The organism is Paenibacillus sp. JCM 10914 (genome assembly GCF_001315105.1).
Taxonomy (GTDB): Bacteria; Bacillota; Bacilli; order Paenibacillales; family Paenibacillaceae; genus Paenibacillus_AQ.
This window is the reverse complement of record NZ_BAZR01000030.1, coordinates 1-57,671: the sequence shown is the minus strand read 5'-3', so window position 1 is coordinate 57,671 and position 57,671 is coordinate 1. Positions and strand designations below refer to the sequence as shown.

Below are 57,671 nucleotides of genomic sequence, written 5' to 3'. Positions count from 1 at the left end.
GCCGCATGCGCGTGGTCTATCGGCGCGTATTCTCCGATGAATCGGCATAATATACCTTCAGGGACCGTCCGCGTAGCCACGATATGCCTCGGCTCCATCTGTGCGAATTCCTCCGGACTGATGACAGCTTCCCATACGTACCCCTGACCGCACGCCTGAAGCTCGGCCAGACTTCCCGTCATCGCCAGATTTCCTTTATTCATCACGCGATATGGCGGCAATTGCTCTCAATATCTGCCACAATATGCGTGGAGAGCAGGACCGTCCGATTAATGCTGAATCGTGTTAGTACGTTGCGAAACCTTACCCTTTCCTGCGGATCAAGTCCCGAAGTCGGCTCATCAACGACGAGTACGTCCGGTGACCCGAGCAGGGCTTGGGCAATTCCGATCCGCTGCTTCATGCCGCCCGAATAAGTCCGAACCTTCATGTCGGCTTTATCTTGCAGATTTACCGTCTCAAGCAGTCTGGCAATTTCCCGCTGTCTGGCCATTCGATCCGTTATTCCTTTCATAACGGCTACATAATCCAGATAATCCCGTCCCGTCAGCTGCGGGTAGATATGAAAATGCTGTGGCAGATAGCCGATAAGACGTCGAACCTCCTCCGGACGTTCCAAGGGAATGCCATTCACGGTGATTTTCCCGGATGTAGGTGCCAACAAGGTTGACAAGATGCGCATCAACGTCGTTTTGCCTGCACCATTGGGGCCGAGCAGACCGGTCATGCCCGTATCCAGTTGTAATGAAATATCGGTGAGTGCCTTGACACCTTTACGATAGGTTTTATTTAAATGCTCAATGGTAATCATTCCAGGATCCTTTCACCATCTTATATATAAGAAGTGTGCCGCGCGGCTCTAGTGTGAAAACGAGGCATATGCAATAAAAGTTTGCGACCGGGTGTACGATCATTTTAAAAAGTATAAAAAGCCCGTCATCCATATACGGATCGCGGGCGGTGTTCGTTCATAGCATCAACCTACACGTAGTATAACATGCAACTCGATAGATAATTCCTCTTGTTAATTATCAATCATTCATGACCGTAATTATTCATGACGTGAGCTACTCTTCCCATGCTATCGATGAGCATCGTAGCGGTTGGCACGGCTAATCGTTTGCAGCGTCTGAACCTGCTGCGTCGTCAACTCCGGCATATCGCCAGCAGCGATGTTTGCCCGCAGCTGATCAAGTGAACTGGCACCCGGAATGGCGCAGGCAACAGCCGCATGAGACAAGGCATAGCGAATGGCCGTCTTGGATAGGTCTGCTCCATGGGCTGCTTCCGCGAATTGAACGAGTATGTCTTCCAGCTCCTGCTGGCGATAATCCAGATACCCCTTCTCGGCCTTGGCCTTTCCGCCGTCAGACAAAATACCTCGCGCCACCGGTCCCCGGGCAATTAGCGATATCTCATTCTGGGCGAGCAAATCCAGCACTTCCTCCTCCGGTCTCCGATCCAGAATGCTGTACTGGCTCATCACACTTACGATGTTGGAGCGTTTCACATACTCCCGGATTACGTTCGGACGAATTGAGGAAATGCCATAATAACGAATGAGCCCTTCTTGTTTAAGCTCTTCAAACGCCTCAATTGTCTCGTCAAGCGGATCGTCAAGCGTACCCCCATGAAGTTGATACAAATCGATATAATCGGTGTTCAGCCGTCTGAGGCTGTCCTTTACCGCCGTCTTTATGTATGACTTCGATGGATCCCAGATCCAGCCCTCCTTGCCTGGAACGCGCCGATTGCCCACCTTCGTGGCCAGAATGACTTGATCCCGGCGACCTTGGATCGCTTTACCTACAAGTTCCTCGTTACGCCCCTCATCATATAAATCTGCCGTGTCCAAGAGGTTCACTCCACGATCCAACGCCTCGCTAACAAGCTCCGTTGCCACGGCCTCATCCGTTCCCAGCGACATGCAGCCCAGGCCAATCTCACTGACGTACAACTCCGATGATCCGAGTTGGTTCTTTCTCATATGTAACGCCTCCTTCATTCTTCATTAACGTGTCCCGTTACGTTAGATTACCCCATTCTTCACTTCATCAACGCACAAAGCCTGGTTCAACTCACGATATCCATCCAGATCTTAACCGCTGTCATGGCAATGAGGACAACGAGCGCATATCGCAGCAGCCGCACATTCATTCTGCGGCTTACCACTGCACCAATCGGAGCACCCAGGAGACTGCCGACCACCGCAAATATCGAGAGCATAACTGGAATGTCGCCAGAAGCGAATTTACCGATAACCCCGCCCACGGCAGATAGAAACACAATCGCCAGAGAGGAAGCAATCGTAATACGGGTCGGGATCTTCAGTATCGTAAGCATGATGGGGATCAGAATAAAAGCTCCGCCTGCACCAACGATTCCTGCAATCCCACCCACAATGAAAGCTGAGCTAATGGCTATTGAGCGGTTGTAATTCACTTCGCTTAGCGCAAGCTGTTCCATGGAAGCCCTGGTCGGAAGCACCATCAGGATGACTGCGATGACCGCGAGGAACCCATAGATCATATTAATGGCATCACTGCTCATCAGTATGGAGGACAGACTGCCAATCAGGCTGCCGACCAGCGTACTGACACCCATCTGCAGCACCAAGGTCTATGGACGTATCGTTCTCCCTTACGCCCGATTACCCGATTGGTAATCATACCCGACAATGAAGCAAAGAACACCTGCAGCATGCTGATCGCTGCCACTTCCTTCGGGGTCAAAGCCTCAAGTCCGAACCAGGGAGGGACGTATAACAATAACGGAAAGTTGACAATCGCCCCGCCGATTCCCAGTAACCCTGAGAAGAAGGAACCGATGAGACCAATTAAGATCATTACGGCAAGCTGTACTATCAAGATGATCGATCCCCGTTCATTAGATATCTGGTAGGGTCACTTAACTCTTGAAGGGACCCGCTTCATAGATTATAATAAAACCAAGTATTTATATCGGAAAATAAGGTGGTGTAAGACGGCATGTTCACAAAATTCAAACGCCTCTTCCAAGACCGTTGTCCGGACTGTGAACAGAAGCTGATCACGAAGCAAGGCGAGATGGCATTGATCAAGCACTGCCCTGATCACCATTACACCGAAGAAATCTATAACCAGTTGGGCGTGACCATTGTGTACCACCCTAGCAAGGACAACCATTAGGTGATATGCTCATCACACTGTATTGATTATATCATGTTCTCCTCTAATCTCCGTCAGCAAGCCTTAACAGAAGCAGGGTGACCAGGCCCCCCATTTCTACCCATATTCCCTCCATTCTTTGATTTCACCGTTTCCGTTGTTCATTGTGTTCTATCTTAGCACGTAATTCTGAAGCACTGACCTAAATTTTGAAAATAAGGAACGCGCCGGATGGACAGACTAGCGGTAAAATCACAGAAGTTAAGGAAGGTGTTTAGCGTGAATTCAACCGTAACCGACATCACGAACTGGCTGCAGTCCAAACATAATCATACACTGTACATCACAAAGACCGAGGAGCATGATCAAGACGAGACTACCCTGCAGTTACAATCGTACGAGCACCAACAGAATCAAGCTCTCTCCATTGACGGATATGGCGAGCATCATGCCCTGCTTCTGCATGGTCACGGCAAAATCACGACTTCGGGTCATGAAGCACCCCTTCCAGGCAACGCTTATGTCATCGCATTAGACGGACTTCAAGGAAGCGACGTTCAAGAAGATCATCTAATCCTCCGAACTAACCGGGGCACCTACTCCATTACAACTGATTAAGGAGTACATGCGGAAACAGGCCACCCACATGTCATCTCATGTGGGTGGCCTTATGTTTATGCTAGGAATGATTACCGTTAGATTCGTTTAAACTGCCAAAGATAGCTCTGAAAATCACCGTGCATCGATGGAATCGTCAACCCAGAGTTCATGAGACGATCGCCACCGTATACCTGCCCATCTTCCAAGCATTCATAATCCCCCTCCGGGTCGAGTCCTTGGGTACGAAGCCAACGAATCGGCTCATTCCCCTCACTCAGGACGCGAAAGTAATACAGGACGCTTCGGAGCGATCCTCTGAAACGACCGTCCACGCCGCCTCATTGCTCTCGAACGGATTACGCAAGCGATAGAAATCACCGAATTGGACCAAATGCCGGATCTCCTTATACAGCTCAATCTGCTGACGAACCTCTTCCTTCTCCTGTTCCGTAAAGGCCGTCAAGTCCAGCTCATATCCAAAATTACCAGACATGGCCGCATGGCCGCGAGTTCGGAGCGAGGTGTTCCGATGCACCTGATGGTTCGGTACCGCCGATACGTGCGCACCCATCGAGCTGAGCGGATACACCAGGCTCGTGCCGTACTGAATCTTAAGCCTGCTGATCGCGTCCGAATTATCGCTTGTCCATGTCTGAGGCATATAATACAGCATCCCCGGGTCATATCGTCCACCGCCGCCGGAGCAGCTCTCGAACAGTATATGCGGAAACTCCGTGGTTAATTGCTCCATCACACGGTACAACCCTAACATGTAGCGGTGCGCGGTTTCCCGCTGTCGCTCCGGCGGCAAGGAGGCGGAGCCGATCTCCGTCATGTTCCGGTTCATATCCCACTTCACGTACGTGATCGGGGCACTCTGCAGAATGCTTCGTACCATGCCGGCAATTGCATCGCACACTTCTTCGCGCGCAAAATCCAATATCAGCTGCTGTCGGCCTTCCGTTCTCCTGCGGTCCGGGACGTGGAGGCACCAATCCGGATGGTTGCGGTACAGATCACTATCTGGCGAGATCATCTCCGGCTCAAACCACAGGCCGAACTCCAGGCCCAGATTACGCACACGCTGCACCAGGTCCTCTAGCCCGCCAGGCAGCTTGTTGCGGTCCACAATCCAGTCCCCAAGCGAGCTATTATCCGCGTTACGCTTGCCGAACCAACCGTCATCCAGCACGAACAGTTCAACCCCGAGTCCTTGCGCTTCCTTCGCGATGTCCTCGATTTTATCTGCATTGAAATCAAAATAGGTCGCTTCCCAGTTGTTCACGAGTACCGGCCGGGTGCGATCCCTGAAATGCCCGCGACTTAGACGGGTCCGGTACAACTTGTGGTAACGCCTTGACATCCCGCCAAGCCTTCGGCCGAATATACCATCACGGCCTCGGGTGTCTGGAAGGATTGTCCCGGTTCAAGCAGCCACGAGAAATCAAATGGATTGATTCCCATGACGACCCGTGTCGTATCGTATTGGTCAACCTCAACCTGTGCCGAAAAATTACCGCTATAGACGAGGCTGAAGCCGTATACCTCTCCAGTCTCTTCCCCGGCGCCGTCGGACAACAAGGCGAGAAAAGGATTATGGTTATGACTGCTGGAACCCCGCCGACTCTCGATCCCCTGCATGCCCGGAGACAGCTTTCTTCGGTGTACATGGCGTTCTTTCGCCCAAGCACCGTGCAAGTGCAGAAGCTCATAAGCGCTGTGCTTCATGTCCACGCTGATACTCATGGCGCGAAGCAGATTTATATTCTCCGTTCCTTCGTTATGCAGTGTTACCGAGCGTGTGATGGCATCGAACGACTTCATAACGGTATAGGATAGATAGATCGTCAGCCCGCTGATGGGGTCAACCAGCTTCAGTTCCAACGTATCTGCTTCATCATCCTGTTCAGTATAGACAGCTGGAAGTCCGGCCAGCTTGGGCTTGCCGCTGTATATGCGATGCGATACATATTCCGCTTCAGCCACCGTCGTCCCGTTCGCCAGCTGTACTTGGTATGCCGGCTGCCTGAAGTCGCCGCTGCCGTACCCTGGATATTCCTGCGGCAAGCTGTCGAAGGAGAAAGCGGCATCATCGCGGAACGGAGTCGGCGAGAACGATGCTCTTCCTCTGCGCTCAAGCAGTCCGCCTACATGTTCATCCCGTATCTTGCTACCCCAATATGCATGTGCTGGATATACGCCTCTTACCAACTGAATCACGTAACTGGAGCGATCGCTCTGCAGATGAAACAAACCTTGTTCCTCATGAAAATATATACTCACTGCTATGTCCTCCCTGCCTTGGTTCGAAAGTGGGATAACGGGCAGGCTTAAGGCCTTCCCGCTGCGCTTCCTTCCATAATCATAACGTCCCGTCCAGGAATCGTCGTGAGCCCGGAGATCGGCAGCCCGCTCAGAATTTCGATTCGATTGGCAGAACCTGCATCAAACGTCATCGCTTCAGCATTATGGTTCATCACGAACAGGTATGAACGGCCGTCCTTCACCCGCTCCGCTACCTCCACACCGTGCGGCGTATTCAGTAGCGGCTTCACACCTTGTTCTTCGCACAGATTAGCGAGCAAAGCCTGAAGGAATGCTGCATCCGGACTGCTCGCCACGTAGTAGGACTGTCCCTTTCCGAAGCGGTTCCTCGTCAGTACCGGGGTTCCCTTGTAATAATCGGAGCCGTATTCCGCCAATATCTCCGCGGTTTCACCATGGATGACGTCGCACAAAATTCCACAGGAATAACTTCCACGCAGCGCCCCCCATTCCTGCTTAATCACGATCTCATTTTGCTGACCCGGGAGCAATGCATCCAGTTCCTCCGCCCATATGCCCAGCAACTGGCGAAGCTCTCCCGGATAGCCGCCAAGTGTCACGAGATCATGCTCATTAACAATACCGCTGAAGAAGGTTGTCAGGAAGGTCCCTCCCTCCGATACAAACCGTTCAACTCGCTTGGCAAAGCCTGGTTTCACCATATACATCACTGGGGCGATCACAATGTCATACTTGTCCAAATCTTCTTCCACGCCGATGATATCCGTCTGAATATTCATCTGGAATAAAGCGTCATAATACTTATGGAGCTCATCGACATAGTTCAGCGCTTTGCTTGGACCGCTCGACAAGTCCAGGGCCCAGCGATTCTCCCAATCATATATTACGGCTACTCGCGCTCTGGAGCGGGAATCCACGATCTTGTCTCCGAGAGTCCCGAGCTCCTGACCAAGCGTCGCACACTCGCGAAAAACGCGCGTATGTTCATGTCCCGCATGTTCAATGAGTGCGCCATGGAATTTCTCGCATGCCCCCACGGAGCGGCGCAATTGGAAGAACATAACCGTATCGGCCCCGTGGGCCATCGCTTGATAACTCCATAACCTCATTACGCCCGGACGTTTGGCTGAGTTATAAGGTGACCAGTTCTGTACGCTTGGCGTCTGTTCCATCAGCATAAAGGGCTGGCCGCTCTTCAATCCCCGCATTAAGTTGTGGGCCATAGCGGTAAAGCTGACCGGCGTATCGATGGCCGGATAGTTATCCCAAGAGATGACATCCATATGTTTTGCCCATTCGAAATAATCCAGCTCCGGATAAAATCCCATCAAATTCGTAGTAATCGGAATGTCCGGCGTAATCCGCTTCAGCTCATCCCGTTCCAGACGGTAGCATGTCAGTAGACTATCCGACTGAAAGCGACGATAGTCCAGCGAGATGCCCTGAAAGAACGTCCGATTCCCTCCGAACTCCTCACTGAGCGCGTTCGGAACGACGATCTCGTCCCAGTCATAGAAGGTGTGTCCCCAGAACCCGCTGTTCCAATCCGCATTCAGCGCTTCAAGCGAGCCGTAACGCTCTTGCAGCCATAAGCGAAATGCTTGTTCACAGTTATCGCAATAGCAATACCCGCCATATTCATTAGAAACATGCCATATGGCCAATGACGGATGGTCCTTGTATCGTTCAGCCAGCTTCCGCGCCATGATCGGTGCGAATCTACGGTAGGTGGGGCTGTTCGGACAGGAATTATGCCTTCCACCGAACTTCCGTTTACGCCCTTCATAATCCACGCGGAGAATATCGGGATATCGCTTGGCCATCCAGGCCGGATGCGCTCCCGTACTTGTCGCCAGGCACACCTGGATCTGCTCTGCAGCCATTCGATCCATGATACGGTCCAGCCATTGGAAGTCATACGTTTCTTCATTACGCTGGGATCTGGCCCAAGAGAATACGTTCAGCGTTACTACATCAATACCGGCCAACTCAAACATTCTTATATCCTCTTCCATGGTCGCTTGATCCCACTGCTCCGGATTATAGTCCCCGCCGTACCAAATCTTAGGCAATCGTTCGTTAATCATCATAACGCCTCCTTCAAGTAATTAGAACAGCACCGCCCCTCCCGAATCATGGGCAAGGGACGGTGCTGTTGTGCAGCTGCAATGAAATCTAGATGTGACTTACTGGCTCAAACTATCCCAAGATGTCTGCATGTCTTCCAGCATCTTGTTAGCGTCGGATCTGCCGGCGAAGAATGCCTGCATTGCGCTTGAGAACTCCTGCGCTACACCGTCAGGGAACTTCGCGGACTGTCTTGGCAGCACTTTGCCTGCTTCGACATACTCCCACACAGCTGCGCCCAAATCACCCATATCTTCAGCCGTTGCTTCAATCGTAGTCAGCGCCGGAATGAATTTGAATTTCTTCACGATATACTCTTGCCCGATGTCCGATGTAACGAACCAGTTCAAGAAGATCTTGGCTTCTTCCTTGGATGCAGAATCTTTGTTGATCACCAGGTTGGCTGGCACTCCTACATTAATCTTGTCGTTCATTTCAGCATCCTCGCCCAGCGGCATTGGCAAGTAGCCAAGGTTCAGATCGGCATTGATGGCGTCGATCTCGGTTTGAGACCAGTTGCCGTTCTGCATCATAGCTGCCTTCTCGGTGGCCAAGAGGGAGATTGCGGTATTGTAATCGGTAGTCAATGGATTTTTGTTACCATGATCCAACGTCACTTGCATCAGCTTCGCCCATTCTTCAAACAAGGCGTTGCCTGGCATCTTCGTCGTTCCATCGTGCAGACCTTGAATGAACGCATTCGGGTCTTCTTGTTGAGCGAAGGCGGGGTTAATCCCTTGGTTACCGATCAGCCACCATTCTTGATAAGCGTTTGCAAAAGGCGTAATGCCTGCTGCTTCCAGCTTTTTGGCAGCATCCTCAAGTTGGGTCAACGTTTTGGGAAGCTCTGTAATGCCTGCTTGTTCAAACAAATCCTTATTGTAGATGTAGCCCCATCCTTCTAGGTTCATCGGCATACCATATACTTTGCCGTCCTTGGTCATGGGTTCTTTCGCCATATCTACCAAGTCTTCAACCCAAGGCTGATCGGACAGATCCTCGAGCCGGTCGATCCACATCTCCATCTCGGCGTCACCGCCATTGGAGAAGATGTCCGGCGCATCATTGGAAGCAAATTTGGTCTTGAGTGCCGCACCATAATCCGCACCGCCGCCAACGGTCTGGATATCCAGCTTAATATTCGGATATTCTTTCTCGAATTCAACCTTCAGTTCGTTCAGCCCATCCACGATTTCGGTCTTGAACTGGAAGATCTTTACCGTCTTTACTTCACCGGAATCTCCGCCGGTACTGTCATTCCCGCCACCCTCGGAATTGCCCCCGCAAGCAGCAAGCACGAGCGAGAAGGAGAGCAGCATGAGCAGAGCCAACTTCATTTTCTTCATCTGAATTACCCCCTAATTAAATGTATATATAAAGATGGAATTACCGTTTGGAATGTAAGGTGACGCTAGCTGCGTTATCCTTTGACGGAACCTGCAGCCACACCTTCAACAATGTATTTTTGAAGCGATAGGAAGAAAATAATGATTGGCGTAATGCCGAGCACCAAGCAGGTAACGCCAGGTCCCACTGTTTGGAGTACTGCCCAAAGAAAGCGAACGTCGCCAGTGGGATGGTTCGAAGTTCAGGACTCTGCAAGATGAGCGATGGCAGCAGATAATCATTCCATACCCAAAGGCAGTTCAGAATGATGACCGTCACCATCATCGGCTTCAGCATCGGCAGCACGATCCTGCCGAACACCCGGAACGGAGATGCGCCGTCCACGGTAGCCGCCTCTTCAATCTCCAGCGGAATCGCCTTGACGAAGCCGTGGAACAAGAACACCGATAGCGGAATGCCGAGTCCCATATAACTGAGTATCAAGCCAACCATGCTGTTGTTTACGCCCAAGGCGTTAATGACTTGCAGCAACGGGATCATGATCGATTGGAACGGAATAACCATCGCCGACACGAACAGCATGAAGACAATCCGGTTAAATACGGTATTGGCACGAACCATCCGGTAAGCAGCCATTGCACTAAGCATCGCAATCAACAAATTGCTGATCACCGTAATGATGACCGAGTTCGTGAACGCTTCCGGGAAGCGTGTCATCTGCCACGCCTTCACATAGTTGTCAAAGTGGAAGGCGGTTGGCCAATTGGCCGCATCTACCATAATATCCCCAAGCGATTTCACCGAATTCACAAGCAGGAAATAGAACGGCGAAAGAAAGATCAACGCAACGATCACCATCACGATCTGCAGCACGATGGCAGAAGGCGACATCGAAGGCTTTTTCATTTTCTCTCTCATTAAGCTTCCACCTCCTTCTTCTTCGTGAGTCGAACTTGAATCAGTGTAATGGCAGCCACTACAAGGAAGAAGATGAGCGACTTCGCGGTTCCGAGACCGTATCGGTTATTCAGGAACGCCTCATTGTACACATTCATCGCGAGCGATTCTGTCGAGCGATAAGGTCCGCCCTTCGTCAGCGACAAGTTCAGATCGAACATTTTGAAGGACCAGGAGATGGCCAGGAACAAGCATACGGTAACAGCCGGCATGATCAGCGGCACGATGACGCTCTTCAGAATCTGGAAGCGGCTAGCCCCGTCAATCTCCGCAGCCTCCATTACTTCCTTGGAGACATTCGTAATCGAGGCAATATAGATGACCATCAGATACCCTGAGGACTGCCACACGAATACCATCACGATTCCCCAGAACCCGGTTACTTCATCGCCGAGCCAAGGCAGCTGGAAGAATGAAATTCCCGTTACTTCACCGACTGTTGCGAATCCTTTGATAAAGATGAACTGCCAGATGAAGCCAAGCAGCAATCCGCCAATGACGTTCGGCATGAAAAATATCGTCCGCAGCCAGTTCCGTGCCCGAATGTTCTTCGTAAGCAGGTAGGCCAGGAAAAACCCAACCACGTTCGTCAGCAGTACGCCGACCACGGTGAACTTCGTCGTGAACCAGAATGATTGGAGAAACGCACTGTCATTCGTGAAGATTTGCTTAAAGTTCGCAAGCCCCACCCATTCCACGTTGCCCGATACCCCGTTCCAATTCGTGAACGAGTAATACATCCCCATCACAAATGGCACAATAATGGTAATGGCAAAAAACAGCAGCGCAGGTCCGATATAAATCAACTGCTGCGAGAGCGCAGCCGTTCTCTTGTTCTTCATATAAATCTCCTCCGCTTATCCTATCGTTTCTTCTCTATAATCTAATTATGCTAAGATTAAGACCGCGGCACTACCATCGGATGTGAACTAAATGGTATAGAAAATTGACCGGCAGGTGACGATATTGAACTGGAATAGCATTCGGACCAAGCTGATATTCTTCATGATCGTGGCAACGATCATACCCACCACGATCTCCATTGTGATCAGTTATAACATGACCACCCAATCGCTTAAAGAACGAGCGGTTACCGAGAATATGAGCCTACTCTATCAAGGAAGCTTGAACTTGGAGAACTATTTGGAAGAATTGAATCGAAGCTCGCTCACGGTCTATTCGGATCCGGATTTTTTTCGAAGTCTGAACTACAGTCATGAGAATACTAACGCCAGCGGCAGGCAATCCGCCACCCTTCAGAGTATCCAGAAAGCGATCGGCGATTCCATGCAGGTCTATCTCTACGTGGACGAACAGCGGGAAGCCACCTTGTTCGCTCAAGACATCGCCAGAAAAACGGGCAATGTGAGCCTTTATGCAGAAATCCCCGAGCTCGGGGGCCGCACTTTATTCATTCAGCCCCCCCATCCCTTGCATACCTACGGATTTCAATTGGCCTATCCGTACGAAGCGAACAAGCAGGTATTCACGCTCTACCGGGTAATCGAGAGAGTACCCTCTGCAGAGAAGCTGGGGCTGCTCGCCATCGATCTGGATTTGAGTTTTCTTAGCCGAATTGGCAGCCAATTATTCCAGCCCGACACCGAACGTCTATATATTACGAACGAGGAAGGGCGTGTCATGTATGCCGCCGATCATGAATTGCTAGGACTGAATCTGGAACAGGCGTGGCATGAGCAAGTCCAAAACTCCGATGATTCTGAGGGTTATTTTGAGCATGACGATCATATTTACGTCTATAATCATATCCGTTCGGCTTTAAGCGATTGGACGATCATCAAAGAGATTCCGACCTCTTATATACTTAGCAGTGCCAGCAAAGCCGCGTTCATCAACATTTTGCTGCTAGTCGTGTCGTTGATTCTCATCCTTGCGGCCATGATCTGGATTTCCGTGTACATCACTTCGCCGATTCGGCAGCTCGTAGGCATGATGAGCCAGGTCAAGAGCGGGCGAATGACCGTCGACATCTCGTCGGACCGCAAAGACGAGATCGGAACGCTGCATCGCCGCTTCGGCAGTATGATGGAGACGATCAATACCCTCATCGTGGAGGAATACAAGTTGAAACTAGCCAATCGAACCAATCAACTGCGTGCGCTCCAGGCCCAGGTTAATCCCCATTTCATGAACAATGCGCTGCAGACGATCGGAACTCTGGCGCTGGAGCATGATATGAAACGGATCTATTCCCTTATCTCTGCCTTGGCGCGAATGATGCGATATAGCATGTACAATACAGACAAACCGGTTACCCTGAGCACGGAGCTGGATCACGTGAAGGACTATGTGGAACTGCAGGGGGAACGGTTTGAGAATCAATTCGAATTCCGTTACGATGTGGATGAGTCCACGTTGCCGGTATGGATTCCGAAGATGCTGATTCAGCCGCTCATCGAGAATTATTTCAAGCACGGCATGAATCCGCTTGCTGATGATAACTACGTATTCTTGAATAGCCGCCGCCTTTCGGCCTCCATCGTTCAAATCACCGTTGAAGATAATGGCAACGGCATGCAGGAAGAAGCTTTCCAGGCACTGAACGAGCAGCTTGCACGAATGGAGCAGATGGATCTGGACCAGCTTCAGATTCATTCCGATAACGGTACGGACAGCAGCGGGATCGGACTTATTAATATTATGACAAGACTGCGATTGTTCTATCGCGGTAAATCGAACTTCACGATCGAGAATGGCCCGCAACACGGATTTCGAGTAATATTGACTATCAATGTGGAAGGTGTAGCTGATGAAGGCATTAATCGTGGATGATGAGGCACGGGTTCGCAAGGCGATATCTCTGTTGGTACGGTGGGAGGAGCATGGCATTACCGAAGTTCAGGAAGCAGCCAATGGCCAGGAGGCCATGGACCTGATTCCTTCGTATCGCCCGCACCTGGTGCTGCTGGATATGCTGATGCCGCTCAAGAACGGCCTGGATTTAATGGAATGGATGCATAAACAGACACCCGATACGAAATTCATCGTAATCAGCGGTCATGATGATTTTGAGTTTGTGCGCAATACGATCTGGTATAGCGGCACGGATTATATTCTGAAACCGATTGATGAGACGATCATCAATCAAGCGGTCGGCAAAGCGGCGGCAGCATGGAGAACGGAGGAGCAGGAGCGGCAGATCGCGCGGCAGCAGCATGTTCAAGTGAACGAGTACCGTCCGGTCTATTCCGAGAAGCTGCTGACGAGCCTCATTGACGATCCGAGCTCGCATCCGCAAATCGTAAGGCGGCTGCAGGATGAAGATATTGTACCGCCAGAAACGGAACGAATCCGTCTTGCGGTGCTCCAGTTGGACTCCTCCGACCATGCACTATTTCAGCGGTTTGGCCACCATCTGGATCTGCTGATGTTCGCCTTGCTGAATATATGCAATGAATTTTTGCAGCAAGACCGGACCGGAATGGCTTTTCGTCACTTGGGTGCCCAGCACCACATCGTAATTATGTTATGGGATCAATTATCAACCATGCCGATCAAGCTGCAGGAGATCAATAGCGGTTTTCAACGTACGTTATCCCGCAACATGCATTTTGGCCTGAGTACCACCGGACAGTATCCGGCAGACATGCCGGCTTTATATGCGATGTGCCTCCGCTCCTTGCGCTCACGCGATCTGACGCTGCTGAACCATTTCGTTCATGATGCAAACGATTCGGCACCGAGTGCCGGAACTTCACGACAGGTGCCATTCAGTGACTATGAAGATTCATGGAGATTAGCCGTCCTTAGCGGCCAACCCAAACTCATGACGGAAGCGGTTCAGGAATGGATCTCCGCGATCCGCAAGAATGGGTCGTTAACCCCAGAGCAGTTGGAACGCTGGGACCGGGAAATCGAGCGTTTCGCCAATCGACTGATTCATGAAGCGCTCCATCTTAGGGCGGAGTCGCTGCTGAAGACGTATCAAGAAGAGCAGGGCACGCTCGTACAGCCGAGTCCGGATCGATACATCTGTTCCCTGACGGAATGGCAGCATTATTGGGAACAATCGATGCATATGCTGGCATCGGTCCTGCAATCCCAGAAGCAGACAGGTTCCGACCTGATGCATGACGTTACCTCGTTTATTGATCAGAATTATCAGAACGAAGTGTCATTATACGATATCGCCGCGCGCTTTCATGTGAGCCGGGAATATATCTCACGGAAATTCAAGCAAAAACACGGCATTAACATACCGGAATATATCAACCGCATTCGGATCACGAAGGCCAAGGTTCTGCTGCAGAACCCGGACATGAAAGTAACCGCCATCTCGGAATTGGTAGGGTTCAAGAACGATAAATATTTCAGCCTTGTATTCAAGAAACAGGAAGGAATCTCACCCAAAGAGTTCCGAAAACTGCATATTTGAATAGACCACCGCACCTCTACTGAGATGGCGGTGGTCTTATTTTAGTTACCCGTGTCCTCCAGAATCATGACCCCGCGCCCCGGAATTATGCAACGCTCTCGCTCTTCCTTGCCTGTCAGGAGATCGACGTAGACGCTCTCTCCAAGCGACACTTCCTGAGGATTGGCTGTATGGTTGAGTACAAACGTATAGGCGGTTCCGGATTTAACCCGTCTTGTTACTTCCACGCCTACGGGTGCATCCAGTACAGACTCAATGCCGTGCGCTTCGCATATGGTCTGCATCAGGTCCTTCAGGAACTTCGGCTCCGGACTGGAGGCCACATACCACGCCTTCCCTTGCCCGAATGTATTCACGGTTAATGACGGCGTTCCCTGATAATAGTCCGAGCCATATTCAGCAACGACCTCCGCCCCTTCGGCGTGGATCACGTCGCACAGAATTCCGCAATCATAATCTCCTTCCAGACGTCCTTGCCGACCACGAATCACCATCTGATTCTGTGTGCCTGGCAGCAAGGCATCGATCTCCTCTGCCCATATTCCAAGCACTTTGCGAAGCTCGCCTGGGTAGCCTCCAAGCGTAACGAGATCGTTCTCGTTAACAATCCCGCTGAAGAACGTCGTTAAGAAGGTTCCTCCCTGGGATACGAAGCCTTCTACGCGCTCGGCAAATCCTTGCTTCGACATGTACATCACGGGCGCAACAACAACGTCGTATTGGCTCAAATCGTCCTCTACGCTGACCATATCGGTCTGGATATGGAGCTGGTGCAGGGCATCATAGTATTTATGGACCTCATTCACATAATTCAGCGCTATGCTCGGACCGCTCGACAGCTCGATCCCCCAGCGATTCTCCCAATCATAGATAATGGCTACTCTAGCATCGGACCGGGCATCGAGCAGCTTGTCGCCAAGCTGCTGCAATTCCTTGCCCAGCTCCGCGCACTCACGAAATACGCGGGTATGTTCATGTCCCACATGCTCGATCACCGCGCCGTGATACTTCTCGCAAGCTCCCATCGAACGCCGCAATTGAAAGAACATCACCGTATCCGCGCCATGCGCTACCGCTTGATAACTCCATAGGCGCATAACGCCTGGTCGCTTCGCGGAATTGTACGGCTGCCAATTCTGGACGCTTGGTGTCTGTTCCATCAGCATGAAGGGCTGCCCGCCCTTAAGACCGCGCATGAGTGCGTGGGTCATCGCCGTATGACTGTACGGTGTGTCGAGGGAAGGATAGTTATCCCATGACACGACGTCCATCTCCTTCGCCCATTTAAAGTAATCCAGTTCAGGATAAAATCCCATCAGGTTAGTCGTAATTGGAATATCCGGCGTGATCTTCTTCAATTCATCCCGCTCCAGCTTGTAGCAATCCAACAGACTGTCGGACTGGAAGCGGCGGTAATCGAGCGAGATACCCTGGAAGTTCGTACGGTTCCCCGACCATTCCTCGCTCAGCGCATTGGGCACGACAATATCCTCCCAATCGTAGAACGTATGACCCCAGAAGCGAGTATTCCACGCCTGATTTACGGCCTCCAGCGTGCTGTAACGCTGCTGCAGCCATGTTCGGAAAGCCGAGGCACAATTGTCGCAATAACAATAGCCACCGTACTCGTTGGATACGTGCCAGATGAGAACAGCCGGATGAGCTTGATAACGTTCAGCCAGCTTGCGCGCGATCCTTGTTGAATATGTTCGATAGGTTGGACTGTTGGGGCAAGAATTGTGGCGACCGCCGAATCTGCGCTTTCGTCCTTCGTAATCCACGCGCAGCACGTCCGGATATTTACGGGCCATCCATGCCGGGTGCGCTCCCGTGCTCGTCGCCAAGCAGACATATACGCCGTTCTTATACAGTCGATCGATCGTTTCGTCTAACCATGCAAAATCATACGAATCTTCATTCGGCTGGTTCAGGGCCCAAGAAAAAACGTTGACGGTCGCAACGTCAATGCCGGCCAGCTTAAACATGCGATCATCTTCTTGCCACACGTCCGCCTCCCACTGTTCTGGATTGTAATCCCCGCCGTACCACATTTTTGGTAGTTTTGGATTGATCATCGTTCTGTTCCCGCCCTTCATATTATTTATCCTTGGTTTGCGATCGTCGACTACCTTCGGTAACCCGCGTTATATAATAAGTCACACCCTGCGTGGTAGAGTAAGCTCCATCCTCTTCTTGGGGTAGCTCGCTTCCATCTTCAACATGAACTGCAATCTCATCTTTATAGCGTATCTTGAATGCTAGCCCATGCGTAGAGATAATTTGCGCAGACCCAAGATTCCCCTCGTTCCATTGCATATCGATGACAAAACCGCCGCGTGCCTTCAAACCACGCACGGCCCCGCTGCTCCATGCATCAGGCAAGGAAGGCAGAAGATGGATCTCTCCGTGATGGCTCTGCAGCAGCATCTCGGCAACACCCGCCGTTGCGCCAAAGTTCGCGTCAATTTGAAAGGGAGGATGGTCGCCCAGCAGATTGACGTGCATCGAACGTGATAACAGTGTACGGATGTACGTGTACGCCATTTCCGGCTGTTCCAAACGTGCAAACAGATTGATCAGCCATACACAGCTCCAGCCTGTATGCCCGCCGCCATGGCTTATTCTGGACAGGAGGGTACGATAAGCCGCTTCCGCTAATTGCGGCGTATGCCGCAAACTGATATCCTCACCAGGATACAATCCGAATAGATGGGACACGTGGCGATGGCCAGGCTCGGCCTCGGGAAAGTTCTCGCTCCATTCCATCAGTCTTCCTTCCGCGTCAATCGCGTACGGAAGCAAACGATCTATTGCTCTCTGCCATTCTTCGCGCAGATCGGAATCACAATCCAACTCCACCGATGCAGCGATGCAATGTTGAAACAAATCGCGAATGATCGCCATATCCATGGTGGAGCCCGCCGACACGCTGCAAGGCGTTCCGTCTTCCGTGAGGAACTGGTTCTCCGGAGAGGTGGAAGGGGTTGTCGTCAGATGGCCGCTGTCGTCTTCGATCAGCCAATCCAGACAGAATAAGGCGGCATCTCGCATGAGCGGGTAGGCTGTATCACGCAGAAACAGAGAGTCAGGATTGAATTGATAATGCTCCCACAAATGTCGGCTGAGCCAGGCGCCGCCAAGTGGCCAGAATGCCCACATCGCCCGCCCATCGCTTGGTGTTGCCATGCGCCATAGATCCACGTTATGGTGGGCAACCCAGCCGCGAGCGTGATAATGAATCTTTGCGGTGCGAGCCCCTGTCTGGCTAAGTTCACGTATAAGCTGGATTAATGGTTCGTGGCATTCGCTCAGATTGGTGGTTTCGGCAGGCCAATAATTCATCTCCGTATTGATATTGATCGTGTAATCGCTGTTCCACGGCGGCTGTACATGCGGGTTCCAGATGCCTTGCAGATGGGCAGGCTGGGTTCCGGGACGCGAGCTTGCGATGAGCAGATAGCGACCATACTGGAACATTAAAGCCTCAAGTTCCGGGTCGGGGTTACCTGCCAGATAAGCCTTCATCCGGTCATCCGTTGGTATCTCCGACTTCGTCTCATTTCCCTTCCCCAGGCTCAGTTCCACTCGCCTGAACATAGCTTGATGCTCCTCCAGATGACGCGAGCGAATGGCTTCGTACCCTAGCCGATCAGCTTGTTGGATGCGTTCACGGCATAAACGAGCCGAGTCTTGAGCCGTGCCCGGCATTTGATCATATCCGGCAAAATCGGTGGCTGCGGCAATCCATAGCGTAACGGATGTTGCTCCTGCAACCCGGATACAGCCGTTATGAATGTCCGCCTGACCTCCCTCTGTTCGGACGGTTAGCTGCATCTCATACTTGATTCCCAGCCCTTCCTCATAGAGGACCGATCCCGGATGATCCTGATGATAATTGTCCGCGATATGGGTTGGAGCCTGTCCATAGAGCACGAGCGCGTCGTTCTCACATCGTATCCGATGCGCTAATGGAGAATCATAGCGTACATTAAGGTTAACACCATCGGGCCGATCGCTTGTATAACGTATAGCAGCCACTTGATCCGGCTCACTAATCCATATGTGACGGTTATACGTCGTTTCGCCACACCGGAATCGAGTCGAGATTATGCCGGTATCCAGATTCAATTCACGGCAGTAATCCTTCCATTCCCCTTCCAAACCACCGTGTTCTATGATCAAGTCTCCAAGCGGCAGAAAAGATTCGGTGCTTCGCCCCACCATCTTGCCTTCGATCAGCTTCTCGGCCTCCACATAACGGCGGGAAGCAATTAACTCTCGTGCCGCAGCCAAGTGACGGAGCGCCTCGTAATTGTTCGTATCCCGCGGAAAACCGGACCAGAGCGTATCCGCATTCCATTGTATACGCTCTTCCCGCACCCCTCCGAATACCATCGCGCCGAGCTGCCCATTTCCTATCGGAAGCGCTTCTTCCCAGCGCGCGGCAGGCTGACGATACCATAATGTAGACGTGTATGGCCTTGGTGAACTCACAGCCGCAGTCCTCCTGTCGTTATGATGTAATGACATGTTCTCAAAGCATAACTTAGACGTTTATCTTAATAAGCCCATAGATTGATAACAAAAGGGGCCGCAAGAAATCCCGGCCCCTCTCTCATTCCTTATTTCCACAAGTCGACGCGCTGCTGTACAAGCTCCGTGTACTCCTGCTCCATTTTCTCTGCGCCTGCGCTGTTCAACTCTTGGATGAATTGGTCATATAACTGATCGAACTTTGCCGGATCCGCGAGAATGATTTCGGGAATACGCTTGCGGGTAATCTCCTCTACTTTTTTGTAGGTTATGTTGATGTTAGAGTCGCTTGGCACCGGGATGTTGTAAGCCACGCCCCATGGCTTCACCGGGAATTCTTCTTCCTTCGGCCACAAGTCTTTCCACATCTCCACGCCGTAAGCTGCCAGCGTCTCTTTTGCAGCCGGCGTGTAGTTCTCCATGATCGTCTCCGGGAAGTTCGTGGTATAGTAATTATCGGTCGAATCCTTCACCCCGTCTCCGTAACGCGGGAATATGGCGTTATACAAACCGATACCAGTCTCTTTGGTAAAGTTGGTGTTGTCGTACGTCTTGCGCTCTTGTATGTCTTCAGGGATGACGCGCACGCCGTCCACCACGTTGTAATGTTCGCCTTCAATGCCCCAGTTCATCAGTATCTGTCCTTCTTCGGAAGCCAGGTAATCGAGGAACTTGATAATTCGAACCGGATCCTTAGCGGATGTCGTAATGCCTACACCCCATCCCGCAACGTAACCGGCATTTTGGAATGTAGCATCTTTGCTTGTCTCGTCCAACTGAATCGGGAATCTTGCATAGGTACGATTCTCCTTACCGGAGGATCTAAGTGCGTTAGTCGCGTTGCCAAAGCCCCATTCCTGATCAATGACACCCAGAACACGGCCCGAAGAGATCTTCGCTTCATATTGGTCCGTCTTCTGTACGAACGTTTCCTTGTCCAAAAGACCTGACGCGTTCATATGATTCAACCAGCGGAAATATTCCTTCTCCTCCGGACGCTTGTAATGCAATTGCGCCTGTACCGTCTCGGGGTCGATATAATATTCGCCGTCATCGGATACGCCTGTTGCGATGAACGCAGGATTCGTCACCGAGATCATGATTCTCCATCCATCCGCATTCAGGGTCAACGGAATCGTCGGCTGACCGTCAATCGTCGGATTTTTCTCATAATAGTCCTTCAACGCTTTCTCGTAATCCTCTACCGTCTTAAGTTCAGGGTAATCGAGTTCCTTCAGCACTTCGTGTTGGATTTGGAAAGTACCTCCTGCATCGAGCATCTGATGGTCTACCGCGGCAAGCGTCGGCAGGACATAGATACCCTCATCCTCGTTGCTCCACTTCAAGCGGCTCATATAGTCGCCGTATACTTTCTTGATGTTCGGCGCATGTTCCTCGATTAGATCCGTCAAATCAATAAAACCACCGGCATCCACAAACAAATTAGCCTCACCTTTAGCGAATACCAGGTCTGGATATTCACCACTGGCTACCATCAACGGCAGCTTTTGATTAGAACCGTCCACCGCGTATTCCGCTTGAATCGTTATGCCTGTCATCTCAGTCAATTTCTTGCCGATGGCATCCTGCATATTCACCCAGTTGGCATTGGAATCGGCGCTATAATAAGTCATGGTCATCGGTTCCAATGTTTCTTCCTGCTGCGTATCGTTTCCGCCGGTTCCTGTTTCTCCGCCATTGGCGCTATTGCCGCTATTGCCGCTATCACCACTTCCGCAAGCCGCGAGAACGAATGTTGCAAGCATCATGACGGCGAGTAGCAGTGACAGTCTCTTCTTGTGTTTCATTGCTTTACCCCCTAATCAATTTATAAGTGCTTTATTGTATATCAGGCCAAGACAGCCTGCTGATACCATGCTTTATCTGATACCTAGCTTTTCACAGCACCCAGCGTCATACCCTTGACAAAATAACGCTGCAGGAACGGATATACGAGCAGGATTGGAACCGTTACGACGATCGTAATCGCCATCTTAATCGATTCAGGGGATACCTGCTTGACGATCTCGGCCATGTTCTGGCCGGACATCATGCCGCTGGTGTGGCCCTGCGTGCTCTGTAGCACCTTCATCAGCTCGAATTGAAGCGTCGTTAAATGCGGCGCCGAGCCGTTATACAGATAGGTATCGAACCAGGAGTTCCACTGTCCGACGGCAAGAAACAATGCAATCGTGGCCAGCACCGGCTTACAGAGCGGCAAGATAATTTTGTAATAAATCGTAAAGTCGTTCGCGCCGTCCAGCTTGGCGGATTCCTGTAGGGAATACGGCAATCCGTCAATGAAGGAACGGATAACGAAGACGTTAAAGGCGCTTATCATACCCGGGATGATATAAACTAGGAAGCTGTTCATCATGTTCAGGTCCCGGATCAGAATGAATACCGGAATCATCCCGCCGGAAAAATACATCGTCAGTGCCAGGAAGGTGGACATGAATTTACGTCCCTGAAAATCGATTCGACTGAGCACGTATCCGAGCATGGTTCCGCTCAGAAGTCCCAGAAATGTCCCGGCTAACGTGCGGAGAATCGAAATTTTGGCTCCGGTTAACAGCCCTTCATATTTAAAGATTTGGGCGTAATTCTCAAAAGTAAACTCCCGCGGCCAGATATAGATCCCGCCACGAACCGTATCTACCGAGTCGTTCAAGGAAATCGCCAGAACGTTCAGAAACGGATACAGAGTTACGACCACGACCAATATCATGAATGTATAATTGGCTATATCAAACACTCGATCAGAGAGCGAGGGCTTGAACGCTTTTGATGTACGTGCCATGCTGCTTCCCTCCCTTACATAATCGATTGCTTCGCGAATTTTTTGAAAGCACCGTTAGCGAGTAACAATAGGATGATGCTCACGATAGAGTTAAACATCCCGATGCTGTGCCGAACGAGAACCTCCCCATTCCAAGACCGTAATTGAGTGCATACAGATCCAAAACTTCGGAGTAATCTACAACGAGCGGATTGCCCAGCAGGAACTGCTTCTCGAACCCGATGCTGATCAAATGCCCGATGGACATGATAAGCAGTATCGCGATGGTAGGAGCGATGCTGGGCAGCGTGATATGCCAGATCTGGCGCATTCTGCTCGCACCATCCACCTTGGCGGCTTCGAACTGCTCCTGATCAATACCCGAGATCGCGGCCAGATAAATAATGGCGCTCCAGCCCATCTCCTTCCAAATGTCAGCGGCGGTTACGATATACCAGAACAGGTTGCCCTGAGCCATGAATTGAATCGGCTGATCAATGAGTCCGAGCCACATCAATAGTTGATTGATAGCGCCTCCATCCGTTGACAGCATTTTGGTCACGATACCAGCTACCACGACCCATGACACAAAGTGAGGCAAGTAGGATATCGTCTGTACGCTTCTCTTGAATACGCTTCCACGAAGTTCATTGAGCAGCACCGCAAACAAGATGGGTATCGTGAATCCGACGATCAGTCCCATAAAGCTCATCGCCAGCGTATTTCGCAGCACGAGATAAAACTTTTCATCCGTGAATAACGCAATAAAATGATCAAACCCGACCCATTTTTGCTCGAAAATACTGCGGCCCGGCCTATAGTTCTGAAATGCCATCAACCAGCCCCACACCGGCATATAGCTGAAGATGAACACGATAATAATGAAAGGCAGCGACATCCCGTACAGAACTTTCTGCTCCTTAAAAGTGGTCCAAAAGCCTTTTTTGCGCTTCGTGGCAGGTTGGATGCTGCCCTCTGTCTTTGTTACCGCTTTCAAACCAACCCCTCCTCTCGTATATACTCTGATGATAAACCACGGGGCGATAGCGGAGTACCCAAAGGATTGGCTGAAAAATCATGTAGAAATTAGACATTGTCGAAATGGAAATGACTTCAAGTCCGCTCCGTTGCCGGATCGTATTTCCGATCGCTGTTAAACCCGGGAAACTTATGAATGTATTTTATGGATGTTTCCCGGGTTTAAAGGCGAACGCTTCGCTTCTCCTATACGATTCCGGCCACTTCGCTTTAGGCTTCGGAGTGTGGAACCATTAGTCAATGTCTCTGGGAGGGGAGGAAAATAAATAAGACGCGTAAATTAGATACGCGTCATCGACAAGAGAATAATTGAAGTTTCAACAAATTACAGCTCCAGCTCTTTACGGAAGTTGGAAGGGGACGTGCCTACGTATTTTTTAAACTTGCTGTGGAAGTAATCCACGTTGGTATACCCCACTTTTTCCGCTACCTGGTACACCTTCATCCCCTGCTTCAGCAGATCCTTCGCTTTGTTGATACGCACTTTGTCCAAATACGTGTTGAAATATTCACCTGTTGAATTCTTGAACATCTTCCCTAAATAGGCGCTGTTATAGTTAAATACCGAGGCTAATGTTTCCAGTTTAATGTTCTCGCTGTAATTTCGCTGGATGAGGTCCATAATCTGCTTCATCCCTTGATCTCTGCTATCGCATGCAGCACAAGAGCTTAATTCCCCGAGAAACTCCGCGACATGAGCATGAAGATCTTCTAACGTACGCTGGCGGAATACAGCGGCGATCCGATCCGAATAATCCATCGCCCGGGTTTGCGGGTCTGTTCGACGCAAGGTCCATTTATTATGGATACTGGTAAGCAGCTCGGCGAGCGCGTTTCTCATGCCACTCTCAGTGTATTGCTCGTTCAGCATCGCGGCGACCGCCTGCTGGATAAGCTTGTGCAGCACTTCTACATTCCCTATATCTACGGCGTAATACAGTTGTTCAATGATAGGTGCAGAGTCGTATGAACGTAATGCTTCCCCGCTGTTTAGAGCATCTAAGAGGTACCTGGTCGATTCACTGGACAACATCTCACCTGAAGGATAAAAAAACCGCTCCCGCATCAATTCCTTGGCCGTTTGATATGACAGGTTGATGCCCTCCAAATCGTGCACGGAAGGACCTAATGCTGCCGTAAAGGAACCCGCTCCGCGCTTCTTTACGAGATCCGCCAGTTGCTTCCGCAATGCGTTACGCGAACCGCTCGTAAGCACCGGAGTTGGCAGTAATATCGCAAGATCACCTTGAATCGGGAAAACGACACCCTGCTCATTCTCCTCAAATCGAGTTATCAGCTGATGCTTCAATGACAGTCCAGTCTCTGAACCGATTTCCTCTCCCTGGACATGTACAAGCAGCACCTGATAATGCTCCCAGCATAGTTTAAGCCCCTCTGCCATCTGCCTTGAGACGGCATCCGTCTGAATTTCTTCGGTCAGCCATGCTTGCAAGAATTGCGCCCGGTTCCATTCGGATGCCGCCCGATTCATCGTGACCCACTCTTGCTCCTGTTCAATCGATTGTTTAATCTGAAGCAGATACCGTACCAGTTCCTCCTCGTCCACGGGCTTTAGCAAATATCCGTCCACTCGGTGGCTATCGCCTGCTTGGCATAATCAAAATCAGCATAACCGCTCAGAATCAAGAGATGAATATCGGAATCCTTCGCCCTAATGGCTTCGATCAGTTGGAGTCCGTCCATGCCCGGCATCCGAATATCAATCAGCATTAGATCCGGTGAATACAGCCGATGTTTCTCTAACGCTTCGCTTCCGTTAGCTGCCGTATCCACAACTTGATAGCCCAGCTCATGCCAAGACACAATACTTTTCAGACCCTCGCGCAGTTTAGGTTCATCATCCACGATCAGCACGTTCATCATCATTCTCTCCTCCTGTCGGAATACTGAAATCAATGCGTGTTCCTAATCCCGGCTCGCTGTAGATAGTTAGACCCGCTTCCGGACCGTATGTGAGCTGCAACCTTACATGTACATTCCGCAGGCCGATTCTGCCGCCATCCGCCTCATCGGAATCGTTCAGAAAACCATCGATCAACTCCAGTCTTTCCGCTGAAATGCCTGCCCCATTATCCACGGTCGACACATGAATTCTGTCTTCGCTTACGGAGACAAGAACCCGTATGCACGTTCCTTCTTCTTTATGATCCATGCCGTGAATCACCGCGTTCTCGACCAACGGCTGAATGATCAGCGGCGGGATTCGGACACGATTCGCAGCTGGATCGACAACCAACTCATATTTGAGCCGATCCTCGTAACGGAATTTCTGTATATCAAGATAGCACTGAACCATCTCGATCTCATCTTGGATTGTGGTTTTACCGTTGCCCACCTCCAGATTGCTGCGCATCATCTTACCAAGCAGACGAACAATGCGGGCGATTTCCGTCTCCCCCTTCAGATGAGCCTCCATCCGAATTGCTTCAAGGGCATTAAACAGGAAATGGGGATTGATTTGGCTCGCCATCATCTTGAACTTGATCTCATTCTGCTTCTGCTCCATCCGCCGTTTCTGCTGATTGGAATCCTGAACTTCATTCATCAGCTCATTGATATTACCTACCATGGAATTAAACTGACGCGATAATTGTCCGATCTCATCCTTGCCGTCAATAACCATAACCACACCGAGATTGCCTGTGCCCACCTTGGTGATATGCTTGCTCAGCCGCAGCAATCGATTGGATATCAAGGAAGAGAAGCTGTAAATCAAGAGAACAGCAAGCAGCAGGCTGATGATGATGACGGTCATTGCCAATTGGCTGATCCGGTTGGCGCCCGCCACGATGCTGTCAATCGAGAAGATCGAAATAATTCGCAGGCCGTTCACGCCTGACTCTGTATTGAGCGGCTCAATCAGTACCTTGGAAGCCTCTTCGTTTATGACGGATTCATGAGTGCCCTTCTGCTGGTACACAGCTCCGGAATGATCATTAATATCGGCAAGCGTCCTTCCGTATAATTCGGGACGGTTGGCTGCCACAATGTTGTTCTTGCTGTCAACAATAAGCGTATCGAAATTCTCTTGACTCAGAATCGTATTCAGCATATTCGAATTCACATTGATGACAAGCACGCCACGGTTATCTTTGCTGCCCAGGTCAACCCCCTTAATGAGACTCAGATAGAACTTGTGATCGCGCTCGTCTTGAATGTAATCCCAGTGAACCAATCCAATCTTCTGCTCGGCTCTTGTGTACCATTCCGCCTGTCTGATGTCCTGCTCAGGATAAATAAACTCCCAATTGTTGATTAAGGTCGAATTGTCGCTGTAAAATCGGATATTCGATATTTCCTTATACATTCTGATTGCCTGTTGAAGATCGGGATAATCACGGTAAGCCAAAAACACATCGTATACGCTTTCATATTGATGGTTAGCGACATTCTTCAAGCGTTGATCATAGGATAGGCGGTAAGACAGATCGTCCGCTACGTTAATGACCTCGGAAGACCGCTTCTTCACCCGGTCCAAATTCTGATACGCTTGTTCCAAAGCATTATTAAAGGCAAATTTGCGTAATTCACCAGTCAAAAATATACCGACTATCGCCACTGGAACAAAGACGACCACCACAAAAGAAAGTATCAGTTTATTGCGAATCTTCATATTGTTTAAGACCTGGATGAAAAAAGATAGCATCGTAACCGCCCTCGCTCCTGTCCCATCATCGTCGGCAATCGTATAAGAAAACGGTTGCAATTCCATATGTGCTAACGGCTGCCGTATCCTCATTATAACAGGCATCCCTAAATCACTCTGCAAAAAAAGAGGGAAGAAGCCCGTAACCATTCTCGCGATTCCGGGCATTTTCCATATTGTTCATGTGATAAATTAACTATTCAGTACAACCGCAAATGTATGTGTACCTTCTCCTGCCGCCACTAGAACACGGCCATCTTCATGCTTGATGTCTTGACCATTCACACTCGAGACATCACTCATGCCGTGGAGCTTCACGGAGTACGGCTTGCCTGAGCCGACAGCCGTGAATTCAATCCGGTTGCCTTCACGGATCGCACGTACCTCAAGCTCACGTTCTCCATTCATATCTACGACTGCGGCAGCGGCTGCCTGACCCTCGGCGAGTGCATACAAGCCAAGCTCTACGCCATTGGCATAATCATATTCGGGCCCGTTATCCTCCGCTCCCAGCGCGAGGAACGAGTTCTCCCGCACGAATATTGGCAAGCTGAGGAAGTCATAGGCTTCCCGGCGCCAACTTCCGCCCTGGACGGTCTCGCCTGTCAAGAGATGAGTCCATCGACCCTGCGGCAGATAATACTGAACATCCCCGCTCTCACTGAATACAGGCGCAACCAACAGCGAATCACCGAGCATATACTGACGGTCCAGCATCTCCGCAGCCGGATCCTGCGGGAATTCAAGGAACATGGCCCGCATGCTCGGTATCCCTTGTTCCGATGCTTGCACAGCCGTATAGAACAGGTAAGGCATCAGGCGGCTCTTGAGCTTCGTGAAGTAGCGCGTAACATCGACGGCCTCTTCATCGTAAGACCAAGGCACGCGGTAGGAGCTGCTGCCGTGCAGGCGGCTATGGCTGGATAATAATCCAAAAGCAAGCCAGCGTTTAAACACGTGCGCCGGCGCAGTATTCTCGAAGCCACCAATATCGTGGCTCCAGAATCCGAAACCGCCAAGGCCAAGCGACAATCCGCCGCGCAGGCTTTCTGCCATCGATTCATAGTCCGCGTAGCAATCTCCTCCCCAATGCACAGGGAACTGCTGTCCGCCCGCGGTTGCGGAACGAGCGAAGACCGCAGCCTGATTATTGCCGAACTTCTCAACGAGTACGTCAAACACCACTTTGTTGTAGAGCTGCGTGTAATAGTTGTGCATTTTATGTGGATCGGAACCATCGTGATATACCACGTCCGTTGGGATACGCTCACCGAAATCCGTCTTGAAGCTGTCCACGCCCATATCAGCAAGTTCTCGCAGGTAGGTTGCATACCACTCGCACGCATCCGGATTCGTGAAATCAACCAGAGCCATTCCCGGCTGCCACATGTTCCACTGCCATACGTCTCCATTAGGCTTCTTCACGAGATAGCCTCGCTCACGCCCTTCCTCGAACAGACGCGACCGTTGAGCAATATACGGGTTAATCCACACGCATATCTTCAGGCCTTTCTCTTTCAACCGCTTCAGCATGCCTGCGGGATCAGGGAATACCTCCTCGTCCCACTGAAAATCGGTCCAGGTAAGTCCCTTCATCCAGAAGCAATCGAAGTGGAATACCTCCAGCGGAATATCACGCTCCAGCATGCCGTCCACGAAGGAGTTAACCGTCGCTTCGTCATATTGGGTGGTGAATGAAGTAGAGAGCCACAGACCGAACGTCCAAGCAGGTGGAAGCGCAGGCTTCCCTGTCAGGTTCGTGTACTTGTCAAGCACACCTTTCGGGTCAGGACCATCCATGATGAAGTATTCAAGCGATTCGCCAGATACGCTGAACTGCACGCGCTTGACCTTCTCCGAAGCCACTTCAAAGGAGACCCGATCCGGCTGGTTGACGAACACTCCGTAACCCTTGTTGGTCATATAGAACGGAATATTCTTGTAAGCCTGTTCTGAGCTTGTGCCTCCGTCCTGATTCCAGATGTCTACAACCTGACCATTCTTCACAAACGAAGTGAAGCGCTCGCCAAGACCATACACCCACTCCCCAACGCCAAGATCCAGCTCTTCGCGCATGTAGGCTTGACCGCCCTCTTCTACGACGTGCGCCATGGATTTAAAGCGGCTGCCCGTAATCCGCTCTTCTCCTCTGTAAAAATGCACCGACCATTCCGGGCCTTTCCGAATGACTGCCCGCAAATTGCCGCTCTTGAGGCTTGCTTCCTGATCATTCTCCTCAATAACCGCATGGCTTCCCTCCGCCTTGTACAATTGGAACGCGGGTCCCCGCTCGCGTATGCCTGCATAATGGACGAGCTTGACCCCAATAACGCCAGGAGCAGGAGAGTGGAATATGACCGTGATGAGCTGAGCATTAATCGTTGCTCCCCTTCCCGGTATCGGTGCCGTGGACGCGTAGGCCGTCAATGTGTTATCTTTCACTGCAAAATCATAGGCTTGCACCGCGCCCGCGATGGAGAATCCTTCGCGAACCATCCAGTTGCCGTCTGTAAATTTCATGTTCTGAAAACCACCTTTCTATATTTTGAAAATTGAAATCAGTGTTGTAAGCGTTATAATGTCATTATACTGATCAATATTGACTCCAACTATCAATATTACGCACTTTTATAGCACGATATTGATGAATATATAAATACAACCTTATTCTCATTCGAAAGGAGAGCTCTGGATGGATCAGACCTTCAGGCAGTCACTCCAAGAAAGCACGATCCACGGTAACGATCAGTTCCCGTTCGGCGCCTACTGGCGCCAGTTTAACCCTGGCGCGCACGTTGTAGACACCCACTGGCACAAGGAAGCTGAGATCCTCTATTGCATCGACGGTGAGGTTCTGTTCCAAATTGACAGCGAATATATCCCCGTCCGTGCTGGCGAAGCTATATTTATCGACGGTGGCGACATCCACACAGGGCTTGCACAAGGAGATAAGGGCTGCAGTTTCTGCGCGATGGTATTCGATTTTGGCATGCTGGCAAGCGCGCACTACGATTCCGTGCAGGAAGAATTCATCGTTCCGTTTCAGGAACGCAAAGCCGCATTTCCACGACTGATCACATCGCAAACCGATCCACGACTCATCGATCACATACAGCAGATGATCGTACTATCCGAAGAGACGCCAAATGGATATGAGGCAGCCATTAAAGGACATCTATTCCTGATGCTGTTCCACGCTTCCGCTTCGGGCAGGTTGGCCAATCGGAGCCGCAGCGAGGCCGCGGATATGACGCGAAGCGAACGATTGAAAAAGGTCATCGTTCATATCCAGAACCATTACCAGCAGCCGATTCGATTACGCGAACTGGCCGCACTCATTCCGATGAGCGAGGGACAGTTCTGCCGCTTCTTTAAGTCCATGACCGGCCAGACGCCGATGGACTATATTAATTCCTATCGCGTGCGCCAAGCAGCGGAGCTGTTGCTGCGTCATCCGGAACATAAAATATCCGACATCGCACTCGATGTCGGATTCGGGCATATCAGTTATTTTGTTCGTGTATTTCGGAAGATTATGAATTGCACCCCGTCGGAATATCGGAAGAAATTATAATTTCGGTAAGCATGTACGAATCACGGACCCATCCGATTCATGACCCTCAATTTTATATTGGTAAAATTTTGTATAGCAGGGATAACATTTACTTCCAAGGGCAGAAATCTATATAATGGAACAAATGCATAATAAAAAGCCATCGCATGCGCTACAGCGCATGCCGATGGCCTAGTTCGGGCAGCTTACTGGGTGGTTTCACGAAACATTCGTGCAAAAGGACACTTGGGCAAGGATTCATTATCGTCACGCAAGAAATACTGCTTCCATTCATAATTATCTTCGGCACCGTAAAATTTCAAATCGGGATGTGGCGGTACCGGATCATAGGCAGCCAGTCTCTGTCTGATCAACTCTTTCGTACGCTGCGCCTGCTTCGCCCTGGCATTGAATTGCTGCAGCACCCAGCGCGGGGTAAAGGCTAACATCATATATGGAAATGATCGACTTTGACGATTTTCGTGCGCAGGCGTTCCGCAGTATACGAAGTACGGCTCGCCACCATAACAATATTCCCAGAGATGCTCAGAGGGTACCTCCGGCAAATCGGTTGGCCAAGGCTGCGTGTCATAGGCCGTTGTTCTGCTTAAGAGCTGCCAAAATAGCCGCTCATAATATTCGACGCCAACCTGATGGTCCCTCTCTTCCGCATGAATCAGTACAACCAGGGAAGTATAGGGGCCAAACTGCCGCGAGCCTCTGCCATACTCGTGGAGCAGCCCCGCCAGGATTTCAGCCGATTCCGGAGCTTCGCCCAAAGGAATAAAGCCATATCTGAAATGCTGCAGCGCATGTCCTTGAACAGCCGGGATACAAGGAAACTTCGCAGAGCGGTCGGACAGCTTCCTATTTAATTGGATCATCGCGTCACGCTGCCAACCCTCTAATAATTCTAATGAAGCACCCATACTATCGATGGTCAATAATCGGCTCATCACTAGTACCTCCTCTTGCTACAACATATAAGATTGAGCAAAAATAGGTGACTGTCCCGACCGAAAATGAACATGAATTTCGAAAACCGTTTCACGAAGCTTGAACTTTCTGCTATCTTAAGTAGAGAAGATTATTTTTAATGTCCAGGCTTATGCCTTAATTACCATAGAGAGGATTCATTCACATTATGTCTAAACCCTTGCTTACAGATCAAGTTACTAAGGCCAAGCCTACGAAAAAACCGAGGCCTTCCGCACCGCCCGTACGCATCTTCGCTCTGGGGGGGCTTGGAGAAATCGGCAAGAATATGTATGGCGTTGAATTCAAGAACGAAATCATCCTCATTGATGCCGGATTGAAATTTCCGGATGCCGAGATGAGCGGCGTCGATTACATCATCCCGGATATCCGTTATCTCATCGATAACAAACATAAAGTAAAGGGGTTATTCCTCACGCATGGTCATGAGGATCATATCGGTGCCATCCCGTATGTGCTGCGCCAGATTCAAATGCCGATTTACGGGGGGCCTTTGACCATCGGTCTCGTGCGTGCCAAGTTGGAAGAACATCGCCTGTTGGATCAAAGTGATCTGCGCGTATTCCATGAAGACGAGACCTTCACCTTCCGCAATCTCTCGGTCCACTTCTTCAGAACCACTCACAGCATCCCGGATTGTTTCGGAATTGTTGTAGAGACACCTTACGGACCGGTCGTACATACTGGCGACTTTAAGTTTGACTTCACGCCGGAGGACAAGCCTGCTAACCTGCACAAAATTATGCAGATCGGCAAGAAGGGCGTGCTGGCACTCATGGCCGACAGTACGAATAGTGAACGTGACGGGTTCACTCCGTCCGAACGCACCGTTGGCAATTCGATCCTCAAGCAATTTCAGGAATGTCCTGGACGAATATTGTTTGCCACATTCGCATCGAATGTCCACCGTTTGCAACAGGTGGTCGAAGCTGCCATTCGTACCGGACGAAAGATAGCTATCGTCGGACGCAGTATGGAAAAAGTGTTTGTTATCGGCCAGGAGCTTGGATACATCCGGGTTCCTGACGGCATGCTGATCGATGTCAAAGCCGTTAACCGCTACCGTGACGAACAAGTGCTGATTATCTGTACAGGCAGTCAGGGTGAGCCTAATGCGGCATTAACCCGGATCGCATCAGGGGCGCATCGTTCAATTTCAATTCATCCGCAAGATACCGTGATCTTCTCGTCATCACCGATACCGGGCAATACTCAGAATGTAAACCGCAGCATCGATCTGCTGATGCGGGCTGGCGCTGAAGTGAAATACGGATCCATACTGGATATCCATACTTCCGGTCACGGTTGTCGCGAAGACTTGAAGCTGATGATCAGCAGCTTGAGACCCAAATACTTCGTACCCATTCACGGCGAATACCGCATGCTGTTGAACCATCGCCATCTGGCCGTGCAAGTTGGCGTGCAAGACAGCAATGTCTATCTGATGAATATTGGCAATACGCTATCCATGTTCCGCAACTACGCGCGTAAGGGCCGTAATATCCCTTCTGGGGATGTCTATATCAATAACGGAGAACTTCGGACACATGAGAAGGAGCTGCTTGAGGAGCGCGTTCAGCTTGCACATGACGGTGTCGTGATCGTGGCTATGACGATTAATACGCAGACGCGTAAGCTCATGTCGGGTCCTGAACTGATTACGCGTGGGTTTGTTTATATGCAGGATTCGAAGCCCCTGCTGCGACGTGTAGAAGCCATGCTGCGCAAGCAACTGAACAAAGCGGGTGAGCAGCGTGAGTATAACCGCGCCGCTTGGGAACAGATGACGAACACGACCTTGAATCGCTATTTCAAACGCGAGCTTGGAAGAAGCCCCTATATCATGCCGTCCATCATGGAGATATAATAAAACACAATGGCGCTGCGAGAGTTGCACTCTAGCAGCGCCATTGTTCATGTTAATCCGCTAATTCCAGTCCCTTCGTCTCTCTGCCAAGCAACAGCACGCCCAGCGCTCCAATCAGGATCGTAATGAAGAACATAACGAAGATGATCTCGATGCTTGTCCCATTCTGTTTCAACACCCCGACAAGCAGCGGTGCGATGACACCGCCAATCCGGCCAAACGAGGTCGCCAGTCCAACGCCTGTGGATCTGACCTTCGTCGGATACAGCTCCGGACTGTAGGCATACAAACCGCCCCATGCACCGAGGTTAAAGAATGATAAGCTGATCCCCGCCGCAAGCAGCGAAGCTTCCGTATTGGCATAACCGAACCAGATCGCACTGACGGCTGTCAGCACCAGATACGTTACCAGCACGAACTTGCGGCCGAACTTCTCGATAAAGTAAGCCGCCGTGAAATAACCTGGAAGCTGCGCAAGCGTCATGATGAGTACATATTGGAAGCTCTTAACTAAGCTGAAGCCTTTATCCACCATCACCGTTGGCAACCACAGGAACATCCCGTAGTAGGAAAACACCACTGTAAACCATAACACCCAGAGCATAATACTCGTACGTCGATGTTCAATCGACCACACCGAGGCTATCCGCTCAGCAAAGGACAGCTTGACGGCTGCTTGCTGCCGTACAAATCTAGGTGAATCATCGATAGCACGCCGCAAATATAACGCATAGAACGCCGGAAGCGCACCGATTACAAACGCCGCACGCCATCCATAATCCGGGATGACAAAATAGGCGATTAACGCAGACAAAATCCAGCCGGCCGCCCAGAAGCTCTCCAGCAGCACAACCGCCCTTCCCCGTACTTTGACCGGCATGCTCTCCGACACCAAGGTTGACGCTACCGGCAGTTCACCGCCCAGACCGATCCCGGCAATAAAGCGAAAGATGCAGAGCATTACAAGTCCTGTGGCTAATGCAGAAAGCCCGCTTGCTATCGAGAAGATGAGCAGGGTCCACAATAAAATATTTTTACGGCCATACTTATCAGCCAAGAATCCTGCCATGGCTGCACCGAACACCATTCCGATGGATGTGGTGCTCGTTATGATACCAACCTGCCCAGAGCTGAGCGACCACTCGGTTGCCAATGCTGCAACGACAAATGAAATCATACCGACATCCATCGCATCGAACATCCAGCTTAAGCCCGCGCTAAATAGCAGCTTACGCTGCTTAGGCTCTTTCAGCAACTCCCTGTTGCTCAATGTCACCGCCCCCGTTCCTTTTTATTCCTATAATGTAGTTCGAAGTTCAATCCGGGTCAAGCATCTTATTCGTTCCTTCCGAATTATAAATAAAAACCTAACAAAAGGATTATTCGGACATGAGGCGAATATATTGTTATGAGTTTCCTATATATGGTCCCAATCCCAATGCTATTCTAGTCAAATTGAAAGAAAATGGATTTTTTTAACTTGAACGGTATGCCTTTTTCGTTTATTGTGAAAGAAAGCAAGTCATTTACAGTCATACAGAGCCAGGACCGTTAATAAAGGAGTTTGCGAGTTATGTACACGAAACAGGATATTTGGATTGTGCTTACAGGCACGGGCACCTGGTTCAGCAGAATGATCCAATATTTCACAAAAGCCCCTCTCAATCATGCATCCATTGCGTTTGATTCCGAATTGCGCGAGGTATACAGCTTTGGGCGAAAAAAAGCGAACAATCCGTTTAATGGCGGCTTGGTACGCGAGAATCTGCGCGATCCCTTCTTCCATACCTCGGAGTGCGCCGTCTATCGCTGCCGTGTCAGCCACGAAGACTATCAACGAATGCACAATCTCGTACACGAGATGATGCTCGATCAACACCGCTACAAGTATAACCTACTGGGGCTATTAGGAATATTGTTTCGAATTCATATCGATCGTGACAATGCCTACTTCTGTTCCCACTTCGTCGCTAAAGTGTTGGAACAAGCGGGTCTGCAGCTCGTTAACAAACCATGCCATCTTGTTACACCGGAGGACTTCTCCAACTCGCCGCAATTAAGTGAGGTCTATTGTGGACCACTGCACGGTTATCTTGCCGCCGAGAGAGCCCTAACCCTGGGCCTGACGCAACCAACAGGTGCCTATACTCCCGCCACCAGGGAAGGCAGAGGCAAGTTCTTCAGAATTCGTAAAATGAGTTAAACATAATAAAGCAGCCTGGCAGGATGCCTGGCTGCTTACTTATTGTTGTATAAGTTGTACGGTTTATCATACGACTTATTATTACGCCGATGGTGTCTGGTCAGAGGTTTCTGCTGCCGTTGGTTCCACGCCGTCATCCTTCTGCTCTTGCTCCTGTTTCTGCTGTTCCAACTTCTTGCGGTTGTATCTGCGCTTCAAATAAATCCCCAATAAGATGACAGGAACGGCAATGAGTGCGATGTAGATCGATACATCCTTAACCATACCTTCAGCTGATCTCCCGTACAGGTAAAACAAGATCCCTACAACATAGAACTTGGTCGCTCTACCCAACGCGGCATAAGCCATCAATCTCCATAACGGGAAATTCAAGCAGCCCGACAAGATCGTAAATACCTTGAACGGAATCGGAGTGAACGACCCGAGCAGAATCGCAGCCTCACCGTTTTTCTGGAATAAGTTCGTTGCCGAATCAATCCATTGCTTCTTCAACAGCTTGTATAGCACGGGCTTACCCAACAATTTACCGATTAAATAACCGAACGGTGTCCCGAGCAAGCAGCCGATAAAACCATAGGTCGCAAGCCAGAGCGCGTTCTGTGGGTGCATAATACTTAGCGAAACTTGTAGAAAAAAGGCAGGAATCGGAAAAATCACCGCATCAGCGAAAGAGTGAATAAACAATCCCCAAGGACCAAACTTCATAAGAAAATCCAATATGTCCTGAAACATGTCTCAACCCCTAAACATTTTCTTCCTCTTTGAATCAAACTCTCTATAAAGTATAGCACATAATTATACTGGAAAGGACCTATACTGTCTCATCCCTTTAGATAAAACATGCATTAAAAAAACATGCCTATCTTCCTATATATTATATGCAACGATCTCTTCTAACAACAAAAAACCTTTCTTGCGAGAAGAAAGGTTTTCAAAATCATATTTGAATTTCGCATGAAATTACATTTATTTGCATATTTGTTGTCGATTACGCAATGCCATTGCGGTGCGCAGAATGTCTCGTTGGACCGACAAAGTCGTTCAACGGGAAACCGTTAGAGATCGCTTGCGTGATGAACGCTTTGGCTTGTTGTACAGATTCGCGCACTGACAGACCTTTTGCCAGATTGGCCGTGATCGAAGCTGAGGAGGTGCAGCCTGCGCCATGCGTATACTTCGTCACAATCGTATCTGCCTCAAACCATTCAAAGGTCTTACCATCATAGAGCAGATCCATCGCTTTACCTTCGCGAATCTTGCCTCTGTCTTTGATGAGTACGTGCTTGGCGCCGCGTTCATGGATGATCGCAGCTGCGGCTTGCATCTGCTCCAGCGATGTAATCGGTCCCGATTTGGCAAGCTGTGACGCTTCGAACAAATTCGGTGTCACAAGATCCGCACGCGGAAGCAGGAACTCCAGCATCGCCTCGGTATTCTCCGGCTGCAGCACCTCATCGGTGCCTTTGCACACCATCACCGGGTCGATAACGATACGCTTCAAATCATACCGATCTATATATTGGGACACCAGTTCAATGATTTCAACCGATCCGAGCATCCCCGTCTTCATCGCATCAATGCCGATCCCTTCCAGCACGGTCTTCAATTGCGCCTCCACAATGTCGAGTGCGACCGGGAACACTTGATGATCCCACGTCTTCGGCTCCATGCACACGATCGTCGTCAGTGCGGTCATTCCATACACATCAAACTCCTGAAACGTCTTCAAATCTGCCTGTATACCGGCACCCCCGCTCGTATCCGAGCCTGCTACCGTTAAAGCTTTACGAATAGTCATGATCAAATTCCCTTCGGTTGTAAAATGATGACTCTATTATATGAGAAACTCCCATAGACGTCTATAACGCCTCTATTGTTACCCGGGCTGTTATTGCTCCGTCAGAATGACAGGACCATCCTTCGTGATCGCAAGCGTGTGTTCATACTGGGCCGACCATTTGCCATCGATGGTTCTCGCCGTCCAGCCGTCCGGATCAATCTTGCACTGATATGCCCCCAGGTTCAGCATCGGCTCAATTGTGATAACCATCCCTTCCTTCAGGCGCGTTCCCCGGTGCGGCGGACCGTAGTGGGGAACCTGCGGTTCCTCGTGCATGTTCTCCCCGATGGCATGACCCACGAAATGCCGAACAACCGACAGGTTCTGGGATTCCGCGTAAGACTGTATCGCGTGGGATATATCTCCGATTCGATTACCGACCACCGCTTGCTCGATCCCCAAATAGAGCGACTTCTTGGTCACATCAAGCAGATGCTGCGCCTCTGCCGAGACACGGCCAACCGGATACGACCAGGCAGAGTCGGCAAGCCAGCCATCCTTCTTCACGACCATATCTATCGTTACAATATCCCCGTCCTGCAACGGTTCATTACTGGGGAAACCGTGACAGATCACATCGTTGACCGAGGCGCAGGTAGCATAAGGATAACCATGATATCCCTTCTGTTCGGGCGTAGCGCCCCGCTCGGCCAGGAATCGTTCAACGAACTGATCAATGGCGAGCGTCGTGACGCCCGGCTTGATCATGGTGGCAATCTGTCTGTGGCACTCAGCCAAAATATCGCCCGCCTTATTCATCTTGGCGATTTGTTCTTGAGTCTTTAGAATAATCAAAATAGCATCTCTCCTTATTATCCGTGGGTCGTTGCTGTTGTATCAAACCAAAAAGCCTTAGCTGGCGGAAGCAAGTCGGACAGGCTGACCCCGCCGTCTCTCTCCCTGGCCAATAAGGCTAATTTATGATCGCATCTGTAAACACACTTCCTAAATAAAAGCCCTACAGTATCTTATTCTACTCCTAAGGCAAGGTAACCTCAATCTTTTCCGTTAGGAGTTGAACATGGTGGTAATGCTATCAATTAATTCTCTACTTGCTGTCTTTCGGCTTCGGTCATGTCCCCTTTGTCTTTCGACAAGAACCACCCCAGTACGGCAATCAGAATCAGGATGCCCCAGAATACGAGCTTCCAGCCGGTGCTCTTCGGAAAACTCTCCGAAAGTATCGCAATATCGGGGTGAGCGAGCGTATACACCGCCAGCTTGATCCCGACCCAGCCCACAATCAAAAAGGCGGCGGTCTCAAGCCCAGGCTTGCGAGCAAGCAATTTGACGAAGTAGGTAGCTGCAAAACGCATAATGACCAAACCGATCAGTCCGCCGGTGAGGATGACCAGAAATTGACCGCCATCTAAACCTCCGATGTTAGGTAGTCCGGATGGTGGCAGGGTTAGAGCAAGCGCAACGGCCGCTAGTATGGCGTCTACGGCGAACGCAATATCCGCGAGTTCTACCTTTAGCACGGTTACCCAAAAATTTTCGTTTTTCTTCGCCGCTTCCTTCAAATGCTTTTTCCTCTTAACGAACAGCTGTTTCACGATATGGTTGATACTGATATAAAGAAGATAAAGCGCACCTAACGCCTGCACATACCATACATCCGCGAGAAACGAAATGATGAACAGCGATCCGAAGCGGAATACAAACGCCCCAGCCAGACCATAGAATAATGCCTTCTTCCGCTTATCGTCCGGCAGGTGCTTTACCATGATCGACATGACCAGTGCATTGTCCGCGGCAAGCACGCCCTCCAGTCCGATGAGTACGATCAGCACCCAGCCGTATTCCAGTAACAGCCCGATATTCAAGGCGTCATCTCTCCTTCTGTGTAAAAATGATTCCGATTCTATGTCGAAGGCAGCAAAAAAATACCTCTACCCCGAAGTAATGGGATACAGGTATCATGCCCAGAAATCATATATGTATATAGCGCCTGACAAAACAATAGGACTGGATTGCAAATATCGCATTGTATTTACTAGCGCTTGCTGCCCTTCCAGCGGTACAGGAAGACGATCACAGCCAGAACCACGACCCCGGATATTCCCCATATCAGAAGGCGGAGCGAAGATGTTGCTTGTGGGCCGTCTTCTCCGGGGACCGGGATATAACCTTGCCCTAATTCCCCAAGCTCTGCCGATGCGGCTGAGAGTAACCCAGTGCCTTCACAGATTCCCGTTTCCAACTGACCATTGCCATTAAGATGTGCAAAAACAAGGTATTCTCGACCAACCTCAAACCCTTCATATCCACAGCTTGCGGAGGATCCGGCGGTCTGTACGATCGTATGCTCAGCCAGATTCCCCTTCCAAGCTTCCTTTACTTCAAAGGATATGTTGACTGGATCAGCTGATGACCTAACCAACCATTGCGGCGAAAATGCAATATTCGTAACTTCGCCTGCAAATATGGCAGACTTGCGTTCCAAGCTCTCGGCAACGGTAGGCGGAGCCGCACAAGAACAAGCCTGTGCTGGGGTCGGACCTACGGTCAGCACGGTTAGTGCAATGAACAGCATGCTCAGCAGGATTGCCGCTGACTTGAACCTTTTCATCGATCATCACCTCTAACTAAACAGACGGAATATGTCAAGAAAAGGTTCCAAGGCAACCCCGAACTTTATTTAATCGCAATGATCAAGTAATGGCGATCACTCACGAACTCGATCCCATTAACTTGAAATCCCGCTTGCTCCAGCACAGCTTGCATATGCTCCGGCTTCACCCGACTCGGCTTAGGATCTCGTTGTTCATTGGGATCCTCCTGCCACTCCAGGCATAAGCAGCGTCCACCTGGCCGCAGCACTCTCGCCAATTCCTTCACGGAATCCTCGAGCCGCTCCGTGATATGGAGAATCAGCGAAGCGATCACACGATCCACCGATGCATCCGCCAGTGGAAGCTGCTCTATGATCCCTTCCCTGACTTCCATATTCTTAGTCCCTTGCGCGGCTGCACGATCTCGCATCAACTGGAGCATGACTGGCTCCGTGTCCACAGCGAACACCGTTCCTGCCGTCATACCGGAGGCAGGAATGGAGAAGTACCCCGTTCCCGCCCCGATATCCAGTACGTCTACGTCTCCATGTACGCCAAGCTTCTTCAGCAGCTCGTCTGCTGGCAGCTCCCGCTTCCGTTCGGGACTTTCCAGTCGATCAATTAGTGTTCGGTCAAAGCGTTCCTTCATCCTTATTCCTCCTGGATTGTGTACTATTAAATTCCATTATATAAGCACCCTAACATAGACACAAAAAAGGGGCAACGAGAGCACGTTCTCTCATTAATCCCGATCGATATGCGTTATGAAGGCGCTGCTTGCTGTTTATCCTCGATGACCACTCGATCGACCAGTAAGTCTACCAGGTGCACGGCTTCCACGCGATTCTGCATCCCGGCACGTTCAATGCCCCACTTCATCTGTAATAAGCAGCCGGGATTCGAAGTCACGATAATCTTGGCACCGGTAGCTTCGATCTGCCCCATCTTATGATCGAGTAAGGTCGTGGACATTTCCGTTTGCGTCAAATTGTAAATGCCGGCTGAACCGCAGCAAATTTCCGCTCCCTGAAGCTCGCATAATTGCACTCCTGGCAGCTGCTGCATGATCTGACGCGGCTCTCCCTTCACGCGCATCACGTTGCGAAGATGACACGAGTCTTGATACGTAACCTCGGTGCGCTGATCCTCTTTATCAGTTCCGCTGCGCGGCACCAAGCGCGCCCGTAATTCTGGATTAGCTCAGAAACATCTTTGACCTGGGAGGCAAAACGATCTGCCGCCTGGCGCAGACGCTCGTCTGGTTCCTGTTGCATTAGATGATCATACTCTTTAAGAAGGGCACCGCACCTCCGGCATTACTCGCAATATAATCGACATTGGCCTCGCCGAATAGTGTAACGTTCTGTGCAGCCAACTGCTTCGCCTCATCCAACTCACCGGCATGGGCATGCAGAGCACCGCAGCATACCTGATCCCTCGGAATGACAATCTCAAAACCTGCTTGCCGAAGCAATCTTATCGTGTTTACGTTTGTTGAAGCGAACATGACATCCATGATACATCCGCGGAACATGCCTACTCTGGCGATCGTGGGGCCGACCGCGGGAATCATCATCAGATCAGAGCCGCAGGAGGTCTGCTCGATACGGTACGGAAGCCCAGCCTTGCTCCAGGTATCCTCCATCCCGTCTCCGGATACTTCCGGCAGCGCCTTTTCAAGCTGCTGCAGGTGCTCCGGGAAGAGCCTCATCGCACCGGTAGTACGTGCCAGCTTCTGTATGCCGGACTTCTGGTACAAACGCAGGGTTTTGCCGAGCAGCTTCAGCCGGCCTTTATGCGGGAACAAACCTTGAAGAAAAGTCTTTCGTACGACTCGAACCGGCATGGAATATGGTTTCTCCGCAGCTATGGCTGCCCGGGTCTGCTCAATCAATTGACCATACTTCACATCCGATGGGCAAGCAGGCTCACAGGCTCTGCAGCCAAGACACAGGTCCATCTGTGCGCGAAAGCTCTCGTCCGGCTCCATGATGCCGTCCACCACAGCCTTCATCAGTGCAATCCGCCCTCTCGGGGAGGCTGCCTCCAGACCGGTCTCGATGAATGTCGGGCAGGCCGTCTGGCAGAACCCGCAGCGCATGCAATTCGTCAATTGATCCTCGTCGAGCGTCAGCTTAAGGGATTGAGCCAGCTTCTCGTTGGTTGCATTCATCTCAAACTTCCCCTCCTTCCCTTAAGGTGTCTGGATCTGCTGGTCTTGCTCCGGAGACGGGGTTCGTTGATAAATCATCCGCTTTCTCGTCTCCGCGAACAGCTTACCAGGATTCATGATCTGATGCGGATCAATCGCGTCTTTGATCGACTTCATCATTCTAATCCCGGCCTCGCCTACCTTCCATTCCAGATAGGGAGCCTTGACGATTCCTACGCCGTGCTCACCGGTAATCGTTCCGCCCATCTCGATCGCCACTTCAAATATTTCGGCAAAAGCCTGCTCCACTCGATGAATCTCTTCGGAATTCCGAGCATCCGTCAGCGCCGTTGGGTGAAGATTGCCATCCCCTGCATGGCCGAAGGTACAGATCTGCACATCGAATTTTTGAGCAATTCGCTGTACCTCCTGCACCATGTCAGCGATCTTCGAGCGCGGAACGGTCGCGTCTTCCAGTATCGTTGTCGGACGCAATCGCGATAGTGCAGCCAGTGCGCTGCGCCTTGCTTCCATCACCTTGGCGCCTTCCTCCGGTGTCTCAGCGACTGTCAGCTGTACCGCCCCTGAAGCCATACATATCTCTTCAAGTTTCTTCAAATCTCGCTCTACGTCTTCAACGTTTCCATCCTGCTCAATCGCCAGCATCGCCTTGGCGTGGATCGGCAGACCGATCTTCGCAAAATCCTCAACCACTTGCAGGGTAGGCTGATCCATAAACTCCAATGTACATGGGAAAATATGATTGGCAATAATATTGGAAACCGTTCTAGCTGCCGCACTCAGATCATCATAAACGGCAACCATCGCCTTCCGGAACACGGGCTTTGGAATCAGCTTCACGGTCGCCTCGGTCAGGATTGCCAGCGTGCCGCCAGAGCCAACCAGCAGACGAGTGAGGTCGTATCCTGCGGCATCTTTGACCAGTTTGCCACCTGTTCTTAGAACGCTCCCATCGGCAGAACGGCTGTCAGGCCGAGCACATAGTCCTTGGTCGTTCCGTACTTCAATCCGCGCAGACCCCCGGCACCCAAGGCAATATTGCCCCCCATCGTGCAGATGATCATACTGCTGGGATCGGGTGGATAGAATAATCCCGTTCGTTCCACTGCGAGATGGAATTGTTTCGTATTCAGGCCGCATTCAAAACTCGCGGTCAAATTGTCGGCATCGATTTCGAGCAGTTTGTTCATGCGCGTCATCACGACGACCAAGCCGCCTTGCAGCGGAATCGTGCCGCCGCATAGATTACTCCCTGCACCGCGTGTGATAACCGGTATGCGGTGCTGTGCGCATATTTTAACAATATTGGATACTTCCTGCGTGCTGGCGGGAAAGATGACACCGTCTGGCATGGCCTGATACAGAGGTGTTGCATCATAGCTATAGGAAACCAGACTTTCAGGGTCATCCTTGAACCATTTCTCGCCAACCACCGTAATAAACTGCTTGCGAATTACAGAATCCAGCACACGCTACGCCCCCTTTCCATGCGGGTTCATTCCATTCCATCTAAGGTAAAGCCAATTTACCCATCACAGTAGCACGAATGGCTCCTGTTGCCGCGGGTAAGTTATTCGGTACTCCGTGCATAAAATCATTACCCAGCAGAGCAAAGATCACGGCTTCCTTCGCATCATCATCAAAGCCGAGCGCCCTGGAGGTCATCACCTTCTGTTGTGGCAATCGCTGATCCAACATCCGCAGCAATGTCCTGTTATGCGCGCCGCCTCCCGTTACGATCACTTCATCTATCCGGTATTTCGGAAACACGAATCGACTATAGCCGTCAGCGATGGACCGTGCAGTAAAGGCTGTTGCTGTCGCTACGATGTCCGCATCCGGTAAAGCTCTCGTTCTGGCTTGTTCCATGAACCTGGCCGCATAATGATGCCCGAACAATTCTCGCCCCGTTGACTTCGGTGGGAGCGTCTGGAAATACGGATGAGACATCATCTCATCCAGCAACCCTTCGTGCGGACTTCCTTGTGCCGCCCACCTCCCACCTTCGTCGTAGCTTAAGCGACCTGCGGACAGCGTATGGACGACAGCGTCCATAACCATATTCCCTGGCCCCGTATCAAACGCCAAAACATCGGCAGAGTCAGCCCCTGCGGACAGCGCCGTGCAATTACCGATCCCGCCGACGTTCTGCAGCAGCCGCCCTCGCTCCGGATGGCGGAACAGAATGAGATCGCCATATGGCGCGAATGGTGCTCCTTGACCGCCTACCGCCATATCCGCCGGTCGGAAATCACCTACCGTCAGCTTACCGGTATGCTTGGCAATCACGGATATATCGCCGATCTGCAAGGTCGATGCTGCCGAATAAGGAACCTCTGGTTCCGGGAATGGCAGATGCCAGATCGTCTGTCCGTGCGAGCTGACGAGATCGATATCCTTCATCTGCATCCCTGCCGCCGCTACCGCTTCTTGAACAACCTCCGCGAATCGGCTTCCCAGATAAGCGTTCATGCTGCAGACGGCAGCACTTGTGGAGCCATCGATACTGCACAGCTTGCGGAGTTGATGCCGTAATTCGGGTTCATACGGTTTGCTGTAATAATGCAACAGCTCCGCTGTGGCACTATAGCCGCTACCTGTAATTCTCACGATAGCGGCATCGATTCCGTCAAGGGAGGTACCGGACATCAAGCCGACCACAACCGTAGGCTCATCTTGCATCCAAGGCGCAAACATCATTTATGGCGCCTCCCCATACAACAGATACGGGGCTCTCATCTCTCGCCACCTCAGAGCATCTTGGCTCCACTGCTGCTGAATTTGTTGCAACCCCTCTGCTTCATGAATACGCTTGCGTACATCCTCATTGCCTGTCAATAAATCAATGAAATACCGATTGCGACCCTCCGGCGGGGACAGCCACTGGAACTGATCCGGATACATTCGGCTGACCAGATGCAACAATAGCAGCCCCGTGTTAACCGCTTGGAACGACTTGTGTTCGGTTACGAACAGCATCACGCCCCCGCAAGCTTCACCTTGATGCTTCGAGAACGTTGGCGTCATGAACATCGGGTGAGCATGAACGCCCGGCATTTCATAATTGTTAAACGCCTTGGCCAACTCATCGCCATTCAGCCACGGTGCACCGATCCATTCAAACGGCCGAGTCGTTCCTCTTCCCTCCGACAGATTGGTCCCTTCGAAGAAACATGTCCCACTATATAACCGGACCGTATCCATAGTAGGTATATTCGGTGAGGGCAATATCCAAGGCAGACCGGTGTCCTGATAATCCATCGTTCGGTGCCAGCCTTCCAGCGGAATGATCTCAAGATCACAATTCGTTCCCCGCAGCTCATTCGCCATCAACGCGAACTCCCCAATGGTCATCCCTGTCGTGATCGGGATTTGCCAACCACCGATCATTGATTCATATCCCGGCTCCAGCAATCCCCCTTCACAACGCTCGCCACCGAGCGGATTAGGACGATCCAGCACCAGCAAGCTCTTGTCATGTTCAGCACAAGCTTCCATTGCATAGAGCAAGGTCGTCAAATACGTATAAAAGCGAACACCCAAATCCTGTATATCAAATATGACGGTGTCCACATCATCCAACATCGCCGCACTCGGCTTGCGGTTAGCGCCGTATAAACTATAGACTGGCACATTGAATTGCGGATCCATCTCGTCATTCACATGCTTGCCTGCTTGAAGCTGTCCACGGATGCCGTGTTCACAAGCATACAGTGCGGTAAGTTCAGCGCCAGGCAAGCTGGCGATCACCTCAATAGAAGAACGAAAATCCGACGTAAGCCCCGTCGGATTCGTAATGACGCCAAGGCGACGACCATTGATTTTGCCAATTTTCATTCCAGGCAGTACATCAATTCCACATCTTATGTTTCCGTTCATCATATGCTAACACCCCTAGCTTCCGAGGCCACAACCCCATCTGTTGCGGGCTTGGTCTCTTCCGGATTGAGTACATTAAACGCAACCTTATGCTGGAATATCGCCCACATGCCGTTAAACAAAAATCCGAAACCTACTACTGTAAGCAATAGTGGTACTGCTACGCAGAAGGCTTGAAAGCATGCGCCGAGCGTATAGCCGGGAAATTTCAGGAATAACTTCACACTATGCGCCATCGCTTTGAAAATGCCCATCTTTTCCTGAATAATTAGTTGAAAGGTGTAGAATTGAGAGATCAGTGCCATGATGACAAAATAAGTCTGGAACACGCCGATCGCCAAATACCCCACGCCGTCTTTACCACCGTAATACCACCAGGTTGACCATAGGATCAGTGCCATCACCACGAAGAAGAAACCCATAACGATCGCCGGACCCAGTCCTTGCAATGCTCCTTGAAACACGTCCTGCAATCTGGATTTGCCACGCTCCGTCTTCCGGTGATAGGCATAACACACCCCATAGAATAGAGGCATATAAAGTAGCGGCAACAGTACAAGTGCAACCATCAGAGGCATAAACATCACAACAATAACCAGCACTAGCGATGTAATCATGCTGTACAGGGCAACTGACGTGATCTCCCGGTATACCTCGACTCCCGTCTTCTTCAACACATCATTCAGCTTGCGCATAGCTTTCCTCTCCTCTTCGTCGCTTTGTTTACCAATCAATACGCTGTTCCGTCTCAGGATCGAAGAAATGCACTTTATCGAAATTGAATATAAACGTCTTCTCCATGCCTGGGTATCCGGTTGTCTCCGGATGAACCTTGGCCGTAATCGTACGGTTGCCGATGCGGAAATAAATCAAGTTCTCCGAACCCAAATGCTCAACGACCTGCACTTTGGTTGCATATTGGTAATCGAGATTCGGTGTGCCCGGCAAATCTTCGCCTGTAATATGTTCTGGACGCACGCCCATAATCAGATGTCCGCCCTCATACTTGCTCAAAGCAGCTGCCATCGCATCTGGCATCGTGAATTGTCCGCCCTCCATCAGAAGCACATTGCCTTCCTTCGTTACATCGATGAAGTTCATGGGTGGTGAACCGATAAAGCCTGCAACAAACATGTTCTGCGGCTTGGCATACAGGTGCGTTGGCGATGCAATCTGCTGGATAATGCCATTATTCATCACGACAATTCGTTCGCCAAGCGTCAATGCTTCGACCTGATCGTGTGTTACGTATACAATCGTGGCTTCAAGGCGTTTATGAAGCTCGGATAGTTCCACCCGCATCTGCACCCGGAGCTTCGCATCCAAGTTCGAGAGGGGTTCATCAAACAAGAAGACTTGCGGATCACGGACAATCGCACGACCCACAGCTACACGTTGGCGCTGTCCGCCGGATAGCTCGCGCGGCTTCCGGTCAATCATCGATTCCAATCCGAGAATCGAGGCGGCTTGGTTTACTTTTTCCTCAATATAGGCCTTCGGCTTCTTCAGATTCTTTAATCCAAAGGACAAATTCTCACGAATGGTCATATGAGGATACAAGGCGTAGTCCTGAAACACCATGGCGATGTCCCGGTCTTTAGGGTGAAGATTGTTTACGATGCGGTCGCCGATGACGATATCGCCTGAGGTTTGACGTTCAAGACCTGCGATCATGCGGAGCGAAGTCGTTTTTCCACATCCAGAAGGACCAACAAATACCACAAACTCTTTATCATGAATTACAAAGTCCGACCCCGCTACAGCGGTAAATGTTCCTTTGTTGTCGTCTACAAATTCTTTGCGAATATTACGGAATTCTACGCGTGCCATAACTTTGCCTCCTCCTAGCCTTTAACGGCTCCAATGGTGATGCCTTGCAGGAAATAGCGCTGAAGCGAGAAGAACAGTATCATCATCGGCAGTGCCGCGACGGTTGCTCCAGCCATAAGTGCGCCGAAATCCGTCGTGTCCGCATAGACAAAGGAAGCGAGACCGACCTGAATCGTTCTCATTTCCGCCGAATTGGTCACGAGGAAAGGCCAGAAGAAATCGTTCCAGGAGGCCACAAACGTAAAGATAGCCAGTACGGCCAGACCCGGTTTTGCCATCGGCAATATAACCTTCCAGAAGATCCCGAACTCACCGCATGCATCGATGCGAGCCGCATGAATCAAAGATGTCGGCAGGGATGACATGTACTGCTTCATCAAGAAGATGTTACCCACGCTGACAATGCCGGGAAGCAGAATAGCTGTGTATGTATTCCCGAGATCAAATACGTCAATCATGAGGATGTAGAGCGGAATCAAGGTGACTTGGGCCGGAATCATCATCGTGCTCAGCAGCACCCAGAATACCGCCTTGTTACCTGGAAACTTCAACTTCGCAAACGCATATCCTGCCAGCGAGGCCAAGAATACGTTCGTCACGGTCAGAATCGAAGAAATTAATAACGAGTTTAAGAGCCACCTCACCACATTGGTTTTGCCGAAAAAGCGCTCATACGGGGCTACAGATAGTACTTCGGGAATCATTTGCGGGATAAACGACGCGGCTGATTTGGTGTCCTGTACAGAACCGATCAGCATCCAATATAGCGGTATGATGGTGAGAACACTCCATACGACCAGGATGACCGAAGCCACAATCAGCAGGATCACTTTGGATCTTGATTTCATAGGTGCACCCCCTTTTTAACATGAAAAATAAACTTAATATTCAACATCGGATGAGAAATATTTGAACTGGATCACCGAAATCACGATGATCAATGCCGCAAGTACAAAAGATTGTGCTGCTGCCAGCCCGAATTCATAGAAATTGAACGCGGTGCTGTAGATCAAGTAAGCGATCGTCGTTGTCGCAAAGTTCGGTCCGCCTTGGGTCATCAGATACACCGAGATAAACACCTGGAAGGATGTAATGACGCCTGTTACCAGCAAATACAATGTGGTCGGTTTCATCAACGGCCAGGTAATGCGCCAAAATTTGGACCAGCCGCTGGCATGGTCGATATCCGCCGCTTCGTAAAGCGATTTCGGTATACCGCCCATCGCAGCCAGATATAAGATAATACCGGCTCCATGTGAACCCAACCAGTTCATTAAGATAAGCGAGAACAAGGCCGTATTGGATTTGCCCAGCCAAATCACCGGATCGAGTCCGAACAAACCGATAAAACGGTTCAATAAACCTGCACTCGTCGGATCATAGATCGCCAGCCATACTACCGAAATTGTTACGCCGGATGCAACGGCAGGCAAATACATCGTCGCTTTGAAGAACGTTTGCCATTTATTCTTCATCTGAAAAATAAAAAAGGATAGCGCATAGGTAATGATAATGTTGACCGGTACGGTACCGATGGTGAATATAGCTGTATTTCTCATCGATTTCCAGAACACGTCATCCTGAGCCATCCGTGTGTAGTTGTCTACGCCGATCCACTCGGAACCCATTACACTGTACTTCTGGAAGCTCATCAAAAAGGCGGAAGCGACCGGATATAAGGTAAAGATCAAGAACAACAGCACAGGAGCCAAAATGAATAAATATGCCCATCCATATTCACGCCAGTATCCCTTCATTGGGGGACGCGAGGGCTGAGCTGGTGTCGGGGCTGTCTGCATATCAATTCCTCCTTCCGCAGGGGTGAAGTATATTCACGAAGTCAAGCCATTTACTTTAAAAAAGGGAGTGGCCCACGTTCCTGAAAAAGGACAACGGGACACCCCCTCTTAACTTCAATTACTGTCCTAAGATTTGTTTGCCTTTGTCTATGAAGTCTTGCGCAATCTGTTCCGGCGTCTTCTCACCCGAGAACAATGCCTGGATGTTCGGCTTCACTACTTGCTCCTTGAATTTCTTCTGATTGCCCGATGCTTCCGCATCCAGGCTCAAGGTAACAGGCGTGTCTTTAAAGTTCGCAAAGATTTCGGCTGCCTTGATGGTCGGCTCAGTGCCAAGTCCTTTGCCTTCGAAATGCTCAGCCTGCGATTTACGTACGAACGGCAATACCAGTTCGTTCGCGGAATTACCGGCTTTCGCCCCACTCAATCCTTCCATGATTAGGAATGTATTCTTCGCGTGCTCTTCGCCTTTGTCCTTCTTCTGCTTGAACGCTACATAGCCTTCGCCGAACATGGACGTCTTGCGCTCTGCTCCATCATTGTGAGGAACCGGCAGCAGAACGAAGTCGATCTTCTCGCCTTGTACCGTTCCGCTATCAATGTCCTTCGCACGGTTTTGCAGCATCACATCATAATAAGGAATCGCTTTGGACACGATAGCCGCTTCCTCTGCATAGAACCAATCCATCCGTTTAGCAGGCTGGATCGCTGCAGTTTCGGCTGGCATGTGACCTGCCTTCATCAGATCGGACACGAACGTCAACGTATCGAGAATACGCTCATCGTTCCATTGGAACTCGCCTTTATCATTCAGAACATCCGGCATCCCATTGCTGCGCGTCAGCATCTCGATGAAGTCAAGGGAAGTACCATCAGTTACTAGTGCATAACGCTGTTTGCCGTTAGGAAGCTTCGTTGTCAGCATATCGGCAACCTCCTTGAACTCACTCCATGTCCAGCCGTTCTCTTGAATGGCCTGCCAGTCAATGCCGGCTTCCTCGAGGATCTTCTTATTTCCACCCCAAGCCCATAGGGATTGATAGAGGGGAAGACCGTATTGCTTGCCTTGGATCTGGCCAAGTTCCAGCGTACCTGGCAAATAATCATTCTTGATCTCATCGGTCAGATAAGGCGTGAGCTCTAGCGCTAGGCCTGTATCAACATAAGCTCCGTCCACGGCATGGAAATACAGATCCGGCGGATTCCCCGCATTCAAGGCCACGTCGAACTTCTTCGGACCTTCTGCCCATGTGAGTACCTCTGTCTCGACGGTGATGTGCGGATATTGTTCCTTCAAGTCCGCTACATGCTCCTTCAACTCATCTTCATATTTACCATGAACCGGATAAGTCCAGACCACAACGGTATCATTCTTAGGCTTAGCTTCACCTTCCGGAGTAGTCGCGTCGCCATCCGGTGCTGCTGTTCCACCGCCACCTGAACCTCCGCAAGCTGCGGTGAATGCCAGCATTAATGAAGCAAACAATGTAAGCCATGCTCTTTTCTTCATGTCATACTCCCCTTATCATTTATATATTTGTGGATACATGAATGTACTACAATCGCTTGATTGCCTGCCTGCTCTCATCGAGATACCTAACGGAGTTCTCATAATTCCTGCTGGCCACACCAAGATATAAAATATCGATAAGATTAAGCTGTGTAATACGGGATGACATCGCACCGCTACGGATCTCATTCTCGGTCGATGAGGTATATAGCGGAATATCCACTGAGCGGCTCAAGGTCGAATCTCCGTATTTGGTAATACCGATGGTCTTGCATCCTTTCTCCTTCGCTATCGCCGCTGCACGAATCACTTCATCCGTCTCTCCGGAGTAAGAGATGCACACGGCCGTATCGTCAGGAGTCAGCAGCACCGCCGAGGTTAGCTGCACATGTGGATCGGGAAAGGATATACACACTTTATTAATCCGCAAGAACTTCTGCTGGGCGTCCATACCGATCAGGTTCGATGCCCCTACGCCAAACATGAAGATTCGCTTAGATTGATCGAGAGCCAGAACGGCCTCTTCCACCTTCCCTTCTTCCATGATCTTCATCGTATCCCGAATCGATTGAATGTTATTGTTCGAGACGTTCTGAATAATGGCTGATATGCTGTCATTGGGCCGAATGTCTTGATACCCCGTAGTCAATGGCTCCTGCAAATCTCCCGCCACCTTCAACTTCAGATCCTGGTAGCCCTTGAAGCCCATGGTCTTGCACAGACGCACGATGGCAGCCTGACTGGAGCCGCTACGGACTGCAAGATCTGCGACCGACATATGTATCATCTCTGCCGGCTCCTGCAAAATAAAAGCTGCAACCTTGCGTTCGGACGGATTTAATGAATCGTATACCTCACGCAGTCGTACTAATCCGCCGTTCATTTCTTGCCCCCCTTTAATCATAATCCTCCTGAATTTTAACTTTGATGTTATATTATATTACATATCTTGAAGGAAAGCATGACTGGTATCGCTTTCACTATCAGTGGATTGAATTTATTATAAATTGTATGAAATTATATTTCAATACATAATTAATGATTTAAAATTTTATTTTACAAGCGCTCTTTTTTCTCCTATACTGATTATAGAAAGCGAAGTGGTTCAATATGGAGATTTTTATCGGTGTTGATGGCGGCGGTACCAAGACTGAGGCAACCGCTATCTTTGGAAACGGAGACATATTATCCCGATATGCAGGCGGGCCCACTAATCCTTACATCGTGACTTTGGATACTGCGTTGGAGGAACTGCACTATATTGTGGATCAAATTATCGCGCCTCTTACTAATAAGTCATATATATGTTCATCTATATGTCTAGGGATGTCAGGTATAAGCTCGGTGAAAGAACGCTTGCAGGTACAGCAGTCACTCCAATCCTACTTTAATACACGTCAACTTCGTATCCCCATATACATGCGTTCCGAAGCCGAAATCTCGTTGATGGCTGCCATGGAGCGACAACACGGCATGCTGGTCATTTCGGGAACCGGTTCCAACACTTATGGTATTACCAAGTCAGGGGATATCCACCGCGTTGGAGGCTGGGGACACATTCTCGGAGATGAGGGCAGTGGTTACCGGATCGGTTTACAAACCCTGCAAACCGTAATTAAAAGCCATGAGGGCATTATTCCTCCAACCTTACTGACGAAGCTTATCCTTGCCGCTTACCCTGTCCAGGTTATTCCCGATCTTAAATCGTTTATTTACCAACCATCGATAACGAAACAGCATATCGCCTCTTTCGCCCGCTGTTGCATTGAAGCAGCGGAAGCCGGAGATTCAGCAGCGATTCATATCATGGAGCAGCAGGCTACGGAACTCGCCAACACAACAGACGCTCTCATCAAACAACACCCCGAGTTTCCAATGGGAGAAGTCGTCTGTGTCGGTTCTATTTTCAAGCACTCGCGTGTATTTCGCGATCAGTATCGCCGGACCATGACATCGCGTTATCCGTCTCTCCAATTTCCCGATCGGAATTCGGAACGAACACCATCTCATGGCGCAGCTTTGTTAGCCTGCAAGCTTTTTACAGACGGAGTCTCTGACTCGCTATAGAACTTACATACCTCGGTGCCCATCCATATTTCAAGGCCAAAAAAGGAGACCTGTCACATGACCAACATTCTAAGTCAATTGACAACGGAACAGCCTCATGACAATACCCAAAATATTGACCAATTGAACTCGGAACAGATTATGACTTTGATTAATTCTGAAGATCATTTAATTGCCGATGCGATCCGCGAACTTATTCCGGTGATCGCCAGAGCGGCCGATCATGTCGTGGAAGCCTTTCAGAAGGGCGGTCGTCTCTTCTACATCGGAGCCGGAACGAGCGGCCGAATCGGAATTCTTGACGCATCGGAATGCCCTCCCACTTATGGAACAGACCCTTCCATGGTACAAGGATTAATCGCCGGTGGTTTCAAAGCCGTGAAGGAAGCGATTGAAGGCGCTGAAGATAGTGAAGAGCTTGGTGAACAGGATATCATCAGCCACGGCATTACCGATCAGGATGTTGTCATCGGCATTGCAGCTAGCGGACGTACGCCTTACGTGCTCGGAGCCATGAGACGCGCCAAAGCGCAAGGTGCCATCGTTATTGGGCTATGTAACAATTATGAATCTCCCATGCATGAATACGCTTTGTTTGTCATTGAAGCCGTCGTCGGACCTGAGGTCATTATGGGCTCTACCCGCATGAAGGCAGGTACTTCGCAGAAATTGATTCTGAATATGCTGACAACGACCGCGATGATACGCATCGGAAAAGTATACAAGAACCTGATGGTCGACTTGAATCCATCCAACAATAAACTGGTATACCGGGCCAAGCGTATAATTAAGCTGGCTACTGGAGCTGATGACGATGCGATTGAAGAGGCCTATCACGAATCTGGTGCCCACGTCAAAACCGCCATCGTGATGCTGCTCGCGAGCGTCAGTGCCGAGGAAGCAGCCGCTCTGCTCCAGGGTACTAGCGGGTTCGTTCGCAGCGCTATCGATTTAAAAACGCCACAATAGTGAGACCACGAAGAACAACAGAAGGGATATCGCTCAGATTGCATATCTGGGCGATATCCCTTCTATAATTGTACGACACGGGGCGGCTTCCCATTATGCTCCACCGCTACCCACCTGCTGGTCGCTCCATTCCCACAGACGCGCTGCCAGTTTCGGGTCTTTTGCTTTATCCGTTGTTTTGGCTGGCTTCATTTTAATATAATATTCCCCTGTTACATGCTCAACCTCCGGGCTTGATGCCAAGTAAATCGCTGTACGTGCACCCTCCAGCGGGGTCAGGAAGAACGGACGCAGCATCTTATGCACGGCTTTGCCGAATCCCGTATCCCGATCCACACCAATGCTGGTACTGACCGCTCCAGGATGGCAGGCGTTAACCGTAACCCTGGTAGGTTGCAGACGACGCGACAGCTCCTTCGTAAACAGAATGTTGGCGAGCTTGGACTGCGCATACCCTTTGACTACGTTGAAGCCTTTGCTCAGATTCGGATCGTCCCAGTGAATACTGCCTGCCTTATGAGCACCGGAAGATACATTCACAACACGCCCTTGCTTCGCCCGCTTCAAAGGCTCAAGCAGCTCATTCGTAAGCAGGAAATGCCCCAAATGATTAACTCCAATCATCGCCTCATACCCATCGGTCGTCGTCTCGCGCTTGATCGTAACCACCCCGGCGTTGTTCACAAGAACATCAAGTTGATCGTATTTATCTTTAAACGCTGACGCAAAGGCTCTGATCTTATCAAAAGAACCCAGGTCCAGCTGCATTAATTCTATGAGCGTACTTCCGCTCTCCTGTTTCGCACGTTCGAATGCTTCTTGCCCTCTGGATTGACTGCGGCAAGCCATGACAACACGGGCCCCCATCTTAGCCAATTCCACCGTTGTAGCCAGCCCCATACCGGAGTTGGCTCCCGTTACGATGATGATCTTCCCCGACAAGTTGGTCATTTCCCCAAACCCTCCTTCTTATCTTCTTTATTACCCTTCCTACAAAAAAAATCTCGCTGCCAAACATCCATTTGGAAACGAGATTCTTGAACGTATACTGCACTATACTACACCTGCCTGTATAAAGCACGCTTATCCGTGTATTAAACTCCGCTTCCGTTCATCGCAAGAATGATCGCCGCAAGACCAAAGCACAGATTGAGCAGGCACAGGAACACCAGCGTTTGCTTCTGGTTTAACCCTGTTGCGAGTAAACGGTAATGGGCCTGGGATGCATCGGCCTGATAGATCGGCTTCGATTGCAGTATTCGGCGAATGACGACAATAATGTTATCGAATATCGGTACACCCAGCGCAAAGATCGGTACGAACAAGGAAGCGAGCGTTGCCCCTTTAAAAGCACCATCGAGTGCAATAATCCCGAGGATAAAACCGAGAAAGGTTGCTCCCGCGTCGCCCATAAAGACTCTGGCCGGCGGCTTGTTGTATTTCAAATATCCGAGTGCAGCGCCCACAAGTACGACAGCGAGCAGAGCCGACTCTCCTCTGCCGAGCGTGATCGCCACCACGAACAGCGTTCCTCCGGAGATCGCGGAAAGTCCGCCTGCCAAACCATCGATCCCATCCGAGAAATTAATAACCGTAGTGACGCCGAATATCCACATGATCGTTAAGATCAATTGCAACCATTCCGGCAGATTGATATATTGCCCAGTGAATGGGTTGTTAAACCCTTCAAAAGCAATACCGTAACTGTACACGACAACAGCCGCGCATACCTGGACGATCAATTTAGGCAGGGACGCCAGCTCCTTGCCCTGGGATTTGTACCAATCGTCTACAAGCCCGATACCAAGGATAAGCACACTGCCGATAAATATTCCAATAGCTTCTCTGGAGATCGTACCGGTTAATGCGAAATATGTGATGAAAAATCCGATGAATATGGCAATACCTGCTGTTAGCGGTATCGGCTCGCGGTGTATCTTCCGCTCGCTGTCTGGTCTTGGCTTGTCCACAAAATCAAGCTTGATCGCAAGCTTTCGAAACGGTGGAATTAGCACAACAACCAGCACCAAGGATATGACAAACGCTGCGAAATAGAGCATGGTACCTCCCAATAAATGATGAATAATGGAGAACATTGCAATAATCTAAGTATATGACTTATATGGGATCCTATCAACCTAGCAAAATAAAAAAAGACCGCCGCATCGTAGATCCCTCTACGTAACGGCAGTCTGGTCGGACTTGCGTTAGGACTGCTTCTTATTCACCGCAAGTCCAATGATCATAACAATAAGTGCCAGCAAAGCAATCAGCTGATCAATCGTCATGGCATCCAGCCCCCTTATCCAAGGTTGGCTCTAGCCCGGATCATCCTCGCTCTCCCATTATTGCCTTACTTTCCCCATTATCATCTTATGCGTGTGTAGTTGCTGTTTATGACCCCTAGTTTGTGGATCACAGCCGCTTGCTCTTCTGGTGCGGGTTGGGGTGGAGCGCTTCATCGCGGTGTCAGCCGTGGCGACCTCGCCTATGACAGCCGCTGCCGATATGTTCTCATCTCATGCCGGAAACTCAGATCGGTCTGAACGCTTCCTCGCCCCTTCTCTACCGGGAAGCCAGGCAGCATATTGGCTTAGGCGATAACCGTGATGGTCCTTCGGGCATTTCGGGTATCGCCAAGTCGACGAATCAGTTGAAGGCGAATAGCCAAAAGCTGCAAAAATTCAGCTTTTCCTACGCTAAACTTGCGCATTTCCACAAATTCCTGCGATTGTGCATCTTTTTCAAGAGAAACGGTCCAATTGGAGCTTTTTCCTTGGAAAAAGATGCATTTTAGCAGGTATTTCCTCATTTGGAGCGTGATCCTGACTAAAAAGATGCACTTTAGCAGGCATTTCCTCATTTGCAGTGTGATCCAGACTAAAAAGATGCACTTTAGCAGGCATTTATCTCACCCGCCCCAATGTGATGTGCTAGCTTGCGGTTTGTGAGGTTGATTCTAGGTTACTTCGACCTGAATGGATGCAATCTGAAGTGTCCCCTGCTGAAAAGCCCCTCTCTTTAGTGGACAGCGATCACATCATTGGTAGATACCGTGCGAGTGCGAGCCGAGAGTGAATCCGCTGGTTCTGATATTTGTTCCAACGAGGCTTAGGGGGCTCGAGATAACCGACGTCCATCCGTTGTATCGCGCTTTCCACTCATCCGCTAGTGCGGCACTCGTGAGCTGAAATCTCCTCTGCTCGACTGGTCGCCATGGTAGAACAGCACATCCCCGTCTTGCAACGCAAAGCCATTCCCGTATGGTCGGTGTAGGAGCGATTGAACCCTTCCAGCTGCCACTGGTTCATCAGCGGGCCATGGATATATTGCAGATGCGGCCTGGCTGTATTCCCGTCGCGGATCGTCTCGATGTTGAAGTTGACAATGATGTAGCCGGTCTTCAGAAATATCGGTGCTTTCTCATCGAGGCGGTGACTTCGCCCATATCCGGCGACATCCGTCCCTTTCTTCACGACATACACGTCAGCTGGTAGCTGTATTCGCCATACCAGCGCTGAACCGCAGCGTTTGCACGCTCCGTATCGACCGTT

42 protein-coding genes and 7 pseudogenes (1 of these 49 running past the window's edge) are annotated in these 57,671 nt (G+C 50.3%); 9 read left to right on the top strand and 40 right to left on the bottom strand.

Translation table 11 applies throughout. The features are described from left to right. The 4 genes and pseudogenes from JCM10914_RS30885 to JCM10914_RS23390 all read right to left on the bottom strand — a co-directional run. A protein-coding gene (locus tag JCM10914_RS30885; RefSeq protein ID WP_231638745.1) for a hypothetical protein crosses the window boundary here: on the bottom strand, positions 1-182 show its 5' portion. The gene continues 55 nt to the left of window position 1, outside the view; 182 of the gene's 237 nt are visible here — the first part of the coding sequence; the start codon lies at positions 180-182; the stop codon falls past the left edge of the window. 20 nt (positions 183-202) lie between these two features. Continuing rightward, positions 203-811, bottom strand: coding sequence for an ABC transporter ATP-binding protein (locus tag JCM10914_RS23400; RefSeq protein ID WP_023965422.1), 609 nt, complete (start codon positions 809-811; stop codon positions 203-205). A 270-nt stretch (positions 812-1,081) separates the two neighbouring features. Beyond that, a complete protein-coding gene (locus JCM10914_RS23395) occupies positions 1,082-1,987 on the bottom strand; it encodes an aldo/keto reductase (protein WP_023965420.1) in 906 nt (301 codons plus the stop codon). Between the two features lie 86 nt (positions 1,988-2,073). Continuing rightward, positions 2,074-2,867, bottom strand: a pseudogene (locus JCM10914_RS23390) (sulfite exporter TauE/SafE family protein). A 120-nt stretch (positions 2,868-2,987) separates the two neighbouring features. Between JCM10914_RS23390 and JCM10914_RS23385 the strand changes: the two are divergent. After that, positions 2,988-3,167: a hypothetical protein gene (locus tag JCM10914_RS23385; RefSeq protein ID WP_023965413.1), complete on the top strand. Its 180-nt coding sequence runs from the start codon at positions 2,988-2,990 to the stop codon at positions 3,165-3,167. 258 nt (positions 3,168-3,425) lie between these two features. Further along, entirely contained in the window at positions 3,426-3,764 is a 339-nt protein-coding gene (locus JCM10914_RS23380; protein ID WP_023965411.1) for a hypothetical protein, read from the top strand. 77 nt (positions 3,765-3,841) lie between these two features. Here the strand turns inward: JCM10914_RS23380 and JCM10914_RS23375 are convergent. The 5 genes and pseudogenes from JCM10914_RS23375 to JCM10914_RS23355 all read right to left on the bottom strand — a co-directional run bounded on the left by JCM10914_RS23375 (position 3,842) and on the right by JCM10914_RS23355 (position 11,305). Further along, a pseudogene (locus JCM10914_RS23375) lies at positions 3,842-6,029 on the bottom strand (alpha-galactosidase). Between the two features lie 47 nt (positions 6,030-6,076). Then, positions 6,077-8,119 (bottom strand): beta-galactosidase, encoded by a 2,043-nt coding sequence (locus tag JCM10914_RS23370; RefSeq protein ID WP_036719759.1) that lies wholly within the window; start codon positions 8,117-8,119, stop codon positions 6,077-6,079. A 99-nt stretch (positions 8,120-8,218) separates the two neighbouring features. Beyond that, on the bottom strand, positions 8,219-9,505 hold the full coding sequence (locus tag JCM10914_RS23365; RefSeq protein WP_023965403.1) for an ABC transporter substrate-binding protein: 1,287 nt from the start codon (positions 9,503-9,505) through the stop codon (positions 8,219-8,221). Between the two features lie 74 nt (positions 9,506-9,579). After that, a pseudogene (locus JCM10914_RS23360) lies at positions 9,580-10,412 on the bottom strand (carbohydrate ABC transporter permease). 11 nt (positions 10,413-10,423) lie between these two features. Then, positions 10,424-11,305, bottom strand: coding sequence for a carbohydrate ABC transporter permease (locus JCM10914_RS23355; protein ID WP_023965399.1), 882 nt, complete (start codon positions 11,303-11,305; stop codon positions 10,424-10,426). Between the two features lie 163 nt (positions 11,306-11,468). Here JCM10914_RS23355 and JCM10914_RS23350 point away from each other — a divergent pair, with 163 nt between their 5' ends. Both JCM10914_RS23350 and JCM10914_RS23345 read left to right on the top strand, forming a co-directional pair. Beyond that, positions 11,469-13,256, top strand: a complete 1,788-nt coding sequence (locus JCM10914_RS23350) for a sensor histidine kinase (RefSeq protein ID WP_052019904.1) — start codon at positions 11,469-11,471, stop codon at positions 13,254-13,256. Beyond that, positions 13,234-14,859: a response regulator gene (locus JCM10914_RS23345; protein WP_023965395.1), complete on the top strand. Its 1,626-nt coding sequence runs from the start codon at positions 13,234-13,236 to the stop codon at positions 14,857-14,859. The genes JCM10914_RS23350 and JCM10914_RS23345 overlap by 23 nt, the downstream gene beginning before the upstream one ends. Before the next feature lie 41 nt (positions 14,860-14,900). On the opposite strand, the gene JCM10914_RS23340 is transcribed toward JCM10914_RS23345, so the two are convergent. The 9 genes and pseudogenes from JCM10914_RS23340 to yicI all read right to left on the bottom strand — a co-directional run bounded on the left by JCM10914_RS23340 (position 14,901) and on the right by yicI (position 29,396). After that, entirely contained in the window at positions 14,901-16,934 is a 2,034-nt protein-coding gene (locus tag JCM10914_RS23340; RefSeq protein ID WP_036719776.1) for a beta-galactosidase, read from the bottom strand. Between the two features lie 22 nt (positions 16,935-16,956). Beyond that, positions 16,957-19,353, bottom strand: a complete 2,397-nt coding sequence (locus JCM10914_RS23335) for a glycoside hydrolase N-terminal domain-containing protein (RefSeq protein WP_023965391.1) — start codon at positions 19,351-19,353, stop codon at positions 16,957-16,959. A gap of 128 nt (positions 19,354-19,481) precedes the next feature. Next, a complete protein-coding gene (locus tag JCM10914_RS23330) occupies positions 19,482-21,200 on the bottom strand; it encodes an ABC transporter substrate-binding protein (RefSeq protein WP_023965389.1) in 1,719 nt (572 codons plus the stop codon). An 83-nt stretch (positions 21,201-21,283) separates the two neighbouring features. After that, positions 21,284-22,192 (bottom strand): carbohydrate ABC transporter permease, encoded by a 909-nt coding sequence (locus JCM10914_RS23325; RefSeq protein WP_023965387.1) that lies wholly within the window; start codon positions 22,190-22,192, stop codon positions 21,284-21,286. Between the two features lie 14 nt (positions 22,193-22,206). Then, positions 22,207-23,168, bottom strand: a pseudogene (locus tag JCM10914_RS23320) (ABC transporter permease). Between the two features lie 366 nt (positions 23,169-23,534). Continuing rightward, positions 23,535-24,800: a helix-turn-helix domain-containing protein gene (locus JCM10914_RS23315; RefSeq protein WP_023965383.1), complete on the bottom strand. Its 1,266-nt coding sequence runs from the start codon at positions 24,798-24,800 to the stop codon at positions 23,535-23,537. Next, positions 24,782-25,096 carry a response regulator gene (locus tag JCM10914_RS30880; protein ID WP_023965381.1) on the bottom strand — a complete coding sequence of 105 codons (315 nt, stop codon included), beginning with the start codon at positions 25,094-25,096 and terminating at the stop codon, positions 24,782-24,784. The genes JCM10914_RS23315 and JCM10914_RS30880 overlap by 19 nt, the downstream gene beginning before the upstream one ends. Continuing rightward, on the bottom strand, positions 25,068-26,876 hold the full coding sequence (locus tag JCM10914_RS23310) for a sensor histidine kinase (protein ID WP_036719771.1): 1,809 nt from the start codon (positions 26,874-26,876) through the stop codon (positions 25,068-25,070). Before JCM10914_RS23310 ends, JCM10914_RS30880 begins: the two co-directional genes overlap by 29 nt. A 192-nt stretch (positions 26,877-27,068) precedes the next feature. Next, positions 27,069-29,396: an alpha-xylosidase gene (yicI, locus tag JCM10914_RS23305; protein WP_023965377.1), complete on the bottom strand. Its 2,328-nt coding sequence runs from the start codon at positions 29,394-29,396 to the stop codon at positions 27,069-27,071. Positions 29,397-29,568: 172 nt separating this feature from the next. Between yicI and JCM10914_RS23300 the strand changes: the two genes are divergently transcribed. After that, on the top strand, positions 29,569-30,450 hold the full coding sequence (locus tag JCM10914_RS23300) for an AraC family transcriptional regulator (RefSeq protein ID WP_023965375.1): 882 nt from the start codon (positions 29,569-29,571) through the stop codon (positions 30,448-30,450). Positions 30,451-30,635: 185 nt separating this feature from the next. Here the strand turns inward: JCM10914_RS23300 and JCM10914_RS23295 are convergent, their stop codons facing one another. Next, positions 30,636-31,385 carry a YqcI/YcgG family protein gene (locus JCM10914_RS23295; RefSeq protein WP_023965373.1) on the bottom strand — a complete coding sequence of 250 codons (750 nt, stop codon included), beginning with the start codon at positions 31,383-31,385 and terminating at the stop codon, positions 30,636-30,638. Between the two features lie 188 nt (positions 31,386-31,573). Here JCM10914_RS23295 and rnjA point away from each other — a divergent pair, with 188 nt between their 5' ends. Continuing rightward, the gene (gene rnjA / locus JCM10914_RS23290; protein ID WP_036719755.1) at positions 31,574-33,292 is read left to right on the top strand and encodes a ribonuclease J1; all 1,719 of its coding nucleotides are present in this window, start codon (positions 31,574-31,576) and stop codon (positions 33,290-33,292) included. A gap of 52 nt (positions 33,293-33,344) precedes the next feature. Here the strand turns inward: rnjA and JCM10914_RS23285 are convergent, their stop codons facing one another. Beyond that, the gene (locus JCM10914_RS23285) at positions 33,345-34,562 is read right to left on the bottom strand and encodes an MFS transporter (protein WP_023965369.1); all 1,218 of its coding nucleotides are present in this window, start codon (positions 34,560-34,562) and stop codon (positions 33,345-33,347) included. A gap of 303 nt (positions 34,563-34,865) precedes the next feature. On the opposite strand from JCM10914_RS23285, the gene JCM10914_RS23280 reads away from it, so the two are divergent. Beyond that, entirely contained in the window at positions 34,866-35,495 is a 630-nt protein-coding gene (locus JCM10914_RS23280) for a hypothetical protein (protein WP_023965367.1), read from the top strand. Positions 35,496-35,576: 81 nt separating this feature from the next. Here JCM10914_RS23280 and JCM10914_RS23275 read toward each other — a convergent pair whose 3' ends face one another. The 16 genes and pseudogenes from JCM10914_RS23275 to JCM10914_RS23200 form a co-directional block, all read right to left on the bottom strand. Next, positions 35,577-36,227: a YqaA family protein gene (locus JCM10914_RS23275; RefSeq protein WP_023965365.1), complete on the bottom strand. Its 651-nt coding sequence runs from the start codon at positions 36,225-36,227 to the stop codon at positions 35,577-35,579. 256 nt (positions 36,228-36,483) lie between these two features. After that, positions 36,484-37,293, bottom strand: a complete 810-nt coding sequence (gene pdxK / locus JCM10914_RS23270; protein WP_023965363.1) for a pyridoxine/pyridoxal/pyridoxamine kinase — start codon at positions 37,291-37,293, stop codon at positions 36,484-36,486. Positions 37,294-37,383: 90 nt separating this feature from the next. Continuing rightward, on the bottom strand, positions 37,384-38,130 hold the full coding sequence (gene map / locus JCM10914_RS23265) for a type I methionyl aminopeptidase (protein WP_023965361.1): 747 nt from the start codon (positions 38,128-38,130) through the stop codon (positions 37,384-37,386). A 245-nt stretch (positions 38,131-38,375) separates the two neighbouring features. Beyond that, the gene (locus JCM10914_RS23260; protein WP_023965357.1) at positions 38,376-39,161 is read right to left on the bottom strand and encodes a TerC family protein; all 786 of its coding nucleotides are present in this window, start codon (positions 39,159-39,161) and stop codon (positions 38,376-38,378) included. A 170-nt stretch (positions 39,162-39,331) separates the two neighbouring features. After that, the gene (locus JCM10914_RS23255) at positions 39,332-39,907 is read right to left on the bottom strand and encodes a hypothetical protein (protein ID WP_023965355.1); all 576 of its coding nucleotides are present in this window, start codon (positions 39,905-39,907) and stop codon (positions 39,332-39,334) included. 65 nt (positions 39,908-39,972) lie between these two features. Further along, the gene (locus tag JCM10914_RS23250; RefSeq protein WP_023965353.1) at positions 39,973-40,539 is read right to left on the bottom strand and encodes a class I SAM-dependent methyltransferase; all 567 of its coding nucleotides are present in this window, start codon (positions 40,537-40,539) and stop codon (positions 39,973-39,975) included. A 113-nt stretch (positions 40,540-40,652) separates the two neighbouring features. Further along, positions 40,653-42,063, bottom strand: a pseudogene (locus JCM10914_RS23245) ((Fe-S)-binding protein). 21 nt (positions 42,064-42,084) lie between these two features. Then, positions 42,085-43,532, bottom strand: a pseudogene (locus JCM10914_RS23240) (FAD-linked oxidase C-terminal domain-containing protein). A gap of 40 nt (positions 43,533-43,572) precedes the next feature. Further along, positions 43,573-44,763 (bottom strand): anhydro-N-acetylmuramic acid kinase, encoded by a 1,191-nt coding sequence (locus JCM10914_RS23235; RefSeq protein ID WP_023965342.1) that lies wholly within the window; start codon positions 44,761-44,763, stop codon positions 43,573-43,575. Further along, the gene (locus tag JCM10914_RS23230) at positions 44,764-45,945 is read right to left on the bottom strand and encodes a DUF1343 domain-containing protein (RefSeq protein WP_023965340.1); all 1,182 of its coding nucleotides are present in this window, start codon (positions 45,943-45,945) and stop codon (positions 44,764-44,766) included. Further along, a complete protein-coding gene (locus JCM10914_RS23225) occupies positions 45,942-46,637 on the bottom strand; it encodes a hypothetical protein (RefSeq protein ID WP_023965338.1) in 696 nt (231 codons plus the stop codon). Before JCM10914_RS23225 ends, JCM10914_RS23230 begins: the two co-directional genes overlap by 4 nt. A gap of 28 nt (positions 46,638-46,665) precedes the next feature. Next, positions 46,666-47,772, bottom strand: a complete 1,107-nt coding sequence (locus tag JCM10914_RS23220; protein ID WP_023965336.1) for an ABC transporter ATP-binding protein — start codon at positions 47,770-47,772, stop codon at positions 46,666-46,668. 14 nt (positions 47,773-47,786) lie between these two features. Further along, the gene (locus tag JCM10914_RS23215; RefSeq protein WP_023965333.1) at positions 47,787-48,620 is read right to left on the bottom strand and encodes a carbohydrate ABC transporter permease; all 834 of its coding nucleotides are present in this window, start codon (positions 48,618-48,620) and stop codon (positions 47,787-47,789) included. Between the two features lie 33 nt (positions 48,621-48,653). Further along, positions 48,654-49,571: a carbohydrate ABC transporter permease gene (locus JCM10914_RS23210; RefSeq protein WP_023965331.1), complete on the bottom strand. Its 918-nt coding sequence runs from the start codon at positions 49,569-49,571 to the stop codon at positions 48,654-48,656. A 118-nt stretch (positions 49,572-49,689) separates the two neighbouring features. Further along, positions 49,690-51,081 (bottom strand): ABC transporter substrate-binding protein, encoded by a 1,392-nt coding sequence (locus tag JCM10914_RS23205; RefSeq protein WP_023965329.1) that lies wholly within the window; start codon positions 51,079-51,081, stop codon positions 49,690-49,692. Positions 51,082-51,127: 46 nt separating this feature from the next. Then, positions 51,128-51,964: a MurR/RpiR family transcriptional regulator gene (locus JCM10914_RS23200; protein WP_036719767.1), complete on the bottom strand. Its 837-nt coding sequence runs from the start codon at positions 51,962-51,964 to the stop codon at positions 51,128-51,130. 227 nt (positions 51,965-52,191) lie between these two features. On the opposite strand from JCM10914_RS23200, the gene JCM10914_RS23195 reads away from it, so the two are divergent. Together JCM10914_RS23195 and murQ are read left to right on the top strand one after the other, a co-directional pair. Beyond that, positions 52,192-53,148, top strand: a complete 957-nt coding sequence (locus JCM10914_RS23195) for a BadF/BadG/BcrA/BcrD ATPase family protein (protein WP_023965325.1) — start codon at positions 52,192-52,194, stop codon at positions 53,146-53,148. 57 nt (positions 53,149-53,205) lie between these two features. After that, positions 53,206-54,117, top strand: coding sequence for an N-acetylmuramic acid 6-phosphate etherase (gene murQ, locus JCM10914_RS23190; protein ID WP_023965323.1), 912 nt, complete (start codon positions 53,206-53,208; stop codon positions 54,115-54,117). A 93-nt stretch (positions 54,118-54,210) separates the two neighbouring features. On the opposite strand, the gene JCM10914_RS23185 is transcribed toward murQ, so the two are convergent. The 4 genes and pseudogenes from JCM10914_RS23185 to JCM10914_RS29400 form a co-directional block, all read right to left on the bottom strand. Next, on the bottom strand, positions 54,211-55,068 hold the full coding sequence (locus JCM10914_RS23185; protein ID WP_023965321.1) for an SDR family oxidoreductase: 858 nt from the start codon (positions 55,066-55,068) through the stop codon (positions 54,211-54,213). Positions 55,069-55,211: 143 nt separating this feature from the next. Beyond that, a complete protein-coding gene (locus tag JCM10914_RS23180; protein WP_023965319.1) occupies positions 55,212-56,177 on the bottom strand; it encodes an MraY family glycosyltransferase in 966 nt (321 codons plus the stop codon). A gap of 533 nt (positions 56,178-56,710) precedes the next feature. Beyond that, a complete protein-coding gene (locus JCM10914_RS23175) occupies positions 56,711-56,929 on the bottom strand; it encodes a hypothetical protein (protein WP_148300248.1) in 219 nt (72 codons plus the stop codon). Between the two features lie 356 nt (positions 56,930-57,285). Next, positions 57,286-57,671: pseudogene (locus JCM10914_RS29400) on the bottom strand (hypothetical protein); the annotation flags it as partial.

Bases quoted from the DNA above. Each gene is read 5' to 3' on its own strand.
- JCM10914_RS23400 (WP_023965422.1), bottom strand. From the start codon at position 811: ATGATTACCATTGAGCATTTAAATAAAACCTATCGTAAAGGTGTCAAG.
- JCM10914_RS23395 (WP_023965420.1), bottom strand. From the start codon at position 1,987: ATGAGAAAGAACCAACTCGGATCATCGGAGTTGTACGTCAGTGAGATT.
- JCM10914_RS23385 (WP_023965413.1), top strand. From the start codon at position 2,988: ATGTTCACAAAATTCAAACGCCTCTTCCAAGACCGTTGTCCGGACTGT.
- JCM10914_RS23370 (WP_036719759.1), bottom strand. From the start codon at position 8,119: ATGATTAACGAACGATTGCCTAAGATTTGGTACGGCGGGGACTATAAT.
- JCM10914_RS23365 (WP_023965403.1), bottom strand. From the start codon at position 9,505: ATGAAGAAAATGAAGTTGGCTCTGCTCATGCTGCTCTCCTTCTCGCTC.
- JCM10914_RS23355 (WP_023965399.1), bottom strand. From the start codon at position 11,305: ATGAAGAACAAGAGAACGGCTGCGCTCTCGCAGCAGTTGATTTATATC.
- JCM10914_RS23350 (WP_052019904.1), top strand. From the start codon at position 11,469: ATGATCGTGGCAACGATCATACCCACCACGATCTCCATTGTGATCAGT.
- JCM10914_RS23345 (WP_023965395.1), top strand. From the start codon at position 13,234: ATGAAGGCATTAATCGTGGATGATGAGGCACGGGTTCGCAAGGCGATA.
- JCM10914_RS23340 (WP_036719776.1), bottom strand. From the start codon at position 16,934: ATGATCAATCCAAAACTACCAAAAATGTGGTACGGCGGGGATTACAAT.
- JCM10914_RS23330 (WP_023965389.1), bottom strand. From the start codon at position 21,200: ATGAAACACAAGAAGAGACTGTCACTGCTACTCGCCGTCATGATGCTT.
- JCM10914_RS23325 (WP_023965387.1), bottom strand. From the start codon at position 22,192: ATGGCACGTACATCAAAAGCGTTCAAGCCCTCGCTCTCTGATCGAGTG.
- JCM10914_RS30880 (WP_023965381.1), bottom strand. From the start codon at position 25,096: ATGATGATGAACGTGCTGATCGTGGATGATGAACCTAAACTGCGCGAG.
- JCM10914_RS23310 (WP_036719771.1), bottom strand. From the start codon at position 26,876: ATGCTATCTTTTTTCATCCAGGTCTTAAACAATATGAAGATTCGCAAT.
- yicI (WP_023965377.1), bottom strand. From the start codon at position 29,396: ATGAAATTTACAGACGGCAACTGGATGGTTCGCGAAGGATTCTCCATC.
- JCM10914_RS23300 (WP_023965375.1), top strand. From the start codon at position 29,569: ATGGATCAGACCTTCAGGCAGTCACTCCAAGAAAGCACGATCCACGGT.
- JCM10914_RS23295 (WP_023965373.1), bottom strand. From the start codon at position 31,385: ATGAGCCGATTATTGACCATCGATAGTATGGGTGCTTCATTAGAATTA.
- rnjA (WP_036719755.1), top strand. From the start codon at position 31,574: ATGTCTAAACCCTTGCTTACAGATCAAGTTACTAAGGCCAAGCCTACG.
- JCM10914_RS23280 (WP_023965367.1), top strand. From the start codon at position 34,866: ATGTACACGAAACAGGATATTTGGATTGTGCTTACAGGCACGGGCACC.
- JCM10914_RS23275 (WP_023965365.1), bottom strand. From the start codon at position 36,227: ATGTTTCAGGACATATTGGATTTTCTTATGAAGTTTGGTCCTTGGGGA.
- pdxK (WP_023965363.1), bottom strand. From the start codon at position 37,293: ATGACTATTCGTAAAGCTTTAACGGTAGCAGGCTCGGATACGAGCGGG.
- JCM10914_RS23255 (WP_023965355.1), bottom strand. From the start codon at position 39,907: ATGAAAAGGTTCAAGTCAGCGGCAATCCTGCTGAGCATGCTGTTCATT.
- JCM10914_RS23250 (WP_023965353.1), bottom strand. From the start codon at position 40,539: ATGAAGGAACGCTTTGACCGAACACTAATTGATCGACTGGAAAGTCCC.
- JCM10914_RS23235 (WP_023965342.1), bottom strand. From the start codon at position 44,763: ATGATGTTTGCGCCTTGGATGCAAGATGAGCCTACGGTTGTGGTCGGC.
- JCM10914_RS23230 (WP_023965340.1), bottom strand. From the start codon at position 45,945: ATGATGAACGGAAACATAAGATGTGGAATTGATGTACTGCCTGGAATG.
- JCM10914_RS23225 (WP_023965338.1), bottom strand. From the start codon at position 46,637: ATGCGCAAGCTGAATGATGTGTTGAAGAAGACGGGAGTCGAGGTATAC.
- JCM10914_RS23220 (WP_023965336.1), bottom strand. From the start codon at position 47,772: ATGGCACGCGTAGAATTCCGTAATATTCGCAAAGAATTTGTAGACGAC.
- JCM10914_RS23215 (WP_023965333.1), bottom strand. From the start codon at position 48,620: ATGAAATCAAGATCCAAAGTGATCCTGCTGATTGTGGCTTCGGTCATC.
- JCM10914_RS23210 (WP_023965331.1), bottom strand. From the start codon at position 49,571: ATGCAGACAGCCCCGACACCAGCTCAGCCCTCGCGTCCCCCAATGAAG.
- JCM10914_RS23205 (WP_023965329.1), bottom strand. From the start codon at position 51,081: ATGAAGAAAAGAGCATGGCTTACATTGTTTGCTTCATTAATGCTGGCA.
- JCM10914_RS23200 (WP_036719767.1), bottom strand. From the start codon at position 51,964: ATGAACGGCGGATTAGTACGACTGCGTGAGGTATACGATTCATTAAAT.
- JCM10914_RS23195 (WP_023965325.1), top strand. From the start codon at position 52,192: ATGGAGATTTTTATCGGTGTTGATGGCGGCGGTACCAAGACTGAGGCA.
- murQ (WP_023965323.1), top strand. From the start codon at position 53,206: ATGACCAACATTCTAAGTCAATTGACAACGGAACAGCCTCATGACAAT.
- JCM10914_RS23185 (WP_023965321.1), bottom strand. From the start codon at position 55,068: ATGACCAACTTGTCGGGGAAGATCATCATCGTAACGGGAGCCAACTCC.
- JCM10914_RS23180 (WP_023965319.1), bottom strand. From the start codon at position 56,177: ATGCTCTATTTCGCAGCGTTTGTCATATCCTTGGTGCTGGTTGTTGTG.
- JCM10914_RS23175 (WP_148300248.1), bottom strand. From the start codon at position 56,929: ATGAGGAAATACCTGCTAAAATGCATCTTTTTCCAAGGAAAAAGCTCC.